This window comes from Vibrio sp. D420a, assembly GCF_030248625.1.
Taxonomy (GTDB): Bacteria; Pseudomonadota; Gammaproteobacteria; order Enterobacterales; family Vibrionaceae; genus Vibrio; species Vibrio fortis_A.
The window spans coordinates 403,701-461,371 of sequence record NZ_JAHGAN010000002.1 but is presented as its reverse complement, the minus strand read 5'-3'; the positions used below and the strand labels follow the sequence as shown (position 1 = coordinate 461,371).

Below are 57,671 nucleotides of genomic sequence, written 5' to 3'. Positions count from 1 at the left end.
AAGACAGAAGTAACGACGAGGTGATACGTCTGCAAGTACAGCATCTTCACGGTTCATGTAGTGAGTAACACTGATCTTAGTTGCACCCATCTCTTTCGCGTTTTTCCAGCTGTGGCATGACAGACATTTGTTCGCGTTAAGAGACACTTCGTAGCTACGAGTTGAATGTGGGATCAACGGTGGCTGGTAAACGAAGTCGCTTTCTAGTACTTGTTCACGAGGGAACTTTTTAAAATCATCTGCAGGACGAGTTGATTCTAGCTCGCTAGCACCACGTAGTGATTCTACACCACCGATACCACCAGGGTTTTCAAGCTCAGCTTGAGCAACACCAGCGATCATTGCACCAACAGATAACAGTGTGATGAGTAATTTTTTCATTATTTATTCTCCGCCGAATGGCTAAATTCTTATAGCGGGCTGCACAAAGGCTGCAGCCCTGACATTCTTAACTAATTAAGCGACTTTTGTGATTTTAACTGGACACTTCTTGAAGTCTGTTTGCTTCGATAGTGGGTCAGTTGCATCTAGAATCAGCTTGTTGATTAGAATGCGCGCATCAAAGAATGGTACGAATACCAAGCCTTGTGGTGGACGGTTACGGCCGCGAGTTTCAACACGAACTCGTACTTCACCGCGCTTGTTAGAAATAAGAACTTCTTCACCACGACGAACGCCACGAGCTTTAGCATCAGCAGGGTGCATGTAACACACTGCATCTGGAACGGCTTTGTAAAGCTCAGGAACACGACGAGTCATAGTACCTGTGTGCCAGTGCTCAAGAACACGGCCAGTACATAGCCACATGTCGAACTCAGAATCTGGTGCTTCTGGTGGCGCTTCGTACGGTGCAGAGATGATCAATGCTTTACCATCTGGCTTACCGTAGAAGTCCCAACCTGAGCCTTCTTTCGCATATGGATCTGAACCTTCTTTGTAACGCCAAAGTGTCTCTTTGCCGTCAACAACAGGCCAACGTAGACCACGTACAGTGTGGTAAACATCGTATGGTGCTAAATCGTGTCCGTGGTCACGACCAAACGCTGCGTACTCTTCGAAAAGACCTTTCTGGATGTAGAAACCAGCAGCTTTTGCATCATCGTTCAGCTCTTGAGCTTCAGATAGAGGGTATTTGTTCACTTTGCCGTTTTGGAAAAGCATGTCGTACATTGACTTGCCACGCCATTGTGGAGCTAGAGCCAGTTGCTCTTCAGTCCAGATCTCTTCCATCTTGAAGCGTTTAGTGAACTCCATGATTTGCCATAGATCCGACTTCGCGCCTTCAACTGCAGGAACTTGCTGGTACCAAGCTTGTGTACGACGCTCTGCGTTACCGTAAGCACCTTCTTTCTCGATCCACATTGCTGTAGGAAGAATCAGGTCGGCTGCTTGCGCTGTTGCTGTTGGGTATGGGTCAGAACATACAATGAAGTTCTCTGGGTTACGGTAACCCGGTAGACGTTCGTTGTTGATGTTTGGACCAGCTTGCATGTTGTTGTTACACATTACCCAGTAAGCGTTTAGCTTGCCGTCGTTAAGCATACGGTCTTGAAGAACTGCGTGGTAACCTGGTTTTGGTGGGATAACGCCAGTAGGGATGTCCCAAATTTTCTCTGCGTACTCACGGTGCTTAGGATTCATTACCACCATGTCTGCTGGTAGACGGTGTGCAAATGTACCTACTTCACGAGCAGTACCACATGCAGATGGTTGACCTGTTAGTGAGAATGGGCTGTTACCAGGAGTTGCGATCTTACCAACCAATAGGTGGATGTTGTACACAAGGCTGTTCATCCATACACCACGAGTATGTTGGTTCATACCCATAGTCCATAGAGACATTACTTTCGTGTTTGGATCTGCGTATTGCTTCGCTAGTTCGATTAGCTTCTCTGGTTCAACACCTGAAATTTCAGAAGCTTTTTCTACTGTGTATGGCGCAACAGACTTCTTGTACTCTTCGAAAGAGATAGAGGTCATTTTGCCAGAGTTTGGATTCGCAGCAGCTTGCTGTAGTGGATCTTCATCACGTAGACCGTAACCGATATCAGTATCCGCTTGCTTGAAGTTCGTGTGCTTGTTCACGAAGTCCCAGTTAACTGCATCGTTTTCGATGATGTAGTTAGCGATGAAGTTTGCAATCGCAAGGTCAGATTGTGGGTTAAAGATATAACCTTGGTCTGCTAGCTCAAAAGAACGGTGGTAGTAAGTAGACAGTACGTTTACTTTAACATGTGGGTGGCTTAAGCGACGGTCAGTAATACGAGTCCATAGGATAGGGTGCATCTCTGCCATGTTCGAACCCCACAGAACGAAAGAGTCTGCGTGCTCGAAGTCATCGTAACAACCCATAGGCTCATCGATACCGAAAGTACGCATGAAGCCAACTACAGCAGAAGCCATACAGTGACGAGCGTTTGGATCGATGTTGTTAGAACGGAAACCTGCTTTCATCATTTTTGCAGCAGCGTAACCTTCCATTACTGTCCATTGGCCAGAGCCGAACATACCAACAGATGTTGGACCTTTCTTAGCCAGTGCTTCTTTCCACTTTTCAGCCATTACGTCGAAAGCTTGATCCCAAGATACTGGTGCAAAATCACCATCTTTGTGGAATTTGCCATCTTTCATACGAAGTAGCGGCGTATCTAGACGATCCTTACCGTACATGATTTTTGAAAGGAAGTAGCCTTTGATACAGTTAAGGCCTTTGTTTACTGGTGCTTCTGGGTCGCCTTGAGTCGCAACCACTTTACCATTTTGAGTACCTACCAGTACTGAACAACCCGTACCACAAAAACGACAAGGCGCTTTATCCCACGTGATTTTTGTTTCATCTGAGCTGGCGATCAGGTTAGCTGCTGTTGCTGGTAGAGTTACACCTGCAACGGCTGCTGCTGATGCAGCCGCGTTTGCTTTCACAAACGCACGTCTTGTCATTTTCATACTTCACCCTCGATTTGAGAATTATTGCTTCCAGTGTCTAATTCTGATTCGTCTAGATCTGTTTCAACTTGGTGGTAAACCAAAGCGGTTCCTAGAACGTTCTGTATATTATTAATTGCTTCTATCGTGTCAGTTACAAAACCTTGGTTTTCTGTTTCCAGCACGACGATGATCTTGCCTTCAGGGCTATCACCATAAATCTCAGCATTGTCGAATTTTTCGATTTCAGCTTTGATTTCGGAGAGGTGCTCTGGGCTCACATGCACGACTAAACTTGAAATATGTACTTCGTTTAGCGACATAAACTGCTCTCGTTATTTTTATTTATGCATTACTCACAAGGATAGCTGAAGTCGGGCAAACTGCTACGCAAGCACCACATCCGCTACACTCATCTAAATCGATTTTTGGTAGGGCCACACCACCGGCTCTGAGTTGAAACTGTATGGCCATTGGCTCACACATATCACCGCAACTGCGGCACTCAACGTTGTTTTGGGCTAAGCATTTGTCTGAGATAGACGCTTTAGCTTGCCAAGGTGTTTCTTGTTCACTTTTAAAAATGGGTTCGGGACAAACATCGGCACATTGGTAACAAAAGGTGCATTCATCAATTGAGAAATCGACAGTAGGGAACCCTCCGTCGCCCAACACAATGATGCTCGTTTCACATTTATCGATGCACTTTCCACAGCGAGTACAGTCATCAGTAAAATTGTCTAGCTCTTTAATCCAAGGTAATCGGATTAGGCTTAAATCGACTTTTTTACGAGAAAACAGACGCCGTTTTGATAAATCTAGCACATGCTCACCTTAAATGTTGCTAAGATGTTGTAATTGTAGACTGTTTGTTCATTAACATCTTGTAATTTATCCTCACATACAGTGTAGTTTTAGAAACATTTGCATAAATACCCCCTAAGGGCTAATTGGGGTTGTATATTGTCTTAGATCAATAAATTACGCGGCGATCGGTCACATATTGGTTGGAGCTATGAATTTCGATATGTGACAATAATCGCCGTTAAGCTACTTCGAACGATTGGGAATTTCTTTTGCTTATTAAACCTGTTTCATCTCTTACGAGCACCATCGCTAAGTCGCTGCTTTTTATCTTGCTTTTATCTGTAGCGACAACGGGGTTTGCCATTTTTACTTTAGCGTCGAGCCTTAATGACGCAGAGGCGGTCAACGTTGCTGGCTCAATGCGAATGCAGAGCTACCGTCTGGCTCATGATATTCAAATACAATCAGTCGATTACGACGAGCATATACGAGAGTTCGAAGCGTCTCTGTACTCAGAGTCGATGGCTGACCTAGTAGGTTGGGAAGTTCCGACGCATATCACAGAAGACTATTATTTGATCATTGGTCGATGGCATGAATTGAAACAGGTACTCAATAGTTCAGACAGACAACACTACTTAGTACTCGTTGAGAATTTCGTTTCTGAAATCGATGGCTTCGTATTTAAGCTCCAAGAATTTTCTGAAAATAAACTCATTAAACTGGCGTGGGCTGGTGGTATTGGACTGGGTGGGATTCTAGTCATATCTCTTTTTGTTGTTCATTTTGTCCGTAAACAAGTTGTTAAACCACTGCATGCGCTAGTCGCGGCGAGCCATAGAATCAAAAACAGCGACTTTGAAGTCCACTTGGAAGTCACAAACAACAATGAGCTTGGGATCTTAACTAAGACCTTCAACTCGATGACGCGAGATTTGGGCGCACTTTATCGAAACCTAGAAGACGTTGTTGATGCAAAAACCAAAGAACTCCAGAGTGCGAACCAATCTCTGCAGGCGCTTTATAACTCGTCTCAAGAACTGCGTGTAACGCGAGTCTCGCCAGAAAACTTCAGAGCTATTCTTCAACATTTAGTGAGTTTGGAAGACATTGAGTCACTAAGACTAGAGATCTTAGATCCCTCAGGTCGTTCTTTTGTACTCGATGAAGGATATGACGAGAATTCGCAATACGAAAAATTTGAAATGAAGCTGGATGATAGTGAAATCACGCTTGGCTATTTGTATTGCTGCTACCACCATGGGCATTCAACAAAAGCGTTAATTGATAACTTTATTCGACTACTTTCACGTGCGGTATACTATAACATCGCACAGAAACAGGCAGAGCAGCTGATCATCATGGAAGAGCGTGCGACGATTGCACGTGAGCTTCATGACTCGCTAGCTCAGTCACTGTCTTATTTGAAAATTCAAGTTACTCTCTTAAAGCGAGTGATAGGAAAACTCCCAGAACATAAACACAGAGAACAATCAGAACAAATTGCTCTAGAGCTGGGGAATGGGCTCGCAGAGGCTTATACTCAACTAAGAGAGCTGTTGACTACCTTTAGGTTATCAATCAAAGAGGGTAATTTCGGAGATGCTTTAAGCACCATGCTTGAGCAACTCAGTGAAAGAACAGATGGCACGATTAATCTAACCAATAATCTGTCGTCGATTGAACTTGATGCACATAGCCAAGTTCATCTGCTTCAATTGATCCGTGAAGCAACCGTAAATGCAATAAAACACGCCAATGCCGATTTAATCGATGTATGTTGTAACGATGAAAATGGCGAAGTATTAGTCGTGATAAAGGATAACGGAGATGGTTTTGACCATAGTGCCGCTAAGGTAAATCACTATGGCATGAGTATAATGCAGGAGCGCGCGGCAAGGCTGAACGGCGAACTAACGATTGAAACAGCGAAAGGTAAGGGCTGTACAGTCATTCTAAAGTATAAAAGTTTGAAGGAAGTTAATCTTGACGATTTGTAAAGTAATGTTGGTCGATGACCACCCGTTGATGCGCCGTGGTATTAGTCAGCTACTCAGCTTTGAAGACGAGTTTGAAGTAGTCGGAGAAGCAAGCAACGGCACAGATGCAGTCGCAATGGCTCATGAAGAAGATCCGGATCTGATCCTATTGGATCTGAACATGAAGGGCATGTCAGGGTTAGATACCTTGAAAGCACTACGTACTGACGGCTCTAGCGCAAATATTGTGATTCTTACCGTCTCTGATAGCCCAGCAGACATTGAAGCGATCGTAAAAGCTGGCGCTGATGGCTACCTTCTAAAAGATACTGAGCCTGATGAGCTGATTGAACTTTTGAAAAAGGCGCACAGTGGAGATAAAGCGTACAGCAGCGTGGTTGCCCGTTACCTTAGCGATGCTGAAAGTCGCGAAGACATTTTTGACCAACTGACTGAACGCGAAATGCAGATCCTCCAAGAGGTTGCGAAAGGTTACCGTAACAAGCAAATCGCTGATCATCTTTTCATCTCTGAATCGACCGTTAAGGTACATATGAAGAGCTTGCTTAAGAAGTTACAAGTTGCGTCAAGAACAGCTGCAACGGTTCTTTACCTAGAGCGCTACGGTGAGATGAAGTAATTTCGTTTCTCGTTAAGAGCTTTTTATCTCCAAGAGCATAAACAAAAACGCCAAACTCAGCGAGTTTGGCGTTTTTTATATGATTGCGAATCTTTAGATTATGCAGCCATTGGTACCAATACTAATGTACCGAAGATAACCGTAATCAGACCACAAATAACTGGTACAGAAGTACGTTTTACCACTTCAAATGGGCTGATTTTACCCATACCTGAAGTCGCTACAACTACACCAGATACTGGAGAAATTGTACGGCCTAGGTTAGAAGCTTGAAGCATTGGAATGATAAGGAACGCAGGGTTTAGACCCATCTTCGCAGCCAGTGAAGGTGCAAGTTCAACGAATGCGTAGAAAGGTGCATTACCAGAACCTGTCGCGATTGCAGCTGCTACCGTCAGACCTGTTAGGATAAGCATTAGAGCGATACCGCCAGCACCAGCAGCTTCTGCGAGCCCAATTAGGTTGTCGATTGCACCAATAGACATCAGGCCTTGCGCGAACACACCTGCCGCTACTAATAGCATTACTACGCCTTTAAACGCTTCTGCCATGCCTTGGTAACAAGAGTCCAAGTCTTCTAGTGTTTTCTCACCATCGAATTTCTTAACTACGTAATCGACCAGCGCGCCTACAAAAATAGAGCCTACAACGATGGTGTAGATATCAAGCTGTAAGCCAGGAATAGTACGGCCGTTAAATAGGAAAACACCGATAATTGGTAAGAACGGAAGAGCTGCATAGAAAGCTGGTGCATTCGCTTCGATCTCTGACACATCAATCTTTTCCATCGGCGTGTTTTCTTTCTGGTCTAGGTACTTATTCCAGAAGAAAGCTGCTGCAGCCATCACGATGATTGCACAGATAGAAACAGGAAGAACCGTTTGAACCGCAAACACGTCTAGCGCTAAGCCTGATTTCTCTGCAGCAATGACAACGTCACCTGATGTAGGAGAAAGAATGATTGCAGCAGGAGAAGCACACACTGCTACAGCAGCAGGGCGAGAGATACCCATAGCCGTCATCATTGGGAATAGGGTAGCCATCAATAGTACGCCAAGCCCAGTTGCTGAGCTAACCGCTAGAGACATCAGACACGCTACGATGTAAGCCGCAACTAAAAGTGCATAAGGAGATTTGATAACCGATAGTGGCTTAGAGAACTGTTTAACAACGACATTGTTTGCACCAATGTGAGTCATGTAAGATGCGAAACCACATAGAAGCATGATTTGCATACCCAAACCGCCGCCACGGTACTGAAGCATGTATTTAACAAATTCAAGTGCATCGGTAACCATGTTGCCTGTAGATGCCACTTTGGCTGGTAGAACAGTGTGACCAATCAACCCCGTGATAAGAAGTAACGCGATACCCGCTGTAAGTAGTACGCCTGCTGCCTTGTAACCTTTCACAATAAAGTAGCCAACGGCAATGGTTACCACTAATCCAATTAAGAGTTCTAACATAGAAATCTCCACTAAGTTTTAAAAAATATAAGAAACTGTTTCAGAATATGTCATTGAATGTACAGAAAACTGTTCTGTGGCACGAGGTCAAGTTGAAGTTCGCATGATCTAAAACAAAAAAATTTTTTGATGTTAATTTCAGCAATTAATAGTGATTAAATTGTGTTGTTTAGATGTTAATAAAAGAAATCTATGACGAGCTAGAACATCGGTCGGATCACCTTGTATTGGAGATGTTGCTTTTAGGTTGGATTTGTAACGTGCGGGAGTGAGAGTATGCTGTTTGTTGGGGGTGCAGTTTGTTCTGATGGTTAAATGAACAAAAAAGGGGCAATAGCCCCTAGATAAGTGTTGGTTGTTTGAACTTGAACTAGCTACGCTACTCTTCTGGCTCTACGAGTTTTGGCACTTCATTTTCATAGTGGGGAAGATCCTTACATGCGACCGATTTACACAAGTGCAGCATAGAATTCGGTGTCACCAATAAAACTTCATCTTTTCCAATTGGAATATACGGCATGAAGTCTGACGATAAAACAGAGCCTTCACTAATCATCACCTTTTCGTAAAAATCGAGTTCACGGTTAGGAATAATTTGCTGATGTTGCTCTTCGTCCAACGAAATATGCTTACCAGTAATGCTGTAACTGCCTGATGATGTAAATCCAACTTCTTTATCGGTGACATAAAGAAGGTCATAGCTGTTGTTTTGCTTAAATTCAATATTGATTGAAGAGGCGTTATAAATGATGTCATTAGGCGGCATAATAACATTAACTGGGTTAGCCAAATAATGACCTTCTAGTTTAGAACTAGTGAATATTGTCGCAAGCCAGCCCAGAGCAATACCTAAAATTGCGACGAATACAATTAGCGCGTTATTTTTACTCACACTCTACTCCTGTAAATTCGTTTGGAAAGCTAAGCGATTTACCCGTATGGTCAATAATGATGTTTCTATCTTCATACTCATACATGGTGACGTTATAAAGCTCTTTATATTTTATATGGTCACTCGTAATTCTACAGGTCAGGTAATGCGATGTAGTCACGAGTTTAGAAACAGAGACTTTTTCGAAGTAGGTGAAACCTAAATAGGATAGGACAGTGCTCATGATTAAAACCAACGTGATTGGAATTAACTTTATTGGCGTCGCTTTAGGTTGTTCTTCCTGCTCTTCAACTTGAACGACTTCTGGAGTTTCATCCAGTTTGACTTCAACTTTCCCTTCAACAACGCGGCCAGAGAATCGATAGCCTTTACCACGCTCAGTAACAATCAATAGTCCTGCTTTATCTTCCAATGCTTTTCGGCAAAGAGAGATGGTTTGCATCAAACTGCCATCTTCTACGTAGATACCTTTTGATTCCCAAACTTGCTCAATGAGGGCCTGGCGAGTGATTACTTGGTTAGGATTCTTGAAGAAAAACTTGAGTAGCTCAACCTCATTTGAGCCTAAGGTAAAGGTTCGCCCAGTCTTGGGGTGGTGAATTTCGTACTCTTTTAGATCAACTTGTATTTCATCGTTGATAGTGAATTCAGCGGACATACTCTATCTCATTTAATAAACGCCTTTACTGAAATATAACAAAAGACAGTACATTTATAAACAAACCTCATTTGACACTTCTAAACTTCCAAGTTACCGATATCACGTAATATTTTGTGTGATTGATGTTCTCTGATAAACATTTTTGAACTTGTTTGAGGTTGTTTAAGGTGCCTAAAAAGGAGGCGTGTTGGATCATTTGGATGTGAAGCTGATTTAGTGGGTGTGATTGAGTGTTCAAGGCTCTTACGTAGTTTCTTCGGCGTCGCAAGTTAAATGGTGAAGAAGCTCTGGTTGTTATCAGTTGGCAGTGCAAATACGCAACCTTCTTTAGTTATCGACTCGATTCACCATTCATTGCTGACCACAAATAGGAGAGCTGAGCTCAGCTCCAAGTTCAACCATGAACCGAAATATCGGCACCGAGCACGAAGATGCTCAAATGAGGAGATGCTTTGTCTAAATTCAAAAAATCACATCTATGCGGATTAATCGCATTGGCGCTAGTTGGGTGTCAATCTGACGAGAGCACCACACAAGAACCAGTGTCCGTTTTTGTTCCATATAATGTTCAAGAGTTGCCGAAACCAAACGATGGTTACGGCTATGATAACGATGGTACGATTACAGGTAGCGGAGAAAGACAAGCTCTTTTGGCTTTGAATGGCGAAGAGTATTACCAAGACTACAATAATTCATATTCTGCAATAGATGGTTGGGGTCTGTGTGCCGAACCGATTTTAATTCCTTTACAGAGTATTAATTCTGACAAGCGGTTCCCATTAGATGCGAATAGCTTACAGGGCAACGTGGTATTAATGGATGACTCTGGTCAAGAAATTAATACACAAATATCGGCAGACGGAAGCAACATAAAAATAGAGTGTGAGGCTAGCCTAAAGCCTAACCAACTATATTATGTTGTCGTGACTGATGCTGTTAAAACCGAATTTGGTGAACCGCTTCAAGCTGACGACAGTTTTACAGATATTCTTTATGGCTTGGTCCCGCAAAACGTAAATCAAAATCAAGATCTTCAAGACCAGATATTAAAAGCCATCTCTTTATATAAAGGGAAAGGCAACCCTGTATATGCTGCTCAGTTTAAAACTCAAAGTGCATATTCAACACTAGATGCGATGCGAAGTAATCATGCTCGTCAAAACACTGAATTTATTTCCGAATTACAAAACATTGAAGACAATCGAACGAAATACGATCTCTATAAGAGTAAATTAAACATTCCGTTTTATTTACCCTTTACAGAATCTCGCGAAGTTGAGTGTACGCTTAGCGAATTTGATCCAATTGAGTCATGTCCACCACTGTATGAGTGGATGAAAACCAGTTCGGGTGGGTTTCCTACACAATCTGATCCTTTACCAGATGTTGTAGAGACTCAGACAATCACGACTGATATTTATACACCAGCAAATTGGGATGGTGCTAGTCAATTACCAACGGTTGTTTTCATTCATGGTGTTACCGCGGATAAGTCAGCCGCTTCTTTGATGGCTCGAGATTATACAGAGAAAGGTTATGCGGTGGTTGCTATCGACATGCCATATCACGGTGAGCGCATGCGCTACGCTAACGACGTCGATTCTGACAACCAAGATGACATTGAGATCAGTGCACGTGCAAACAAGTCTTTCTTTATCAATATCGACTCACCTTTGGCGTTGCGCTCCAACTTGCAGCAATCAGTCTCTGATTTCTTAGGCTTGCGATATGCATTGAACGACGCGCCATGGGTCGATAAAGATCGAATCCACCTAGTAGGGCACTCTCTTGGTGGGATCATGTCGGTGATGGTAAGCGAGTTCAGTCAAAATCATCCTAAGTTTGCTTTCAATACTGTGAACTTTGTTGTTCCGGGCCAAGGCTTAACCAATCTAGTCCTTTCTTCTCAGACTTTAGGACCGGAAATGTCTGAGGCAGTGAAGAAATCACCAGACGTGCAACGCAGTATTGCTGAAACCGTTATTCCTGATGTGTGTACTCCAGATGCAAGCAACCAAGTTTGTATTGAAGCGTTACGTGAGTTTGTCGCTGCATCTGAAGAGAACGCGATTACGGTGAGCCAGTTAGAAGACGACATCTTTGATTTGATCGTGACTGATCTCAAGCAAGGTGTACAGATGACTATCGACGGTTCAGAGCCAGCAAGCTTTACCTCGAGACAAGTTGCAAACCAACAACCAAGTCTGCTCTTGGCAGCTGTGGGTAGCTGCGGTGAAACTTGCGATGTGGGTGAAGATTATGTGCCTGACAGCGTTGTTCCGAACTCTGCTCCTGACAATATTCGTACTGGTACAGATCCGTTAATCAAAGCATTGGGCTTAACACAGATTACCGGCACTACAGGATCTCCACTTAGTAGTGGGAGTTATTCCAATGATCAGACTCGCGGGGTGATTCGTGCAACCACAGGCGGGCACGGTACTTACATGTTCCCGTATGAGGGGACTATGGATGAATCAGGTTTACCTGGGCTACCTGACAATGGAGAGCTTTCATATGTTTGGGATGCAACCAACACGCAACAAGTCGCGGTAGCATCAATGGTTGTGACAGACGGTCACGCTATCGAAATTGATAACGATGAACATATCGAGACGGAGGTAGCAGACAATGAATAATCGAGTACTAATTACCTCTACCGTTGCGTTGTTGCCATGTCTTACCCAAGCGGCGGGTTTTCAATTGAACGCACAGTCCGCTACAGGCTTAGGCAGAGCGTTTGCAGGGGATGCTGTTATTGCCGACAGCGCGACTGTTGTATCAAAAAACAGCGCTGCGATGGCATACATTGATGAGCCAATGCTATCGGTTGGCGCAGTCTACATCGATAGCGAGATTGATGTTTCTAATGTGAGCTACACGCCAATCGTTGGTGATACTGAAACACTAGACGACCAATCTCTTGGTCAAGGCACCTTAGTTCCTAACTTTCATTACGTACATCCGCTCAGTAATAGCAAGTTCACCCTTGGCGCTACGGTACATTCCAATTTCGGTACAGACGTTGAATTTGATGATTCATTTTCTGCAAGTGAGTTTGGCGGAAAAACCACGCTGACCAGTGTCAATTTAGGTCTAGCGATTGCTTATGAGCTGTCAGAGAAAATCAACATTGGTGGTGGCCTCGATGTTATCTATGGCGAGGGTGAAATTTACCGCAAGGGGCTGGTCGATATTGATGCAAACGGTGTTGGTCTTGGCGCAAACCTTGGTGTGACTTATCAGCTCAATGACAATCATCGCTTTGGTTTAGCTTATCGCTATAGCCCAGATATCGAGGTAGAAGGCACGATTACGAAAGGTGGTGTACCTGCGGACAAAATGAATGTCCCTCTACCAGACACAATTGAGTTCTCTGGATGGCACAAGCTCAACGAATCATGGGCGGCACACTACAGTATTCAGTGGGTCAACTGGTCGGAATTTGATGCTTTGACGTCTGATTTTTACGAAAGCTCCATCAAGGAGTACCAATGGAAAGACGCTGGGCATATTTCAGTTGGCGCAACTTACACAGCTTCGAGCAAGTTAACTCTGCGTACCGGTTACATGTACGATGCATCACCAACTGACAGCCTGACTTCTTTGTCGATTCCTGACGTAAATCGTCACTGGTTAACCGTTGGAGGTAGCTATGCAATGACACAAAACAGCAGCATCGATCTTGGTGTCGGCATTGTGATGGGCGAGACAGATTATGTCGATGAGAGCCTAACGACGATACCTGGATCTCAGAGCAACATTACTGCGGACGTTAGCGCAGACGCACTGCTAGTTGGTATGCAATACCAGTATCGCTTTTAACCTACCGTTCAAAGAACAACGGTTTCACATTTGAAATACAGCAGGGCTCAATCATGACGTTGAGCCCATTCTCCCAACAACTGGCTGTTATTAGCATTGAATTCAATAGCAGGAAGCTTGTTCAGTTAAAGATAGCTAAATTTAGCGCACTCATTATTGAGCACGCTCTATGGTTACTGGAATGAAATTGACCCTAATTAGTAAAACAATTGCCTTAACACTTCTTACACTCGGTGCGCCTTCTGCATTCGCTGAGAATACTGATCACGTACCGGTTACCGTGGAACAGGCGACAACCCAAACTTTCACTTCTTCAATTAACGAAGTAGGTAAGATTCGTGCCACTGACTCTGCAGCACTTACGTTTAGTGCGTCAGAAAAACTTCTCAAGATTCACTTTAAAGACGGTGATTTTGTAAACAAAGGCGATGTCATCGCGCAACTTGATGACACTACGGCGAAAGCTGATCTCGACAAAGCGAAGAGCTCATTGGCATTGGCGAAATCAAAGCTCAAGCGTGTTCAAGAGTTACTTAAAAAGCAGCCAGACTCAATGTCTCAGCAGGACGTTGAAGAGCTAAAGGAGCAGGCGAATTTGGCTGCTGCAGATTTCCGTCAAAAAGAAGCGCTAATGAACAACTACGTATTGGTTGCTCCTTTTGATGGTCAGCTAACCAACTTTAGCCACTCTGTAGGAAGTCGAATTGATAGCTCGAACGTTCTGGTTAGTCTGATCAAACTTGATCCAGTTGAGGTTCAATACTCAATTGGCCAGTCCGACTTAGGCTCTGCAAAGCTCGGGCAAGATGTATCTATCGAAGTCGATTCTTTTGCTGGCGAAACGTTTAAAGGGGTTGTGGATTATATTGCACCAGCCGTTGATGAAAGCTCTGGTCGCGTAGAGATTCACGCTCATATTAAGAATCCAGAACACCGCCTTGTTCCAGGTATGTTCGCCAAACTGAGCCAAGTGACGAGCGATGAGGAACCGGAGTTAGTGGTATCTCAAAACGCCGTTCTTGCTAAAGACAACACTCGTTTTGTTTGGGTCGTGAATGGTGAGACGATCGAACAAAGAGTCGTTGAATTGGGCGTTAACACCAACGACGGCCACGTTGTGATTGAAGACGGGCTAAAACAAGGCGAAAAGATCGTTGTAACTGGTCAACAGAACCTGAAAAAGAGCTCTTTGGTCAAAGTCATGAATCAAGAGTCACAAGAAACTCAAGAGTCGGTTGGTTTGCCGCACGAACCTACAATTGCTGAACAATCAGAGAAAAAACAAGAAGCTGATGTTCCAGCGACTGATGAAAAACAACCAGTAGAAGAAGAAACGCCTAAATCACAGAACGAAAACTCACCACAAAACAGCACGGAAGCGACAACAGTAGGAGTGAACAATGAAGCTTCCTGAGATTTGTATTAAGCACCCAGTGTTTGCATCGGTGCTTAGCATCGCCATTGTGTTGATTGGTTTACTCTCTTTTCAGAAGTTATCTATTCAATACTTCCCTGAACATAAAACGCCATCGGCCACAGTGACTGCCGCGATCAACGGTGCCAGTGCAGAGTTCATGTCACGTAACGTAGCTGACAAGCTTATTACTGCTGCAACGGGGCTTGATAGCGTAAAAACCATGACGACAGACTGCCAAGAGGGCACCTGTAGCTTGAAGATCATGTTCGAAGATGACGTTGATGAGGTCGAATACACTGGCTTGATGAACAATCTACGCAGTAGTGTTGAAGCGATTGGCGATTTTCCGCCGAGCATGACAGATCAACCAACCGTGACGGACGACTCTTCTGACACTGGTACTCCGAGTAATGTGATTACCTTTGTTAACACGGGCAATATGTCTAAGCAGGAGATGTTTGATTACATCAGCCAGCAAGTTGTGCCTCAATTCAAGCACATTCAAGGTGTGGGTGGCGTATGGGGCCCATATGGCGGTAGCTCAAAGGCAGTACGTGTTTGGTTACAACCGGATCGTATGATGGCGCTGAATATCAGTGCGTCTGATGTAGTGGGGACATTGAGCTCGTACAATGCAACCTTTACAGCGGGTACGATTAAAGGTCAGGTTCGCGATTTCTCTATTAACCCTGTGAATCAAGTCACCAGCGTTGAAGATGTCCGTGACCTTGTGATTCGAGTCGACAACGGGAAGATCATCCGTGTTGGAGATATCGCAGACGTAAAAATGGGTGAAGAGAGCTTAGCGCCAAGTATTCTTCGTGTGGATGACAAGTTAGCGATGTCTATCCAAGTGCTGCCACTTAAGAGTGAGAATCCAGTTACGGTGGCAGACAGAGTGAAATTACAAATTGAAGACATTCAGTCTCAGTTGCCAGAAGGCATCGAGATGAAGATGGTCTACAACCAAGCAGATTTCATCAAAGCAGCAATCGATCAGGGCTTCATGACGTTAGTCGAGGCGGTTGTTCTAGTATCAGCGGTGGTAATCATCTTCTTGGGGTCTTTCCGAGTCGCTTCGATTCCTATTATCACGATTCCGGTGTGTGTAATCGGTGTATTTGCCGTGATGTGGGGATTGGGTTTTAGCATCAACGTTCTCACCATATTGGCGATCATTCTTGCGATTGGCTTGGTTGTGGATGATGCGATTGTGGTTGCAGAAAACTGTTATCGTCATATCGAAGAGGGCGAGACACCACTGAATGCTGCCTTGAAAGGGAGCCGTGAGATTGTATTCCCTGTAATTGCGATGACGCTGACGTTAGCCGTGGTCTATCTACCTATCGGTTTGATGGCAGGTTTGACGGCTGACTTGTTCAAACAGTTCGCTTTCACCTTAGCTGCGGCCGTGATCATTTCAGGTTTTGTGGCGTTGACACTATCGCCAATGATGAGCGCCTACTTAATGAAGCCGGTCTCTACACCTGCTAAATGGTACTCAGTTGTTGACTCTAAATTGAATACATTGTCAGACCGTTACAGCGCAGAGTTGAACAAGTGGTTTGAACGTAAAGTGCTGATGACCGGAATTGCGTTGGTCATGGTGGCCTTGTCTGCTGTTGCTGTATGGAAAATGCCTCAGGTATTACTACCGACTGAAGATACTGGCTTTGTTGAAGTAACATCAACACCACCAACCGGCGTGGGTCGTCAGTACCATCTAGACAATAACGAGCAACTTAATTCGGTGTTTAAAGACAATGATTCGGTTGAAGCGAACCTGTCTTACATTGAAGGCACACCAACTAACCACGTACTGTTAAAACCATGGGGTGAGCGAGATAAGTCGGCAGACGAACTGCTTAATGAGTTTATCGCCAATGCTAAGAGCAATGTTTCTGCTTACGGTATGTCTTTTAAAGTGCGCACTGCGGACAGCTTAAACATCGCGACCAATATGGTGCTCGAATTGACGACGGTGAATCGAGATACCAATGCGTTATCTGAAACGGCACACAAAGTGGTCGAAGCATTAGAAGGCTACGAAGGCGTGACTAATGTGAGTAACTCAATGTTACGTGATCAGCTGCGTTATGATCTTTCCATTGATCGCAATGCGATTGTGCTGTCTGGTGTTGATTACGGCAATGTGACCAATGCACTCTCGACTTTCCTAGGTTCGGTGAAAGCGGCTGACCTGCAGGCTGACGATGGCTATACCTATCCGATTCAAGTGCAGGTTAACCTAAACGCTTTAGGTGACTTCAAGGTGTTGGATAAGCTTTATGTCGATTCAGAATCTGGCCAGCGACTGCCACTGTCTCAGTTTGTTTCTATTAAACAAGTGACATCTGAATCGAGCTTTAAAACCTTTATGGGTCAAGACAGCGCGGAAATTACCGCTGACTTAATGCCAGGATTTACTGCGAGTGATGTAAAAGCTTACGTCGACCAAGCAGTTCCAGAGCTACTTGATGATGCTCAGAGTTATGAATTCAACGGCATCGTAAAAGATCTTGTGGATTCAAGTGCTGGGGCGCAGGTGCTATTCGTGTTAGCGCTCGTGTTCATCTTCCTAATCTTAGCGGCGCAGTTCGAGAGCTTTGTTGATCCGATGATCATTTTGCTAACGGTTCCTCTGTGTATTGTTGGTGCGGTATTGACCTTGTCGGTATTTGGTCAGAGCTTAAACATCTACTCTAAGATTGGGTTGTTGACCTTGGTTGGTCTGGTGACCAAACACGGTATCTTGCTGGTGGAATTTGCCAACGAGCAACGTAAGAAAGGAGCGACAGCGAAACAAGCGGCAATGGTGAGCGCACGTTCTCGACTGAGACCGATTCTGATGACGTCGCTGACGATGATCCTTGGTTCATTGCCATTAGCATTGGCGGAAGGACCGGGTTCATTAGGCCGTATCAATATCGGATTGGTATTGGTTGGTGGTTTAACCGTGGGTACTTTCTTCTCTTTGTTCCTCGTTCCAGTGGCTTACGTTGGAATGGCAAACCTAAAGAATGCCGACATTCTTGCTAAGTTAAGAACGAAAGCAGCTTAACTTAGAAGTCTTTTAAATGATGCGCTGGTGAGATTGAGTAGAACACAATTTCATCAGCGCTTTTTTATGCCAAATTTCACGCTTTAAGCACGATTTTGTTTCACTTTTGAGATTTTTGTTAATAACTCCCTCCACATTTCATAATTATGACACCCTGTCATAAAACTGTAGTAATTGACCTGTAGTCACTGATTCTCGATCACTCTCTCATTTATTTAATTTTTGAAAATTCACAGTCTGTTAACATATAAGACTGTGTTCCAAGTCTCGTTTATGGCTAGTTCTTATTGATAGAGTGCTCATTAAAGGCCGTTATTTACATCAGATGTTTTATATGAATATTAAAAATAAACTATTTTCATTGGGTCTATTCTCAATTTTAGGGATGGTATCTCTACTATTTACCACCTCCCATTTTACTAAAACCGGTGAGCAGCTTCATGAAGCAACATTGATCACCAAAGATTTAGAAGTTCGTTTGCTTAACTTGCGTCGAAACGAGAAAGATTTCCTCCTTCGAAGTGACATTAAGTACCTAGACAAGTTTGAAAACAACTACCGTCAGTTTCAGGAGCTAGAATCTGAGCTGGCAAGTGTGCTTGAAGATTTAAGCCTCGCGAATACAGCTCAGCTAAGACAGGACATCTCCGACTACCATAAGAGCTTTACCGTGCTTGTCGGCGCGTACCAAGTTTTAGGTCTATCAGATGATGAAGGTTTATTGGGTCAGTTCCAAGAAGATTTGGCGGTAAGCTTTGAAAGAGCTTCAGATGAAGAGAGACTTGCCATGTACCAATTTAATGAGTTGGTTGAACAGGGCAGCCTAGATTTGAGCTTACTCTCTAATGCTCAGGCAAGCTTCTTAAACTCAGCTCAGCAAGTTGTTGATCAGAAAATTAAAATTGGCCTAAAGCACAACGAAGGTTTACTAGGTGAGGCGCGCTCTGCTTCTCATAAGGTAGAAACGCAGTTCAAAGAGTTCTCAGCGTTGCTGAAAGACACCACCGCTGCACAACTAGCGAAACTAAACCTCATTAACAATGCTCTAAGTGGCACATTGCTCATCATCATTATCTTGTTGAGTTGGGTGATCGTTCGTTCTATTGTTGGCCGCATCGAGTCTCTGTTGTCTGTTATTCGACGTATTGTGGATTCGAACGACGTTTCTATTCGCTCAGAGTTGAAAGGACACGATGAGCTAGGCTCACTGGGTGAATACTTCAATCAGTTGTTAGATCAGCTAGAGAAGCTTATCTCGGCATCTCAGAAGAAGTCTCAGCAGCTCACTTCAAGCACATCGAATATGCATAATGAACTGGAATCAGTGATTAAGCAGTTTGATGTTCAAGCTAACCACACGGGTGAAATGACAGTATCGGTTCAAGAGATGGTATCTACGATTGGTGAAATCTCTGAAAGTACCGCAATTGCCGCAGAAGGTGTGCAGAAAGCACGTCTTAATGCAGATAAAGGTCGTGAGGTTGTCGTTGAGACAATCAACAACATTACGCAATTGTCTGAACGCCTATCGAGCAGCCAAGACTCTATCAGTTCATTGAATCACCATGTGGATCAGATTGGTGATGCGGTAAACATCATCCAAGGTATTGCTGAGCAGACGAATTTGTTAGCACTGAACGCAGCGATTGAGGCGGCACGAGCGGGTGAACAAGGTCGAGGCTTCGCTGTTGTAGCAGACGAGGTTCGAGCTCTAGCAAGCCGCACGCACCAATCAACCACAGAGATAACTAACGTGGTGTCAGCGATCCAAAGCCAAATGGAAGCTTCTATGGCGGAGATTGGAGAGTGTAACTCTCAAGGTCAGCGTACATTGAGTGACTCTGAATCGCTGGATTCAAGCCTACAGCTGATTCTAAGTGATATGGAAGATATTCAAGGTAACTCAGAACGCATTGCTTCTGCTATTGAAGAGCAGGGTGCGGTTATGGCGCAGGTAAGTGATTCCATTACCGAGCTAAGTGCTATCTCGAATCAGAATACGGCTTCAGCTCAACATTGCTTGGTTGAGGTGGATAAAGTAGCAGCACAGGCGAGTGAGATGGACAGTGCAGTGGCGCAGTTCAAAACATCATAAGCTCGACTAGAGACAACAAATGACAAGGCGCACAACTCTGTGCGCCTTTTTGTTTGCATGACGAGTTAGTACAAATCTGATTAATTTGTCTGCCTATCCGCCTGACGCACTAAAAATCATAGTTAAGGTTCATAGAGCTGTATATTTCGGTGTTACTTTGGTCTGAGGCAACCGTTGTGTTGTAGATATACTCAGTGTCGAATGTGAGGGCGAGATTCCCCATTAGGATGTTCTTTAAATACCCTTTGAAGTTGTAGTTTGTGTTCTCTTCACCGTAAGCAATACTTGCGTTTGCACCAATAGAAAAGCTCTCGGTAAACTGAACTGTCCCTTCGAGCGAGCCGCTGGCAATAAGCTCATAGTTCATTTGCGAGGGAAACTCTTCATCAAAGGATTGCCTTTCAGTTATACGATAACCTGGGCCCATAGAGCCTTGCAGAGTGACGTAGTTCGTTTCATAGAAGTGTCTACCGAGACCTGTCATCGCAATCCACTGGTCGCGATAGGTACCGAACTGGTCATGCTCGAATCGAATCCCGGCAACTGTATAGGTTCTTGAGTTGATGTCGTAGGTGATTCCATAATTTGTTGTATATCGGTTGGTACCATCTTCACCGTTTTCCGCGTCGGTGTAGTAAGTATCAAATTGAAACCTATGCCCCCATGTATCGCCTTTGTAGCCCAAAGAGATCCCTGAGTTAATGGATAGAGACGTGCTGGTATTCTGCGAATAGATGAACCCCAATTTAGTGAGCCTTGTGTAAGGGGAATCATCGATCTCTTGTTCAACTTCAACGGAGCTAAACACTTGTGGGCTGATGACAAGGGCAATACTTACAATTAGTGCCGTGTAATGACGTTTATTCATGGTTGATTTACAGCTAGATCAGTAGATAAAAGCAAATAACAAGTTGGCAGTGAGCCGGACTTAGATTGAGCTTTTGATTCTACGTATCGAGGTCAATAAGCAACCTGATTTGAGACTAAATGATTTTCAACAAGAATCGTTGAGGCGATTTTAGAAAAGGAAGTAGCAGGAATTAGGCGGATGTTGCTATCTAAGCGTTAATAAAAACGAAAAGAGCTCACGAATCGATCGAGAGCTCATTCTTTTCAAAGTAAAGCTACAGCTTACTATGCTTGACGCTGTCTCTTCGCAACCAAAGTGAAGCGGTAGTCGTTGGAAGTAAAGTAGTTACGACTGTATTCAAATACCGTGTCATCAGCCAAATAGCCACGAGTTCGTTTTTCAATGATCGGCTGTGCTGGATCGATCCCGAGTTGTTCGGCCACATCGGCTGGCGGTAGAACCGGGACCAGCTCTTGTTCACTGCGATCGATCACCATTCCCTTTGTTTTCTCGATGAAGTCATATTTAGACTTCTGCATTACCTGATAGGTAAGGTCTGGGAATAAGTTAACTGGCAGCCAAGTTTCTTCAACAGTGATTGGGCTGTTATCCATATGACGAACACGTTTTACATAGAACACCATCTCACCTTCACCGATGTCTAAATGTTCAGACATGGCGAGCGAACATGGCTTTATCTCAAATGCGAGTACATCACTGTGAGTCACTACATCTAAGTGAGCCCATTTCTCTTGGAAGCTTGATTGTTGATAGATGTCGTAATTGATCTTGTTCTCTTTAACGTAAGTACCGCTACCTTGAACACTCTCTAATTCGTCATTCTCGATCAGCAATTTCAATGCTTGTCTTACGGTTACACGACTAACAGAAAATACTTCCCTGAGCTGCGCCTCGGTTGGCAATGCTTCGCCAACTTTGTATTCACCAGATTTGATTTTGTCTCGGATTGCATCGGCGATTTTGCGATACATCGGGAGTCTTGCCATTTTTGCCTCATTAATCGCTAGGGCGACTAGACTTAAATAATTTGTTGTTAAATGCCGTAATTTGACGGTACCCAATAACCTTGAATCACGTTAGGGTGATAAACGTATGGGTGTCTGTAGTGCTTATAATACAAATTAAATGGTACATCTCAAGCTTTCTCGTACATTTGAAAGATATCCATAAGATACAAATTAAATACAAATTTGTATTCATGAGATCATGATCACGGATCATATGTCTCTAAGTTGTATTATTGTCATCGTCGACAGGGAGAACTGTCGCACTAATCCGTGACAATGGGACAGAAGGTTATGAAACTTACAACTCTAACTAACAAGTCGCTCGTAAATCTGCAAACTACGTTTAGCAGCCGAGAAGAAGCGATTAATGCACTAGCTGAACAACTGGATCAGCAAGGCAAACTACATGACAAGCAGCAGTACCTAGATGCTGTATTTGCGCGTGAAGCTCAAGGCCCAACAGCACTTGGTGAAGGCCTTGCAGTACCGCATGGTAAGACTGATGCGGTTAAAGAAGCAGGTTTTGCTGTTGCAACACTTAAGCAAGATATGAAATGGAAAGGCCTTGATGAAGACGAAGATGTGAATCTAATCTTCTTGATCGCGATTCCAAATGCAGAAGCGGGCTCTACCCACATGCATCTGCTTACTGAATTAACCACAACACTTGTTGATGATGATGTTCGCGAAGCCGTATTGAAAGCGACCACTGCTGAAGAGATTTTCGCGCTATTAGATGGTGAAAATCAAACGGAAGAAAAGAAAGACAACTTAGATACAAATTCTCCAACAATTGTATGTGTTACTGCTTGTCCAGCGGGCATCGCTCATACCTATATGGCCGCTGAGTATTTGGAAAAAGCGGGTAAGAAGCTGGGTTACAACGTTCATGTTGAGAAGCAGGGCGCTAATGGTATCGAAGACCGCTTAACTGCTGACCAACTTAATAATGCCGTTGCTTGTGTCTTCGCAGCCGAAGTCGCAATCAAAGAGCTTGATCGCTTTAACGGTATCCCACGAGTAGAAACTCCGGTAGCAGAGCCGATTAAACACGCTGAGCGCATTTTAAATGGCGCGATTGATGAATCTAAAAATGGCAATGGCGCTGATCGCACCGTGGCAACAGATGATAAGCCGAAGAAATTGCCACTTAAAACTGAGCTCAAGCAAGCGCTTCTTTCAGGTATCTCTTACGCTGTTCCCCTAATCGTTGCTGGTGGTACTGTTCTGGCAGTCGCTGTTCTTATCGCTCAAATTTTTGACCTGCAAGAGCTGTACGCAACCAAAGACTCTTGGTTATGGATGTACCGAAAATTAGGTGGTGGCTTGCTCGGTACATTAATGGTACCAGTACTAGCGGCATACACTGCATATTCCCTTGCTGACAAACCTGCATTGGGTCCTGGCTTTGCGGCTGGTATCGCTGCAAACCTCATCGGTTCAGGTTTCCTTGGTGGTGTTGTTGGTGGTTTGATTGCCGGTTACGTTATGCGCTGGGTGAAAGAAAATGTTCGCCTAAGCCCTGCATTCAACGGCTTTCTGACCTTCTACCTATACCCGGTGATCGGCACATTAGTGGCGGGCTCTTTGATGCTGTTTGTTATCGGTAAACCAGTGGCATTACTCAACCAAGGTTTAACTGATTGGCTAAACGGCATGTCGGGTACTAACGCTCTACTACTGGGCGCAATCATCGGCCTATTCGTATCATTCGACCTTGGTGGCCCAGTTAACAAAGCGGCTTACGCATTCTGTTTGGGTGCGATGGCAAACGGTGTTTATGGTCCTTATGCAATCTTCGGCTCGGTTAAGATGGTATCTGCGTTCACGGTAACAGCATCGACTCTTATTGCTCCACGTCTGTTTAAAGACTTCGAGATTGAAACGGGTAAATCAACTTGGTTACTTGGCTTAGCGGGTATCACTGAAGGTGCGATTCCAATGGCGATTGAAGATCCAATCCGTGTTATCGGCTCGTTCCTACTGGGTTCTGTCGTTACAGGTGCAATGATTGGTGCGGCAGGTATCGGTCTATCAACCCCGGGTGCAGGTATCTTCTCTATCTTCCTACTTCATGACGCTGGTTTAGGTGCATTCTCTGCCGCAGCAATTTGGTTCGGCGCAGCACTTATCGGTACGGTTATTTCAACAATTACTCTTCTGGTATGGCGAGGCCACGCTGTAAAAAAGGGTAAGTTTGAAGTGCAAACCGCAGCACAAAACTAACTAAATTCTGAGTTAACTCTTTAACTCACTCAATAAATATAACGAACAACACTGGCTGTCCTAATTTCTGTGCTCCTAACGTTTTATTCACACAGAATCTGGGCGTGGATTCTTGCACCCTAAATTTAGTGGCAGCCAGTTTTAACCCCTTGAAAATTTTTAAAAATTAGCGGTTTTGAGTGTCGAATCCGCAAACTTAGGTAAATCACTATGACTACATCACGCGTTCATATTACTCCACACATGCACTGGGATCGTGAATGGTATTTCACTACTGAAGAGTCGCGTATTCTTCTTGTGAACAACATGGAAGAGATCATGCAGCGTCTTGAGAACGACCCTGAATACAAGTATTACGTTCTCGATGGACAAACAGCGGTGCTGGAAGATTACTTTGCCATCAAGCCAGAGAATAAAGCGCGCGTAAAAGCACTGGCAGAAGCAGGTAAGTTGATCGTGGGTCCTTGGTACTCTCAAACTGACACTATGCAAGTTTCAGGTGAGTCTATCGTTCGTAACATGATGTATGGACTACGTGATTGCCTAGAGCTAGGTGAACCAATGAAGATCGGTTATCTACCTGATTCATTCTCAATGAGTTCACAACTGCCAATGATCTACAACGGCTTTGGTATTGACACGGCAATGTTCTGGCGTGGCTGTTCTGAGCGTCACGGTACTAATAAGACAGAATTCTTGTGGCAATCAAACGATGGCTCAGAAGTGATGGCGCAAGTGCTTCCTCTAGGTTACGCGATTGGTAAATACCTACCTCAAGACGAAGAAGGTCTGCGCGCTCGTCTAGATAAATACTTCCCAGTACTAGAGAAACCATCAGTAACGAAAGACATTCTGTTACCTAATGGTCACGACCAGATGCCGATTCAGAAAGACATCTTTGAAGTGATGGATAAGCTGCGTGAAGTGTATCCAGATCGTGAATTCATGATGAGCCGCTTTGAAGAAGTGTTCGATCGTATCCGTGAAGAGCGTGACAACCTAGACACTATCAAAGGTGAATTTAACGACGGCAAATACATGCGCGTTCACCGCACGATCTCTTCTACGCGTATGGACATCAAATTGATCCACGCAGAAGTAGAAAACAAGATTGTAAACATCCTAGAGCCACTGGCATCGATCGCATGGTCACTGGGCTTTGAATACCACCACGGCCTGATCGAGAAGATGTGGAAAGAGAGCATGAAGAACCACGCACATGACTCTATCGGTTGCTGTTGTTCAGACAAAGTACACGCTGAGATCCTAAACCGTTACATCCTAGCGGACGATATGGCATCAAACCTAATCAACTTCTACAAGCGTAAGATTGTTGACCACATGCCAGCACGTGAAGGTTGCGACAAGTTGGCGTTCTTCAACCTATCGCCTTATGAGCGTGAAGAGGTTATCAATACAACGATTACGATTCGCGCAAACGAGTTCAACATCTTTGATGAAAATGACAACCAAGTTGAATACTACATTCAAGATCAACGCGTGATTGACCCAGGCAAGATCGACCGTCAGATCGTTCACTACGGGAACTACGACCCGTTCATTGAATACGACATCCAGATTAAACGTGCTGTACCAGCAATGGGTTACACCACGCTACATATCGAAGGTAATACAAAGGGCAGCAACATTATTGCTGAGCAAAAAGATTACCTATTAGAGAACGAATTCTACCGCATCAATGTCAACGACAACGGCACGCTATCGGTTTTCGATAAAGAGACAGATATGCTGTTTGACCAAGTACTTCGCGTTGAAGACGGCTCAGATGATGGTGATGAGTACGATTACTCCCCATCACGTCAAGAGTGGTTGCTTTACTCGGATGAGTTTAAGGCCGAAACCAGCATTAAGCACGAAGGTTTCCAATCTGTAGCAACAATCAAACTACGCATGAACGTGCCAGCAAACTTACAAGAGCGTGAAGAACGTACAGGCCAAAACGGCTTTGTTGATGTTGATTGCCAAGTGGTATTGAAGCAAGGCTCTCGCCGCATCGAAGTTCGTATGGAACTGGATAACCAAGCAGATGACCACCGCCTACGCGTTCTAGTACCAACTCCGTTTGTTTCTGAAAATGTTGTGGCTGATAACCAATTCGGCTTGATTACTCGTCCAACTAACGATCCAGCAATGGCCGTTTGGGAAGAAGAGAAATGGAAAGAAGCGCCAGTACCGGTTTACCAACTGATGAACTTTGCTGCTGTTGAAAACACCACGGGTGGTATGGCGTTGATGACTAATGGTCTACGTGAGTTTGAAGTTATCTCCAGCAAAGGCAACGAAGAGCGCGATACTTTCGCTCTGACGTTACTGCGTGGCGTTGGCGTGCTGGGTAAAGAAGAACTATTGCTTCGTCCGGGTCGTCCTTCAGGCATCAAGATCCCAACTCCGGACTCTCAAACACGCGGCAAGATTGTGTGTGAGTTTGCACTGTTTGGTTTTGCGGGTAACCACATTGACGCAAACATCATGGCGGAAGCTCGTGACAATGTCACGCCAATCGAGTGTTACAACAAGATCCCATACAACGCGATGAAGCTAAATGTTGGCGAACAAGATAAGCCGCTGACTTACTCACTACTGAGCAAAGACCAAAAGGGCGCGGTGTTGAGTGTTCTCAAGAAAGCTGAAGACGAAGATGCGTTGATTCTCCGTGTCTACAACCCTGCCGAATTGGGCGAAGTAGAAGACAAGGTTCAGTTTACTCAAGCTGTGGCTTCTTGGCTTGAAACGAGTATGGATGAACGAGTTCGCGATACTCAAGTGGAAGCTCAAACCTTTGGCACTCTAAAAGCGTGTCAGGCGAAATCATTCCAAGTGAAATTCTAACTTAAGGTACTCCGCCCAGGTGTTGGGCGGAGTAGGTGAACGACGATGAAAATTGTTATTGCTCCTGATTCATTCAAAGAATCCCTAACAGCAAAGCAGGTATGTGAAAGCATTGAGGCTGGGTTTTGCCAAGTATTTCCTTGTGCAGAGTATGTTCACTTACCGTTAGCTGATGGCGGAGAAGGAACGGTTGATGTTCTGTTGCAAGGGCTTGAAGGTGAGTTGCACACATCAACAGTAACGGGACCACTCGGTGAACCTGTTCAAGCAAGCTGGGCGTTACTTAATGGTGATAAGTCAAACGGAGAGAAAACGGCACTGATTGAATTCGCTGCTGCTTCAGGTCTTGACCTCATTACACCACAGCAGCGAGACGTTCAGCGAGCAACCAGCTTTGGTACAGGGGAACTGATCAAACAAGCATTAGATTGTGGTGTAGATAAGATCTTACTTGGCTTAGGTGGTAGTGCCACGAACGATGCGGGGGCGGGGATCGCTCAAGCATTAGGAGCGAGATTACTGGATGCGAACGGTTGTGAATTACAAACGGGTGGTGCTGCGTTGAGTGATATTGCAAAGATAGATCTTTCAAACCTTCACCCTAGCTGTAGCACCGTTGAGTTTATTATTGCTTGCGATGTAGACAATCCATTGACTGGCCCTAATGGAGCAAGCCACGTCTTTGGTCCGCAGAAAGGGGCAACAACGGAACTTGTTGAAACGTTGGATGCAGCCATTGAACAGTTTGCTTTGGTTGTGAAATCAGAGAGTGGGCAAGATCATCGTGAGCGTATGGGGTTTGGAGCCGCTGGTGGCGCACCTCTAGGGCTATCTTTGCTGTTTGATATTCACATCAAGCAGGGCATTGAGATGGTTCTGGACACGCTAAATGCTGACAAAGTGCTCGAAGGTACAGACCTTGTTATTACAGGGGAAGGCCAAATGGATAACCAAACCTTACAAGGTAAGACGCCATTTGGAATCGCCAGACGCGCGCAAAGCAGAGGCATTCCGACGATCGGTATTGCTGGTTCATTAGGTCAAGAAATTGATGAGTTATACCAAGTCATCAACAGCACCTTTGGCACGGTTCGCTCACCTCAACCTTTAGAACAAGTTCTTTCAGAAGCGAGTAAAAATCTTACTCGTACTGCCCGTAATATTGCAGCCACGCTTAAGCTTGGCGGCCAGATTTTTAATGAGAAGTAATTATGTCTCTATTTAAACTCGACAATGTTATTCAAAACTACGCATGGGGCAGTAAAGACTCCATTAACCAATTGTTCGGTATTGTAAATCCTAATCAAGAACCACAAGCTGAGATCTGGATGGGAGCTCACCCAAATGGTTGTTCGAAGGTCGGTGGCACAGGCGAAACTCTCTCTCACGTGATTGATGAGAATAAGATTGATGTCTTAGGTGGCTATACAGCGGCACGCTTTGGTGAATTACCTTTCCTATTTAAGGTGCTGGCTGCGGAAACACCCTTGTCTATTCAAGTTCACCCAAACAAACGTAAATCTGAAATAGGTTTCGAGCGCGAGAACGCCGAAGGTATTCCATTGAATGCAGCTAATCGTAACTATAAAGATCCAAACCATAAGCCCGAGCTGGTTTACGCGTTAACCTTCTACAAGGCGATGAACGGCTTCAGACCGATTGAAGACATTATTGCTTTGTTTGAAGAGGCTGATATTCCGTCGTTAGCGATTGAGTTAAACGTTCTTAAAGCCAATGCCGACAGCGATTCGTTGAAAGCATTCTTTACCGCGATCATGTCGTTAGAAGGCGAAAGGAAAGAAACGGCATTACAGGAATTGTACGCGGCACATCAACGTCCGGCTAAGACGGTAATGGGTCGAGAAGCTTTGCAATACAGCCAAGACTTTAAACAGCACTACCCAGGTGACATCGGCCTGTTTGCTCCATTGATGTTAAACACGGTTGAACTCGCACCCGGTGAAGCAATGTTCCTGTTTGCGGAAACACCACACGCCTATGTTCAAGGTACTGGTTTAGAGATCATGGCGAACTCCGACAATGTTCTGCGGGCAGGTTTAACGCCAAAGTACATTGATGTGCCAGAGTTGATTGACAACACTATTTTTGAGTCTATCAAGCCGCAAGACATCCGTCTCAAGCCAGTGCTAAAAGAGGGCAAAATGAGTTATCCAATTCCAGTGGATGATTTTGGTTTTGATATCTTATCTGCTACAGATGAAAGTAAATCTCAGTATCTTCGTAGCGCGGAAATCCTGTTCTGTGTGGAAGGGGAAGCGACGGTGACTTCAGAAGGGCAAAGCATCACATTGAAGCCGGGAGAGTCGGTTTTTGTGAGTAACAATTCAAGTGTTTACCAATATCAAGGGAATGGTATCTTGGCTCGTGCTTTCAACTAATGCCCCCGTGTTAGCTAAAAAGCAAAGAGATATCAGAGTGTTATTTAGTCATAGTTAACGCTCAATATTGGTTTGATGGTTGCTATAGAGCTGTTATAAGCAGTCACAAAGTTTGACCATGCCCGCCGTAGTTGGCGGGTTTTTTCGTTACGGATAAAAAATCACAAGTCCTTAAAACGACAAAACCCCGTTTTATGAACGGGGTATTCTAAAGCCGTGAGAAGTTATTTAGGCGACGTGAGTCATTTTGTTGATAATAAACGATTCAACCGAACCTTCAGTTGCCGCAAGGTAGTCCGCGATATGTTGGCTGCCTAAATGCTTCTCTAATAGAGTTTCTGATTCCCAATTTTCATGAAAAACGAAGTGAGCAGGGTTGTCGTTGTCTTGGTGAAGATCGTAATTGATACAACCTTCCTCTACACGAGTAGGCTCGATTAATTTGATCAGTTCAGATTTAACTAGGTCGATACGGTCTTGTTTCGCGACGATAGTTGCAATAATAGTTAGCTTGCTCATTCTTTGTTCCTTGGTATTTCACTCGGTAAGTGCAAGTAATATAGGCAGTTTATAGTCGGGATTAAAGAGTGCCCAAATCCAATAACTATGGATGCTTGAGTCCATAATTAAAGAGAGTTGCTTGAGTAATAATTACAAAAAGAAAATAAAAAATGCCCAACTCAAGAGTCGGGCATTATTGAAAAAGCTTAAGCGGCAATATTAGTTATGGATTTCAGCTTTGATCCAAACCATGCGGTGATCCGAAGAGATATCTTTACCGTTACCGTAGTTGCCTACACGCTCATCATTCATTAACAGACGACCATCTTCAAATGTAGCAGGCCAGTACACGCCAGAATCTGAAATAGTTAAGTTCTCTGATGGAACAACGTGATCAAGACGCAGACCGCTTGTGCTTGTTACTTGACCTGGGTATGGGGTATCCCAGTTTGCTTCTTTACATTCGCCAAGCGCTAGACATTCTGGGCCACCAAGGCTAGCTGGTGCTAATGGACCAAACGTTGCTAAACGGTTAACTTTGTCGTGATCCATGAGTGCATTGATTGCTGTTAGGTCGCCATCGCCTTTAAGAGGATCGGCATTAAGGTCGCCTATTACTACGAACTTGGCATCATCAGCTAAACCGCCTGTCACACCTTTATCATCGTACATGTAGTTTTTACCTTCGATGTAATCAACCCAGAAGTTAACTTCATCAGCATTTTGAACCTTGTTCTTACCTGTATCGAAAATCGGTGGTGTCGGGTGAGACATAAGCAGATGAATTGTGTCAGTAGTGCCATCTTCTTGTGGGATCAGGATTGGTGCGTCAACGTGGTTTTTAGAAGAAAGACGAACTTCTGCCCACTCTTCAGCAGTGTACCAATCATCACCACATTCCATGCCATCTGGGATCGGATTCCAAGAATCATTACAGTTGGTGATCGTTGGCATGGTAGCCGAAGGCATATCGCTCCATTTGAATTTTTGGAAAGTACGAATGTTGTCGTGATCAATTTCGTACATTGACATTAGAGCGAACGCATATTGTCCGTGGTAATTACCAAAGCCCCATGCATCACCTGGGAGCTGGCCTGCATTACCGTCGTTATCTAAGTCAAAACCAAATTCGTTTAATAGACCGGTGTTGGTTGCGAAGTTAGCAAAGTATTGGAATACGATTGGCTCTAATTGAATACCGTCTTGGTCAAAACTATTCGAGTTTTGAGAAACCGCAAGGTAGTTCAAACGGAAACCAATGATAGCGTCATTGTTTTCAGCAGTACCGTCGTTGTTGAATTCTGCCATCATAATAACCGCTGGGCGCTCAGTCTGGATGATTGCAGCTACGTTGCGAATCTGGATTACTTTAAGAGCTGTTGCGTTGTCTTCATCAGATAGCGTTTTATGTTGCCAGCCTTTAATCAGTGCATCTTGCTCTGGTTTAGTCAGCTTCATTTCTGCAACAAGATCTTCGTAGGTATAACGATCGAAAGATAGGTTAAATACTGCGATGCGTCCTTTGCTGTCTACAGGCGTCGGTTGTGGAACTTCAGGCTGAGGAACTTCTGGGTAGTAATTGTTTGTTGTTTCGTCACCGCAGCCGAATAAAAGGGTAGTAGAGATTGCTAGCGCCAGTGATGTTTTTAACATTTTCATAAAATGATTTGCTTTTGTAGTCCGTGGAACAGGAGGGCGCGCATTCTATGTTACAAAATGAAATTCCGTAAGTGACTTTGATCACAACTAGAAATGTAAGCAAACGTTTTCTTACATTGTAAGTGTGATATTAGATGTTGCTTCAGATTTGATTAGAGTTTTTATTCAACCCAAATCATAAACAGGGTAATAAAAACGAAAAAGCGCCGAGGCTGGTCTAGCCTAGGCGCTTGATAAAAAACAGAATATGTTATTAAAAGGTTAAGCGTACTGTTCTACTGTTTGGGCCCAATTACGCTTCTGCTGTTCAAAATTGAGCTTGATTTGTTGGTAACGAACTTTAAGCAATGAGTGCTCGTACTTCTTAACTACGTCGTCTCGTTTGCTCTCAAGCAACTGCTTTTTTACAGCGTAGTATTCATTCATGTTTGCAACAAGAGAGTCGAACTCTGCTTGCAGTTTCTCAGCTATTTGAATGTTGTCTGCTCGATGCATGATTTTCTGTTGAGTACGCTTTAAGAGCATCGTAGCTTCGGCTTTCTCAATTCGAGCCTGTGGCGTTTTCTTTAATTTCGACGTTAGGCCGCATAGTGACGCGCCTTTGATCAGCCATTTAGTTGGATCGTATTGCCACCAGTAAATGCCATTGCGGTAATCATTCTCAAAAATATGATGAAAGTTGTGGTAACCCTCGCCAAAAGTCAAAACCGCAAGAATGCCATTATCACGTGCTGTGTTCTTATCTGTGAAAGGTTGGCTACCCCAGATGTGAGCAAGTGAGTTAATGAAGAAAGTGGTGTGGTGGTTAAGTACTAAACGAACTGCACCAACCATTAGCAACATGCCAATCACGTCACCATAGATCACGCCAAGCGCGATAGGGACACCAAAATTCATGATCAGCGCTAACAAGATGTAATGTTTATGCTGCCACATCACAATTTTGTCTTTTTTAAGATCGCGGCAATTTTCGTAATCTTTATAAATTGAGGTGTTGTAGTTGCGAATCATCCAACCGATATGCGAGTACCAAAAACCACGTTTAGCTGAGTACGGGTCTTTGTCATTGTTGTCGACATGCTTGTGATGTACTCGGTGATCAGAAGACCAGTGAAGGGCACTGTTTTGAAGTGCAAATGCGCCACCCAAAGCAAAAAGGAATCGTAAGCTAGAATGTGCTTCAAACGCCTTGTGCGACCACAAGCGATGGTAACCCGTTGTTATTGATAGATTACAAAAGCTAAAACAGATCGCCAACCAAACCCAATGCTCCGCGCCATAGCCGTTGTAGTAGCCATAAAGAGGGGCGGCAACTAGAGCCAAAAGCATACTAAAAGAGAAGATAAAAACGTTTAGCCAGATCAGAGGTGGCTTCTTATTTTGCGTTGTATTGCCAGTTGTCATCAGCATATTCCATTGAGCGTACAGATGTGCGCTAGAATATCAGCGTACACGTGTAAGTCAAGAATCAAAGTGTAAGTACCTATTAGCCGTCGGGTTTTAATAGTATGTTTTGCTTTAATTTTGTAGGTAAGTAGTATTAAATGTAGAAGTTATAAATAAATGGAAGTGCTAAGGGCTAATAAATGGAAATTAGAGTAGCTGAATATAAAGATTACGAGCGTATCGCACAGTTACATGCAGACAGTTGGAAAATCTACTATCGAGGTATTCTTGCTGACCAATATCTAGATCAGGACGTTCTAGAAGATAGATCGGTAATTTGGCAAACACGTCTTATCAACCCTCCTTTTAACCAACACGTTTTACTTCTTGAAGAAGGTGGGCTGCTTGTTGGGTTTGTATGTGCATTCGGAAATCACAACTTCGACCGTGGTACTTTTATTGATGCGTTGCATGTTGATAACGCCTACCGTGGTCGTGGGATTGGCAAACGCTTGTTATCAGAGCTCTCAGAGAGACTTGAGCAATACTATGCTGATAGTGGCCTTTACTTAGAAGTGATGTCCAAAAACAAGCAAGCTATCGGGTTTTATGAGTCCATCGGTGGTAAAGAAGAGCTTGAGCAAATTTGGGATGCGCCTTGCGGCAGTAAAGTAAAAGAGAAAGTCTACTCTTGGCCTTCGCCTTCGACTTTAGCTCAGCAACTGCAAACGCCAGCTTGATAAAATAAGCACGATTAAAAATAGAAAGCCCCGAGGATTAGCTCGGGGCTTTTTGTTTGTGCCGTGTTTAGACTGCTGCAGTTTCTACATTGGGGTAGGAGACGGTGCACCATGAAATGCAGTTACGCCCATTCTTCTTAGATTGGTAAAGCGCTCTATCAGCATCTTCAATCAATTGTTCAACTGAACCAACTGCACGATCAATATGTTTTACGCCAACAGAAACTGTCACGTCCAAAGAAAGCTTTGAAGGTGATGTGAGCAAACTATCGGAAAGTTGTTGCGCCTGGGTGCTATTTAACCCTTGAGCAATAATCAGAAATTCTTCTCCACCATATCTGAAAAGGTTGCTCTTAACTGGCAGCTTAGCCTTAATTGCTTTCGCAAGTTCTTTGATAACCATATCGCCAGTTTGGTGACCGTATGTATCGTTGACCGACTTAAAGTGGTCGATATCGATCATAATGGTTGTCATAGATTGATTGCGATTGATGTTCGGCTCGATAACTTGGTGTAGATAAAGTCTGTTGTAGCAGCCGGTTAGAGCATCTTGGTAAGAGAGTGCTTCAAACAGGTTCGATTGTTTTCTCAGTTGGATCGCTTGCTTGCGCAGTTGTTCAGATTGAGAGAAGCGTTTGTGAACTTCTAAGTCTCTTCTTAAACTTGCTGCGGCAACCAATACGTAGGTTGCTAAATAGATTGAGATAATTTCAAGCTCATGCGCAGGTTCTGCGGCATAAAGAAGTGGCGATAAACCGATAAGATAGCTAGCCAGTATGCAGGTTAGGGTAAATAAACTGTATCGAGCAGATAGACGAGAAAAGGTACCGAGATAAATCATTACCAGAATGACGCCGCCTTGGTAATCATAATTTCCAAAGCCAATGGCTATCCTTCCAACGACAACGAGAAACAGTGCACTCGTTATCAGTAATAAGCTCTCTAACTGTTGCAGTATGTTTGGTCGATTATTTATGCAGTAATACGCGGCTCCCGCCATCAATGCTGAAAGAGTGACGCGCAGAACAATAGGCATGATGCACTGGTCACCAAAATGAATGAAGTCGGTGATGATAAAGGCTAGAAATATAGTGATCGGTAGGTAGATGAAATTGACATACGGCAGGTATATTTCATTATCAAAATAGGTTTTGAAACGCTGGTTTTGAAAACCGGGATATGAACGCATCTTAAAATTCGCTACGGGATCACAAAATAATGCGTCAGTATGTCTATGAAACTCACTAATGTAAATTTTAGATTTTATTTATGTGACAAGATATTAGTTCTATCAATGACGGGGTAATGCTGAGAAGTGACGCCCTAACGATATCATTAGGGCGCGAAAAGCTGGAAAATTCGCGTAACGAGTTTACAGGGTCGTGGGCAATAATTAGCGCTTGTTCTTCAGGTAACGCTTACGACGCTCTTCTTTTTTCTTTGCTTTCTCTTCAGCTTTACGTAGTGCTTCCTGTTCTACTTCGATCAGCTCTTGTGTGATCATCTCTGGTAGCTCTAAAGTCACTTGACCTAGTGTGCCGTTGCGCAGTTCATGAAGTAGAATTTCTGAACACTTATGCAAATCGATATGACCGCCTGCACGCAGTGCACCGCGTTTGCGACCGATCTCTTCCATCAGTTCGATGTCTGACTCTGGCAGCTCTTCGATTTGGTAACGCTCTTTCAGTAGGTGAGGGTATTGCTTTGCCAAGTACTCTACCGTGTAGAACGCTACTTCATCGTATTCCATTGCAGTATCTTTTACTGCACCAGTTGCTGCGAGGCGGAAACCACTGTGTGGGTTTTCTACTTTTGGCCACAAGATTCCCGGAGTATCCGAAAGCACCACACCGTTTTGTAGGTTAATACGTTGCTGGCGACGAGTCACTGCAGGCTGGTTACCTGTTACTGCGATCGTACGACCTGCTAGACAGTTAATGATGGTTGATTTACCAACGTTTGGAATACCCATGATCATGGTACGAATGTTTTTACCGATCTCTTCACGGTGAGGAGCTAACTTACGTACCAGCTCCATGATGTGATTCACTTCTTCTTTAACGCTGGTGGTAATCGCGATCGCTTTCACACCTTGCTCTTTTTCAAAGTGCTCAATCCACATCTGTGTGAGTTCTGGATCAGCAAGGTCGCGTTTGTTTAGAACTTTAACTACCGGTTTACCTGCTTTGATCTCTGCAATCATTGGGTTTTCTGAACTAAATGGAATACGCGCATCTAGTACTTCAATGATAACGTCAACTTTAGGGATAACTTCTTCGATTTCTTTGCGGGCTTTGTGCATGTGGCCCGGAAACCATTGGATAGACATAGAGATAAACCTTGTAAAAATATTTTGAGCACATTGTAAGGGTTCGATAGGGCGTGTAAAGCTATATAGGCTTTGCACTGCGATATATCGGTAGAAAAACAACCAAGTGCTTTAGTTTATTGAGCTTAGCACAGGCTGAAGTTGGCTTATCTTGTTTTACGTCGAGGGTAGGCGGATCTTTTTGAAGGCAAAAATAAACCCTATATTGTGATTAGCAACATAGGGTTTGGTTTTTTTCAGTTATTTGGGTCGCAAGCCGTAACTAAAAAACGGCTTTAAGCTCTGTGAGGAAGCGAGCGATATCTGCGCTAGAGATATCACGGTGTGTCACAAAGCGAATCGGGTTGCTCGGTGTAATAGTGATCTCTTTTGCTGCCAGCTTGTTCGCGATTGCTGTGATATCGACACTGTCATCTAGCTTGGCGAATACGATGTTAGTTTGAACAAAGTCAGGGTTCACTGAGAAGCCTGGCAATTCACTAAGGCCAATTGCGAGATCTTTCGCGTTTTTGTGGTCGGTCTTCAGTTGCGTTACGTTTTCTGTAAGCGCCATTTTACCTGCTGCCGCCAAGATACCAGCTTGGCGCATGCCGCCACCCACCATTTTTCTTAGGCGACGTGCTTTAGCGATATACTCTTTGCTGCCTAGAAGCAGCGAACCAACCGGAGCTCCCAAACCTTTAGACAAGCAAATGGTCATCGAGTCAAAGTGCTGAGCGATCTCTTTAACGGGAACATTCAGTGCCGCTGCTGCGTTATAAACGCGAGCACCATCTAAATGCAGTTTTAAACCGTGCTTGTTGGTAAACTGACGAGCTTCTGCCAAGTAGGAGAGTGGTAACACCTTACCATTGATGGTGTTTTCTAAGCTCAGTAGCGTTGTGCGAGCGAAGTGGCTGTCGTCAGGCTTAATTGCACTTTCGAGTTTGCCAAAGTCTAAAGTACCGTCTGGGTTGTTCTCGATCGGTTGTGGTTGAATTGAACCGAGAACTGCGGCACCGCCCGCTTCATATTTATAGTTGTGAGCTTGCTGTCCACACAAGTATTCATCACCGCGACCACAATGTGCCATTAACCCTAAAAGGTTGGCTTGCGTGCCCGATGAAGTGAACATGGCGGCTTCAAAACCCGCTTCTTCGGCTGCCCACTGTTCTAAGTCGTTTACAGTCGGATCATCACCGTAGACATCGTCGCCAACCTCTGCGTTAGCCATAACTTGGCGCATAGCCTGACTTGGTTTGGTGACGGTATCAGAACGAAAGTCCATATTTCTCTCCTATAGGTAGCCGCAAAGCTGGGCTTTACTTAAACACGCGATAGTTTTGGTATCGGTAATTTGGTCGTTACGAATTTTTTGTTGAAGCTCTTCAATAGTCAGCTCAACCACTTCAATGACTTCGTCATCATCACAGCTGAAGCGTGTAGTTAGGTTGAGCTCTGATGCAACGAATAGATGCTGGATCTCATCACAGAAGCCAGCGAGTGGAGTCACTTGCCCCAAACTTTGAAATTGACCAGCACTGTAACCAGTCTCTTCTTCAAGTTCTCGCTTCGCACAATCTAAAGGTGTTTCACCTTGTTCCATCGTGCCTGCTGGGAGCTCTAACAGCCATTTTTTTAACGAAGGTCTAAATTGATTGATGAGAATGACCTTTCCGTTAGACGTGATGGGAAGTATGACTGCTGCGCCAGGATGTTGAATCGTAGTGTGAGTTATTGAGGACCCGGTGGGTAATTTAACATCCTCTTCTATTAGTGAGATGCTTTTCCATTTGTGGATTATTGTTTTCATGGAGTGGTAGTCACTTTCCTTGCCAATTGCCGGACATATAAGACGTCGACCACCATAACGCCAATTATGTCGAAAATAAAAGAAAAATTCTGAATGCGTTCCACGAAACTCATCACACATTGTGACTCTATTCTCAAAATTGGAATCTTTGATTACACCAAAATTACCAACCTAACCATCTGATATAAATGCTACTCAACAATAAAATACACTTGTAACAAAGTGCTAACAAATGTATAAAAACATATCTACACTCTTAATTATCTTGAAAGTTTCCGGAGTTTTGCTGTGATGAATCCTTCTGTATCCTCCCATGCTGACAAAGCATTACTCTCCGAACGCATTAACAAGCTTGCTCAAGCCTTATCTGACGGTGTTTACGAACGTGAAGACACCATTAAACTTTGTTTACTTGCTGCGCTTGCAGGCGAAAGTGTTTTTTTGCTTGGTCCTCCGGGTATCGCGAAAAGTTTGATCGCGAAACGTTTAATACAAGCTTTCGATAACAGTAGCTACTTCGAATATTTGATGACGCGCTTCTCAACCCCAGAAGAAGTTTTTGGTCCATTGAGTATTCAAGAATTGAAAGACAATGGTCGTTACGTGCGTTTAACTGAGGGTTACTTGCCAACAGCTCAGGTTGTTTTCCTTGATGAGATTTGGAAAGCAGGTCCGGCAATCCTTAATACGTTATTGACCGTTGTTAACGAAAAAACCTTTAAAAATGGCAGCGACATCGAACGTGTTCCGATGCGACTGTTGGTTTCTGCATCTAACGAATTACCAGATGAAGACAGTGGCCTAGAGGCACTTTATGACCGTATGCTGGTGCGCGTGTTCGTAAACCGTATCCAGAATAAGCAGAACTTTAAGTCGATGCTAACCACGGGTACACCTCAAGAAGCGACCATCCCACCGGGTCTGGCTATCACTGATATTGAATATCACCAATGGCAGAAAGAGTTAGATCGTCTAGAGCTTAACGACAACGCATTCGACAAGCTTTACGAGCTTAAAACTATGCTTGAAGAGACTGTGAAGAAGCAGGGCGGCGCAATGTCAGACTCTGAACTTTACGTGTCTGACCGTCGTTGGAAGAAAGCCGTTAAACTGCTTAAAGCAAGTGCCTTCTTCAGTGGCCGTGATACCGTGAACCCGCTTGATATCATGTTACTTCAAGACTGTTTGTGGCATAGCCCAGAGTCTCGTGACGTGGTTCGTAGTGTCGTTAACGATTTTGCGTTGAACCGAGCGTTTGACCAACAAGAATCCAAACACCAAATTGAGCTAGCACGTGAAGAGCTAGAAGAGATCCAAGAAGATGTAGAGTCGACTCTATCTGTATCTCTTTCAATGGAAACGAGCAGCGGTCTACTGCGTAAAGACATTTACCAGCACGATATCAAGAACGCGAAAATGTACAGCGTTGGTAGTGCCTACAATCTAGTGAAACTGGTACTACTGCAAAGCAACATGTCAGTGTCTGAATCTGAAAAAGGCGACAGTCGCTGGGTTTACGTTGCTAAAGATGATTTCGACCGCGTGATCAAAGAAGGTCACGGTGACATCTATGGTTATGTAAATGAAAACAAAAACCTATGTCGCCTGAAGCTGGATTTAGATGCCTCCAACCAACTCGTTATCAAAGATATCGCTAACCGTTCAGTGTTAGTGAGCGTTGTGACGTCTGATGGTCTGGACAAAGAACTATACGACAAATGGTTAACAGGTGCAGAAGCCGCGCTTAAACAACTTCAAGACGCAGAATTTAACCTTAAAAAAGTGCGCTCAGATTTCCATGGTGCGCTACCACATAACTTTATTGACCCTGAATTACCGAAGGCGATGGAAGCAAGCTTGCAATCCATCACTCAAGATCTTGAAACCACACAGGTTAAGAGCAGTAAGATCGTTCAGCGTATCAAGTTCATGAGCCAATACTTCGAGTAAGGGGACCCTATATGTTAGGAGCAGACGGATTAAATCTGGCGTTAATGGTGGCAGACTCTGGCATCATTGATACTGCAATGAATGACTTATTGGCCCGCTCGCAAGTGATGATGGCAGCGGAAAACAAAGGTGTTAAAACCTCTGTTAAAAACCATTTAGTTAAATGGCGTGGCAAGGTCAAAAAACGCGTCACCAAAGTCTGCGAAACTGATCGATTTCAACAAGAAATTGCCCTTTACCAAGAAGTGATTCACTGGAATGAAGAGCAGTTTTTTGAAGAGATCGACTCGGTGATCAAAAAGCTGGAGTGGCATTCTGCGTTTTATCTACAAGCTCGCCGTCTGCTTGAACACAATAAGGGCGTGTATAACGCCATGTTCCCGCATTACTTCTGTGACCAGTGGTATCAAGCTCTATCTGAAGCGATCAAACAAGCGCAGGTAACTGAGCTTGAAGCGAGTAAAGAGAAAGTGCTTGCTGATCTTTACCAGCGCATGGAAACCATGAAAAACATGGATAAAGTGACGGAATCTGGTGATGAAGGCAGTGTAGGGCGCTTGTGGGATATGGCGTCGGCTAAGCTGAGCAAAACCGACCTTACGGTAATGAAGCGTCATGCAGAGTTCCTCAACAAGCACAAAGGGCTTCAAGAGATTGCCGAGAAGCTTGGTCGTATGGCTGGTTTAGAAGATGACCCGTCTCTGCATAAAGCTCCTGTTGAAGAGCTTCAGATGGTCGAAGAAAAAGCCGATGAAGCAGTGGACGATATTGTCGGTATTCACGAAAGTGACGACCTCAATAAGATGCTGCCAAATGAGACCATGTTTTTGGCTTACCCAGAACTCGAAGTTATCTTCTACAAGCATTTAGCCGATAAGCGCTTATTGAGTTACCGCTCTCAAGGTAAATCTCGAACTTTAAGAAAAGTGAGAGCGCAAAAACCAGATGCCAAGAATGTAGATATCGAGAAAGGGCCATTTATCGTCTGTGTTGACGCTTCTGGTTCCATGAGCGGGTTCCCTGAACAGTCGGCTAAAGCTATGGCTTATGCTCTGATGCAAATTGCATTGGCAGAAGAGCGCGATTGTTACGTAATTCTGTTCTCTTCAGAGCAAATCACTTATGAGTTAACTCGTCAGGACGGATTGCGTGAAGCGAGTGACTTCTTAAGTTACTCATTCCACGGCGGTACCGATCTAGAACCAGTCTTGATGAAGTCGATTGATCTCATGATGGGTGATAAATACAAGAACGCAGATTTGGTTGTGCTTTCTGACTTTATCGCACCTAAGCAGTCTGATGAGATGATTGCGCAGGTTGAGAAATTGAAACAGCACAAGAACCGCTTCCACGCTGTGAGCCTTTCTAAGTACGGCAACCCTCAATTAATGAGTATGTTTGACCACTGTTGGTCGTACCATCCAAGCCTCGTTGGGCGTTTAATGAAAAAATGGTGATGTAAATTGCTGTACGATTTCTGTCTGAATAGGTGGAAGGTGCAGCAATTTGATTTAAATGTCAGCAAACAGAATTTAAATGCATATTTTTATTTGACTATCCTTTCTCAATCCGTAAAGTAAGCACCCGAACACAGCGGGACAACATCCTAATGTGTTGAAATAAAAAGGCGCCTTGGCAGAGTGGCTATGCAGCGGATTGCAAATCCGTGGACCTCGGTTCGACTCCGGGAGGCGCCTCCATTCAAACTTCGAGTTTGAATACAGAAAACCTATGTTGCTATAAATTTTGTAATGTTGATTCACTTCGACATTAAAGATGGTGTTTACGAATCGTAACGGCATCGCAATAAAGAATTGCGTGCCCTGGTGGTGGAATTGGTAGACACAAGGGATTTAAAATCCCTCGGCGTTCGCGCTGTGCCGGTTCAAGTCCGGCCCGGGGCACCATCTATATTCTCTTCTAAAGAGACACGTAGTTGCCTTAGACTACGACAATCAAATTAAGGCGCCTTGGCAGAGTGGCTATGCAGCGGATTGCAAATCCGTGGACCTCGGTTCGACTCCGGGAGGCGCCTCCATTATTCAATCAAACCAGTCCTAGTGACTGGTTTTTTTGTATCTGAATTTTGGCTCTTGTTTTAAACACTTCTATTGTCAGTTTTTGGAATAGCGGTATTTCATTAGTTATCTATATCTCGTTAACGTACCTATATTTCATAAGCACGCCTTCATAGCGGGTTCTATACTACTTTGGTATTACACAAGTCACATATTGACAAAGTATACACAACTTGTTTCATTATTGGGTCGAAACTCTCATAAAATCAGTTGCATAGGTGAGACTATAAAACACTAACTCATGTTCTAAGTTTTATAAGAGGCTCTAAATTATGCAATTTAGTCTAAAGAGGAAAATGGTTTCCTCTGTGGTTTTGGCGATTGCGGTGACATCTGCCATTTTACTTTTCATTGGCTACAAAACGTTTCAAACCAATAGCTGGCAAGCGATCGAGAGTGAAAGCCGAAATACGCTCCATGCTCATGCCAAAGGCATTAGTGATTGGTTTCACGACAAGAAACAAGCAGTAAACGGATTACAACAACAAATCTCATTGAACCCAGATTTGGATGTGGTGCCTCACTTGCGCCAAACCTTGGTGTCAGGTGGATTTGGCCTCAGTTATTTTGGAAACAAAGATGGTGAAATGTTCCGTCATGATCCTTCTTTGAATAAACCCGGTTATGACCCACGCGTTCGCGGTTGGTACAAAGAGACGTTGGCGGCGAACAGAGCCATTACCACCAAACCTTACGTGAGCGTCACCATGCAAACCTTGGTGGTTACCCTGACGGATCCTGTGTTTGAAAATGGTCAAATCGTTGGGGTAGCAGCGTCTAACCTCGCTTTAGATAAGTTGATTCAAGACGTATTGGCGATTCCAGTACCGGGTGATGGTCGCGCTATTTTGATCGACACTCAAGGCACAGTGGTTGCGCACAGTAACAAAGACTTCATCCTCAAGAAGATCACTGATATTGCGCCCGAGCTCAATGTCGCGAGCTTAAACTCAGCAGCTACGAACTTAACGACGCTTTACGCAGATGTCGACGGCGTAGAGAAAGTGATCATGGCGGAGCCAATCAAGAATACTGATTGGATGCTTGTGATTGAGATGAATAAAGAGGTATTGGAACAACCGCTATTCACCATGTTAATAAACCAAGTCACGACGGGTTTGATTGTACTTATCGTGATGGCTATCGCGACCTCATGGTTTGTTGCTCGCCAACTTGTCGAGTTGGGTCGAGTCGGTGAAGCGCTGGCAGACATCGCAGAGGGCGAAGGGGATTTAACACGCAGGCTGACAGTATCTAGTCATGATGAAGTGGGGCAATTGGCTGATAAGTTCAATACCTTCATTGATCGTCTCCACGAGATGATGAAAAACGTGAATAACGTGTCCTCAGCAATGACCCATGGTGCAGAACACGCCAACCAAAGTGCGATGAAGCGAAGTGAGAGCGTTGGCAAGCAGCAAGATGAAATCACTATGGTTGCAACAGCGGTAACTGAAATGGCGACAGCAACGTCAGAGATTGCATCTAACGCAGATAATACCGCTAAGAGCGCGACTCACTCAGTAGAGTTGAGCGAGCAAGGCTTCCAGCAAATGGAGAAAAGCCAAGCCTCAATCAATGAGTTGGCTAATGAGTTAACTGGTGCTGTATCCATTATCAGCGAACTTGAAGAGCATGGTCAACAAATCGCGACGATTCTGGCAACGATTCGAGAGATTGCCGAGCAGACCAACCTACTGGCACTTAATGCTGCGATTGAAGCCGCGCGTGCCGGTGAGCAAGGCCGAGGCTTTGCCGTTGTTGCTGATGAGGTGCGCGTATTGTCGCAAAGAACACACGCATCGACGGAAGAGATTGAAGACAAGATAAAACGACTTCAACAAGCAACTAATGGTGCAGTTAAAGTGATGAACCAGAGCCATGATATGGCGCGCACCAGTGTGAATGACGTTAACTTAGCGGGTGAAAGCTTAGAGCAGATCCGTGAAGCGATTCAGGTGATCAGCGATATGGCGACACAAATTGCCTCGGCTGCGGAAGAGCAATCGTTAGTAACCGCTGAAATCAACACTAATACTGAATCGGTGCGTGAGGTGAGTGATGTAATGGCCGTAGACGCTTCCGATGCTGTTGTTCAAGCTGACCAGCTCAATCAGTTAGCCAACGACCTTAAGCAAGAGCTGAGTCGCTTCAAGTTATAAAGATCAACGGATTTTAGTAACACAATAAATCAAGCACAGGCCGTCGAGTTTGTGCTTTTTCGTTTTTAGCCCGCACTGTAACTTGCAGTTAAGACTTCACTCCGCCAACTATAAGCAAAAAAAATAAGCATAAAACGCTAAGCATCTGTATTTCTTGCTATCTGCTTCTCTTGCAGTAACCTTATTGCCAAATCATTAAGTCTTTTGAAAGAAGCGCATGAAAAAGTCTCAGGTATTAGCAGAGAAACTAAAGAATCAAATTGAGCACAATATCTGGTTGAGTGGTGAGAAACTGCCATCGATCAGAAATGCATGTAAGCGCTATAAACTGAGTATCGAGACGGTACTCCAAGCATACCAACAGCTTGAAGCTGCCGGCTATATCTATGCTAAGCCAAAGTCAGGCTATTTTGTGTTACCTCGTCGAAACGTACAGACGGGGAGTGAGAGCAACTCAAAAGCCATCACGCCTTACTCAGTGCGAATCAGTGACCTGCTTTATGACGTACTTCAAAAGGCCAAAGACCCAAGCATTATCCCACTCAGTTCTGCTTTCCCAGATCCGTCTTTGTTTCCTCACCAAGCCTTGTCGCGAAGCCTCGCTAGTGCCAGTCGTCAAATGCCGGACAATAGCATGCTGACCAACTTGCCACCTGGTAATCAGACCTTAAGAAGACAAATTGCGCAGCGTTATCAGGTGAATGGGCTTAATGTTCTACCGGACGATATCGTCATTACCTCTGGGGCAATGGAGGCGTTGAGTTTGTGTTTGCAATCTTGCACTGAACCGGGTGATTTGGTTGCCATAGAATACCCCGCCTTTTATGGCGTACTTCAAACCATAGAGCGATTAAACCTAACGGCGGTAGAGATCCCAACAGATCCAGATACTGGGATCGACCTTGATGTGCTCTCTTCAGTATTCTCATCCATGGATATTAAAGCGTGTTGGTTTATGACGGCGGCTCAAAACCCAGTAGGGTACTCAATGAGCAGCGAAAACAAACAGCGCCTTGCTAAGCTGGTGAATCATCATAATGTGCCCATGATCGAAGACGATGTGTATCGAGAGTTATTCGTGGGCAGCGATTCGAGTCTGCCAGCGAAAGCTTATGATAAGAATGAAAATATCTTGTTGTGCGGATCGTTTTCCAAGTCACTCTCGCCCGGCTTTCGTATTGGCTGGCTTGTTGCTGGCCAACAAACGCTCAAGATCCAACGTTTACAGCATCTCGCGACATTATCGAGCAGTATCCCAATTCAATTAGCACTGTCCCATTATCTGACGTATTACAGCTACGATAACCACCTCAAGAAGCTGCGAAAGATACTCCATGAGCGCAAGCAGAATCACATCAGTTTGCTTACCGACTGTTTGCCCTCAGACACAGTCATTCATCAAACGCAGGGCGGGTACTTTATTTGGATTGAGCTACCGAAGAATGTTTGCGTTGAAACGCTTTACGATAAAGCGCTCGAGCACAATATTTCTGTTGCTCCCGGAATCATCTTTAGCGGTGATAAACGTTTTAATCACCATATCCGACTCAATAGCTCTTATGCTTGCGACGACAAGATAACGCAGGCGATAAAAACCTTAGGAGAGTTAGTTAGCGAGTTAAGTAACGACAAGCGAGAGTCAGTCTGAACTCTGCACCTTATCTGTTACGAATTTTCCAATCTGTTCTATTTTTTAGTCTCTGATCTGTTCTAGTTTGGTTCGAGAGAACTGTGCTGAAATACGCTCCAACTTATGTATGAAAGTCATCATTATGATGTTTGGAGCTTTAATGTTTGATGTTGTTGAATTATCGCGCTTGCAGTTTGCGTTGACGGCAATGTTCCATTTCCTTTTCGTCCCTCTAACCATTGGTATGTCGTGCTTGTTAGCCATTATGGAGTCTATCTATGTGCTAACAGGAAACAAAATCTACCAAGACATGACTCGCTTCTGGGGCAAACTTTTCGGAATCAACTTTGCGTTAGGAGTGACAACTGGCCTGACGATGGAGTTCCAGTTTGGTACCAATTGGTCTTACTATTCTCATTATGTCGGCGACATTTTTGGTGCGCCTCTTGCCATTGAAGCGCTGGTGGCATTTTTCTTAGAGTCGACGTTTGTTGGGCTATTTTTCTTTGGTTGGGAACGCTTGTCTGCACGCCAACACCTTGTGGTTACATGGTTAGTGGCTCTGGGATCGAGTTTTTCGGCGTTATGGATCTTGGTCGCCAATGGTTGGATGCAAAACCCGATTGGGTCGGAGTTTAACTATCAAACCATGCGAATGGAGATGACCAGTTTCGCTGAAGTCGTACTCAACCCTGTGGCACAAGTGAAGTTTCTACATACCGTGTCATCAGCTTATACCTGCGGTGCAATGTTCATTCTCGGCGTGAGTGGGTATTACTTGCTGAAAGGGCGAGACGTTGAGTTCGCCAAGCGCTCATTCGCTGTTGCGTCTTGTTTTGGCATGGCATCAATTATCTCGGTTCTGGTACTCGGAGATGAGTCAGGCTATGAACTGGGTGATGTTCAGAAGGTGAAACTGGCCGCTATTGAAGCTGAATGGCACACCGAGCCAGCGCCTGCCGCATTCACTCTTTTTGGCTTACCTAACCAAGAGAAAGGCGAAACCGATTATGCGGTGAAAATCCCATATCTGATGGGAATCATCGCCACACGCTCACTGGATGAACAAGTAACAGGGCTCCATGATCTTCGAGAGCAACATATTGATCGTATCCGCAACGGCATGATTGCTTATGATTTGCTGGAACGCTTGCGTGGCGGCGATAACTCAAATGTAACAACAGAAGCGTTTGATGAAGTTAAGCATGATCTCGGTTATGGCTTACTGCTTAAGCGCTACACCGATAGGGTCACTGACGCGACCGAACATCAAATCCAAATGGCGGCAGACGACTCCATTCCAACCGTTTGGCCACTGTTTTGGTCATTCCGCATCATGGTTGGCTGCGGTGTGGTCATGTTGATTGTGTTCGGTGCTGCTTTCCTTCAAACCTACCGTAAAAAATTCACAGCGAAACCTTGGGTTCTTAAAGCGGCCTTGTGGTCGATTCCTCTGCCTTGGATTGCCATTGAAGCCGGTTGGTTCGTTGCAGAGTATGGCCGACAGCCTTGGGCGGTAGGGGAAGTGCTGCCAGTTAGCATGGCGGCTTCGCATCAAACTGCTGAAGATGTCCTTCTCACCTTAGCATTGATCATGGCGCTCTATACGGTCTTCATCATTGTAGAAAGTTATTTGATGGTGAAAGTCGCGCGCAAAGGCCCAAGCAGTTTAAAGACAGGTCGCTATCACTATGAGCAAGGTGATCACTCAGTTGAAGCCAAATTGGCACTGCAAGCACAACAATAAATGGAGTCGTTATGTTTGAATATGAAACGTTAAAAATTATCTGGTGGGTGCTGATCGGTGTGTTGTTGATTGGCTTTATGATCACCGATGGGTTCGATATAGGTGTTGGTGCTTTATTACCTATAATTGGTAAAACCGACACAGAGCGACGCGTGATGATTAACTCCATTGCACCGCATTGGGACGGTAACCAAGTGTGGCTGATAACGGCAGGTGGTGCGTTGTTTGCGGCATGGCCTTTAGTTTACTCGACAGTATTTTCGAGCCTGTACATCGCTATGTACTTAGTTTTGATTGGTTTGTGGCTACGTCCGCTCGCACTTGAGTATCGCGCCAAAGTAGAAAGCCAACAATGGAAAGATGTGTGTGACTACGCGATTGCATTTGCTGGTGTATTCCCAGCACTGTTGTTCGGTGTTGCTTTCGGTAACCTATTACAAGGGATACCTTTCTCATTAAACAGCTTACTAATGGTGACTTATCACGGAAGCTTTTTGGACTTGATTAACCCTTTTAGTTTACTGAGTGGTATTGTGGCCGTGACAATGTCACTATTGCAGGGGAGCACTTGGCTGTTGTTGAAGACTAAGCACACTATCTATGGTAAAGCGCGTACTGTTGGCCAAATGAGTGCATGGGCAGTATTCATCTTGATGGTGATAGGTGGGATTGTGCTTGATGAGCTTATGGGCTATCAAGTGGTTGGTTTGCTTGATCATAATGGTGAGTCAAACCCTCTAAACAAGACGGTAATTGCGGGGGCTGGGTTATGGTTGAGTAACTTCGAGACCTACACTTGGATGTGGTTTGCACCTATTGGCAGTGTCGCGTTTCCTGTTATGACGTTCTTCTGTATCAGGCTATCGAAAGACCTGATGGCATTTGTCAGCTCTAGCTTAACCAGTGCCTCAATTGTATTAACGGCCGGTTTCACTATGTTTCCGTTTATTGTGCCATCGAGCTTCAATACCAATCATAGCCTAACGCTATGGGATGCGACTTCAAGTGAGCTGACACTCAATATCATGACGGGCGTTGCCTTTGTTATGGTTCCAATCATTCTTGGTTACACGGCATTTAGTTATCGCACCATGCGCGGCAGACTCGATAACCAATATGTTGAACGAAATAGTCATTCACTCTACTAGGAGGCACTATGTGGTACTTTGTTTGGATTTTGGGTCTGATGTTAGCGTCAGCATTCACCGTTTTAAATCTGGTTGGGTTAGAGAAGCAGATCGAAAACAACAGTGAGTGATGCGCTTGAGCTGAATTTACATTAGATATGTATGCCGGCTCCATTGTTTTTAAGTATTAAACGACACACCGAGCTTTGGTCACGGGGTGATGACTCTATATGGGGGCCGATCAGACAGCATATTTTCTGATTTTCCCCTATCGGTTTGTAAAACAAAGTGTTGTGTTAAAAAAGCGTTTTTCGTAACAATGAATCTTATTTAGAAAAATATTACTTTAAATACATATTCTTATCTCACATTGATTTAAATGAAAATAATGTGAGTATTTATCTTAACCACAATGTTAGCCGAATTGACTTATATAAGGTCTTTTACAATACTTTTTATCATTATGAAAGATATTGCTGTTTTTTCGTCAGTGTTCATAGTTATTTTAAATGATTGATATCTGGATTGTATGACAACTCTATAGCTTGTTGTTATTAATGATAATTAAAGTATTTACTATTTATGGAACGGACTTATTCTCTCCACTGCACCTCAGCAAATCTTTTAACTAATGAAATAAAAGTATGAATTTAATATTCATGCTTGTTCATAGTGAGGATGTGATATGTTTATACAAGCTGTAAAAATCGTCATACCTTTAGTATTTCTTCAGCTCTTAACTGGGTGTCAGTCGGACGAAGAAGATAAGCTAAAATCAGAAATTGAATTATTAAAGCAGGAGATTCAACAACTAACAGAAGAAGTAGGTAAGATAGAAGATGAAGTAAAAGAAATGAAAAATTTGGCATTTAACCCTCCTAAGAAAGAACCACCATCTTTGCCAAACCAACCAAACTTTACTGAAGGTGGCACGCTTCCATTTCTTGGAAGTAAAGATGCACAGATTGCAATTATTGAATTCTCTGATTTTCAATGTCCTTATTGCAAACGATTCAAGGAAACTGCTTTTTTACAGCTCAAAGACAATTATATTGATAACGGAAAGGTTCAATATATAGCGAGAGACTTCCCGTTGAGTTTTCATTCTAAGGCTAAGGGTGCAGCGATTGCAGCGATGTGCAGTTTTCAACAGAATGCCTATTGGCCAATGCGTGACATGCTGTTTGAAAACATGAAAAACTTGGGCAACGAGTTCTATCAACAAGCTGCAGCAGATTTGTCTTTAAATATCGATGATTTTAATAAGTGCTTGATAGATAAGTCTATTGCAAGCAAAGTTGAGCGAGATCTGACGTTGGGAAGATCTTTAGGTATTCGCGGTACACCAAGTTTCTTAATTGGTCGCATTGAAAATGATCAACTTATAGAACCACAAATAGTGGTAGGTGCACAAAGGTATGAGGTTTTTGAGTCAATATTTGATCAGTTAGCGAATGACGACAAAAAATAATAACGTTTTCATGATTTTATAAGGCAACTTATGTGAGTTGCCTTTTATTATATCTAAGACTACCGAGTTTCTAACCTTAGGATTTTCTTTAGCTGGGATCTGAGAACTAGGTTTATGGTTATAACGTTGAAATGTGACTATGCACATATATTTTTCTCCATAGAACAATGATAACTGGCTCTTTATTAATTAAAATTGTTGTTTTTCATTCACTTGTATCATGTCTATATTAAAGTGACAGTTTTTTATTCAACTGTGTTTATATTATAACGGGAGCTTTACTTTGTAATTTAAATTGATATTTATATTCATGTTTTAAATGATATTGAGTGATCTCACTGTGAAAATGAATTATTTTTGGTTGAAATTTAACCTCTGCGTTTGTAGGATGTTATTTTTAAAAATCAACTTGGGTTGTAAATATAGAGGAGGGATGGATTTATTGCATACGATTCAATGATTTATCTTGTGTTGCTAATACAAGTTTAACTTAAATGATAAATGACTATTTTAGATTTCTAGTTTTTTAACGTTTGTTAAAAGGCACGGCACAGTTTTGACTAAATTCTAGATGCCTTTTAATTCTAATTTTAGTGTTTATTACTCACCCGTAACGTTTGTAGCCTCATCGAAATGAATTTAAATTCATGCGTTTAGGTTAACTACTTGCGCCCATGATTTATTTAGCGATCGTCACGACCGCGGACCTCTGCTGCGCAAAAATTATGACCAAAGATAAAATACATAAGATATTAAGTATGTTTAATACCCATTTTAATACCGTTACTTCCAGTACGTTTAAACTATCAATAATGGCTGTTATTGGCCTCATATCTTTTTCATCCAGTGCGGCGGATAATTCGCAACATGTTCCGCATAGCTATCTGATTCAACAAGAAAAAACGGTTTCGTCTACTGTTAAACAAAAATTCCGTCAAGCCCAAGATAATACCGACAAATTAAAGCAAGCTATGATTGGTTATCGTGGTGGATCGGCGGACAATAAACGCCTCTATTTAGAGCAAATGATTTCACTTGCCCACGATCGTCAAGCGTTGATCTCTGAGCTGCTTGAGCTAGAACCGAGTGCAGTAGCTAAAGTTGCTTTGAATACAAAAACTCGTAAAGGTATGCCTGAAAAAGTCCAAGCCATGCTTGAGCTGGAGCAAACGCTAGAGGGCGAATTTGAAGTCTTTTACGAAGATTACGAAGATCACAGTAAGAGCCGTCTTCGACACGTACTAAATACTTCACTGGGCTTTGTTGAGGTTTACGGTTCTTTCCAGTCAAGATTCAACACTATTCGATCGGGTACAAAAGTGCGTGTACGTGGTTGGAAGTTCAGCAATGTAGCTGATAAGTCTGATGCTTTCGTAGTAAGCGATGAGGTGGATGGTCTAGCTATTTTAGCGCAAGACAGCACCACAACAGCTACAGTTACTAGTTCAGCCACACTATCAAATACTTTTGGCGATCAGCGCACGTTAGTGCTTCTAGTTAATTTTCAGGACAATCCACAACAACCATGGACTATTGATCAAGTTCAAGACATGATTTTTGGGAAGGTTAACGACTTCGTTAAAGAGAACTCTTTCGGTCAAACCTGGTTGAGTGGTGATGTGCGCGGTTACTACACGTTGCCGCTCAATAGCAGTTGTGATTACAATGGCTTTGAAAGTTACATCAACGCCGCAGCGGAAGCAGATGGTATTGATACGTCTAGCTACTTACGTAAGGTCTATATTTACCCAAAAGTAGATAACTGTGGTTGGTCTGGTATGGGTACTGTTGGTGGCAACCCTTCTAGAGCGTGGATTAATGGTGCATTTCGATTGAACACGATTGGCCACGAATTAGGTCACAACTTTGGTCTCCATCATGCTCAAGCACTTGAGTGCGGCAAAAATACCGTTGGTGGTACGTGTTACAACTATTCATACGGTGACACACTGGACATTATGGGGACATCCAACGGTCATTTTAATGCTTTTAATAAAGAACAATTGGGCTGGATTAAACCGTCAGAACAAGAGGTCGTTACGGTTACCAATAGTGGCAGTTACTCTTTGGAGCCCTATGAAACGGCACCAGCAGGTGCGGCGAAAGGCCTAAGGATAAAACGCGGAACTGATGAGGCGTCAGGACAACCTCTGTGGTACTACATTGAATATCGTCAACCTATTGGTTTCGATAGTTTTCTTGAAGGGCAAACTGGAATAACGGATGGGGTTGTCTTCCACGCTGTGACTGGAGATGATCTTAGTAGTGTTCAACTACTTGATATGACGCCTGATAGTGAGAACTCAGACCTTATTGATGCGGCTTTGGTAGCCGGAAATACGTATGAGGATATTGAAGCGGGTATTAGTATTACGACCGAATGGGCTGATAGTACAGGTGCCAGTGTCCATGTTAGCTTTGCGGAGCCAGTGTGTGTGCCAAGCACACCAAGTATTGCTGTTGTTTCCACTCAAGAAAAAGGCGTAGAGCCTGGTAGCACAGTGGGTTATTCCGTTACGGTAACTAACAATGATGAACAAGGATGCGCAACATCGAACTTCATTATTGAGGCAAGTGCTTCAAATGGATGGGATACAACGGTATCTGAGCTAAATTTGTCTCCGGGCATGAGTGATACAGTCTACGTTGATGTAACCTCGGATCAAGCTGCGGTAGATGGAAGCTATGTGATTACATTCAACGTGGAAAATGTTAGTGATAGTAGTTATAAGGCGAGCACGACAGCAAACTATGTGGTTGAATCCGCGTTAGAAGCTTGCTTGTTGTCGGCGCCATCTCTCATCCTGTCTACTAACCAAAACGGGGATTTTGAGCCAGGCAGTACGGTAAGCTATACAGCGACGGTCACCAGTCAAGATAGCACAACTTGTGACGCTGCTAATGTCACGATATCGGCAGATGTCCCAAGTGGATGGAGCGCGAACAGTGGTTCTGTTACTTTGATACCTGGTGAAACCCAATCAATTACGATGAATTTTACCTCGAGCCCGGAAGCCATTGATGGTATTTATGGCGTTTCAATCTATGCGGTACATTCTGCGGATTTAAACTTGAATACTGACCAAGTCGTGAGTGTGAGTATTGTATCTCCGGTGATGGAAAATGGCGCACCCATCGCTATAAATGATACGGTGACACTAACATCCAAAGCTCCAGTGACTATCGACGTACTGATGAATGACAGTGATCCTGAGAACGATACGCTAAAGGTTATCTCTGTGACCCAAGGTTCGAAAGGAACGGTTCAAACTACATCTAATGGCCAGTTGTATTATTCGCCAGCGAAAAACTTCAAGGGCAGCGATAGTTTTAGTTACACTATTAGTGATGGTGTGAACACCGCTTCTGCGTCGGTGAGTATTGGTTTTGATAGCTCTGATTCGGACACCTCTACAGGTAGTAAAGGTAAAGGAAAAAATAAGTAAGAATATAGCGGCTCACCGCGCTTTCGATAATAAAAACGCCAGTCAGAAATGACTGGCGTTTCGTTTTAGGTGAGTCTTAGTGATTTATAGTGTCTTCAAACATTAAGGCTGAATGACATCTTGAGTTTGAACCGTCACTTCGACCTCAGCAGCTCGAATACTACCGTCATCATCAAGTACTTCTATAACAACACCGTCAGCTGCACCAGATGCGTTAAAGGTGTCGAATATGCCAAGAGCATTGAACAGTTGAACACGAACGAAACAAGCATAGGTTTCACCAGCAGGAATCGTTTGTCCAACATTACAGTAACCATCCAACAGTTGTTGGAATGCAGAGTCAAGTACACCCTCTATGCTCGTACCCGAGTCGTCGAAGATTCTGAACAATGTACCTGCATCAACATCGCCAGGGTTGTCAGAGTCAGGGATATTCACTCCGCGGATCGACATTTTGCGTAAGGTTATGTCTTCAAAGGTACTGCTATTGGTTAGTTTTACAAATATGCTCGCATGGAAACCGAAATTAGCTTCAAATTGTGGAAGCACATCATCGAAGTTAACTTGAGCTGTATCTTCGTTCGATTTGGTCTCAGGTTCATTTGGATCATTCGGATCGCGTTTGGCGGTCACGAACGCCGTATTTAGCAAGAACGTATCATCGAAAACGGTGTCTGGATCGTTTGAACCATTACCCGTTACATCAGCGACTAAGGTACATACGTAAGGCGTGCCGTACGCAACCACTTGAGGGAATGAACACTCATCGCTTCGTTGAGTTGAAGATGCACTTGCTCTCACGCTGCTAAACAGCACGTCATCGGTCAAAGAAATTACGGTCAAGTCTTCTTTGGTTACTGCATTCGCATTAGTCATGGTGAATCGGTAAACGACTTCGTCTCCAGGTTCATCCACGTTGATAGATTGCATAAACGAACCTGAATCGATAGCGGGTGTCGGAACGTTCGCATCTACAGACACAGCAACATCCTTCATTAGAGAGATCATTGGTTCGGCACGAGTCACACTCGCGACGGCCATGTCATTTGCTTCACGAGCCTCGTTGTCATTGATGTAGACTTTCACTGTGTTAGTGTAGGTACTGCCATCAGCAACGGTGACATCGACGGTATACTGACAAGTAAAGGAACCGTTCATTTTCGCTAACGGTGTATCGCTATTAGGGTTATCTGGAGCTGTACTACAAGCTGGAGTGCCTGTGCCGTCCGCCAATAGGTCAATATCGTCGGCCAAGTTGCCTGGTGTCCCGTTATCATCAATAAGTTGAATCACCCACGCAGCGTCAACTGTGCTCAAGTTGGTTACTGTAACTTCATAGGTAATAAGGCCTTCATTGTCGATGTACCAAGCGCCAGCAACATTACGTAAACCAGGCCCACTGATCGGGGTTTTAGTAATCTCGACAGCTGGGTCAACATTGATCATTTTAACTGTGACGACATTTGAACAGTTACCAGAATCGTTTGTGGCATCTCCATCGGTAGGGTCACAAGTGTCATCACCTATTACAGTGCCACGACCTTCGTTATCGGTAGCGCTAAAGCGAATGAAGTTTTCATAAAGCTCTTCAGGCTGTCCCGCAGCGTTTGCTGTGGTTGGGGCAGGATCATCTGGAAGGTCTTCGTCATTTATCTGGACGTAAAAACTACACGAGGTACTTGGAGTCGCGTCAGTGAGTACGATTGGGTAACTGAGGGTTTTACAAGTATTTAGGTTACCTCCAGAGTCGAGCAGATTAAGCGTACCTTGGTCGTCTGCTCCACCAGTTAAATCGAACTGTTCTAAGATCGAACCGTCTGTGCTTGAGCGATAGATATCTTCAAGGCTTGTGATTTGAACTGCAGACCCTGCAGCCTTGGTAATAGTCACAGTATATTTGAATGTACCTGCTGGCTCATTACTGCTAGCTGGCTCGACTGATTTCAACACAGTAGGTGGATTCGGTTTAATGAATACCGGGATGTTGAAGTTGTCACATTTACATTTCGATTTGTTGTTTGGAACTTGACCTGGGTAAGTTCCGTCTTCAGAACAGTTATCGCGTTCGATGTTGTCCCATGCCGCACAGTAGTTGAAGTCAGCTTGTCCGTCTAAGTCGTCATCTTCACAGATGATTTCGAAAACAGCCTCGTTTAGGGTGTACTCGTCGGCAGTTAAATCAGATTTTCTAATATCACCACAGGCGTCTCCATCAAGTTGCTGGGCAACAAGAAAACTAGGGTCATACCCGCTAGTTCCAATCGGCACTGGCAATAGGACACTACATGCTTCTCCATCTTGATATATTACGTCTGGATCGACGTTCTCTTTTCGAGGTACATAAAAGGTGGTATCCCAACGTTCTGCTGCATTAGCTCGCACGCGAATATCTGCTTTTAGTTTAAAGGTTTCTCCCAAGGTACAGGTTAAATTCCCAGAACTGCTGCCATCCGGGAGAATTATCTCTTGTGGAATTACCTGCGTAATCTCTACGTCATTCGCAGTACAGTTTAGAGCGTCGCCTAAATTACCTTTGAGACCGGAGCCACCAGTATCGAAGTAAGCATCTGCCATACAACTGTTTGCTGAGTTAGCTGGATCTGGATAAATAGGTTGCTCCGTCAATGCATTAGCAGGCGAAGCAATGGTTAAGCCATAAAAGGTAGTAGCGCTTATCAACATGACGTTGAATATCCTTTTATGTCGGTTGTAATTTAAATGTTCCATCATCTACCTTCTTTCATTGAAAGTTGATCAAAGGGGATATAAGTATCCAATGATGCGAACACTGGACTTTGGCATCATTGAACACATTAACTGCTTTTTCCCCTGTCTCGTGACAATTGCTCCACAGAGTGCGTTATGAAACTTTAATGTTGGAACGCTTGCCGTTATTTACTACGGAGCAAAAAACAAACCAATACTTATATTATTGATTTTAAGGATTTTTATTTTTTATAAACTAAATAAAAAGCGCAATGCGTGGACAAAGTGTCAACTTGGAGTTGAGTGGTTTAGAAGCCATACCCAAAAATCAAATGATGGAACAATCGGTTAGGGTGGGAGAGAAAATGTGTCACTCGAATGGAAGGTATATTAACAAGTGAACACTTTGTGAGCCCAACATGATTGATATTGATGTTTATAGAGATAGAGAGTGACAGAAGGTGTGTAGCTTAAGTTATGACTAAGTTATTGGAGTAATAGTTGTGCTGATTGCATATGATTTGCTCGCCAGGGACTGCTTTTTAAGCAATTGAATTAAAAAGATAAAATATATATTGATCTCACAGCTCAATCCGTTAAAGTACGTCTCGTTCTCGCGGCACAGGCCGATGAGAGATGGTGTTGCCATCGCATGATTGCGTTGCCCTGGTGGTGGAATTGGTAGACACAAGGGATTTAAAATCCCTCGGCGTTCGCGCTGTGCCGGTTCAAGTCCGGCCCGGGGCACCATCTACTTACTCGCAAGAGGGAACAGAGTCGAACTCTTAAAACTCGCACAATTTGGCGCCTTGGCAGAGTGGCTATGCAGCGGATTGCAAATCCGTGGACCTCGGTTCGACTCCGGGAGGCGCCTCCAAATTACAACAGACCAGCCTAGTGCTGGTTTTTTTGTGTCTGAATTTCCGTAAACGTATCTTGCTATTTCTAGCTATTGAATCCGTCCTTAAGCAACTACACCCAATAACACGTTTCAAAACGGTTCGGTTGTAAGCGTGTGTAACTAAATCGAGCATTACAATAAAACACTGTTCATAATCGTTTGGTTGCCAAGAAAAGGAATAGTGAATGTTTAGAAAACTCGTCACCGTGTCATTGATTACCATGCTAACTGGCTGTGTGCTTTATCCAACAACACGAGACTACTACAAGCCCATTGTGCAAGCAGGACAAGAAGAGACAGCAAGTTCTGGGTGTGGTTATCATAAAGCGAAATATGACGCTCTTGAGCAGGCCGTCGGGAATATCACAGTACGAGTTTATCCTAGCTTGTCCTCAGAAAAGACACTGATGGTGAACTTCGGATTAGAGTCTTCACAGGACAGCGACGATTTGAAGCTAAATGCCGTTATCAGTAATGACGTTCAATTAAATGAGGAATCTGAATCACTGACTTTAACGTCGAAGTACTTACATGATGGAGTGTATCGCACTTGGTACTCATCAAATGCTTTCCAGCTTACTGACCAGCCGAATCAACTGATGATCTCCGTGTCAGACAGTCATGGCAAGACGTATCAATTCATGTTTGAGTTTACTACTCAGTCAGATATCTACTACGCGTCGATCAACTGTTAGGCAGTGATAAAGTTGAGACTCGAGTAGAGCATTCGTGCATTTATCTCTGATCAAAAAAATCTTTGTTGCGAATGTACTTACTCATTAAGTGATACGAGAAGGGACGAATCACCCAGCTCAGCAGTGAGCGTCCAAAGCGAATTAGGGTTGGGGTGTTCTCATAGATTCGACCGTTGTAAAGCCAGAGCATTCTGCCTGCATGCCAATAGATAAGGGGAATCGGCGGCATG

General features: G+C 43.9%; 40 protein-coding genes and 5 tRNA genes (2 of these 45 cut by a window edge). 27 read left to right on the top strand and 18 right to left on the bottom strand.

Features of this window, described 5'->3' with window-relative positions:
• The 4 genes from KI743_RS02880 to napF all read right to left on the bottom strand — a co-directional run.
• On the bottom strand, nucleotides 1-381 hold the 5' portion of the coding sequence (locus KI743_RS02880) for a nitrate reductase cytochrome c-type subunit (protein ID WP_032552661.1). It extends 75 nt beyond the left edge of the window; the window shows 381 of its 456 coding nt (coding positions 1-381); it begins with the start codon at nucleotides 379-381; its stop codon lies off the left edge, out of view.
• Between the two features lie 75 nt (nucleotides 382-456).
• The gene (gene napA / locus KI743_RS02875) at nucleotides 457-2,946 is read right to left on the bottom strand and encodes a periplasmic nitrate reductase subunit alpha (protein ID WP_032552660.1); all 2,490 of its coding nucleotides are present in this window, start codon (nucleotides 2,944-2,946) and stop codon (nucleotides 457-459) included.
• Nucleotides 2,943-3,248, bottom strand: a complete 306-nt coding sequence (locus tag KI743_RS02870; RefSeq protein ID WP_032552659.1) for a chaperone NapD — start codon at nucleotides 3,246-3,248, stop codon at nucleotides 2,943-2,945. The genes napA and KI743_RS02870 overlap by 4 nt, the downstream gene beginning before the upstream one ends.
• 22 nt (nucleotides 3,249-3,270) lie before the next feature.
• Nucleotides 3,271-3,750, bottom strand: coding sequence for a ferredoxin-type protein NapF (napF, locus tag KI743_RS02865; protein WP_032552658.1), 480 nt, complete (start codon nucleotides 3,748-3,750; stop codon nucleotides 3,271-3,273).
• Between the two features lie 251 nt (nucleotides 3,751-4,001).
• Here napF and narQ point away from each other — a divergent pair, with 251 nt between their 5' ends.
• Together narQ and KI743_RS02855 are read left to right on the top strand one after the other, a co-directional pair.
• Nucleotides 4,002-5,732, top strand: coding sequence for a nitrate/nitrite two-component system sensor histidine kinase NarQ (narQ, locus tag KI743_RS02860; RefSeq protein ID WP_285464792.1), 1,731 nt, complete (start codon nucleotides 4,002-4,004; stop codon nucleotides 5,730-5,732).
• Nucleotides 5,719-6,351, top strand: a complete 633-nt coding sequence (locus tag KI743_RS02855) for a response regulator (protein ID WP_032552656.1) — start codon at nucleotides 5,719-5,721, stop codon at nucleotides 6,349-6,351. Before narQ ends, KI743_RS02855 begins: the two co-directional genes overlap by 14 nt.
• A 98-nt stretch (nucleotides 6,352-6,449) precedes the next feature.
• Here KI743_RS02855 and dcuC read toward each other — a convergent pair whose 3' ends face one another.
• The 3 genes from dcuC to KI743_RS02840 form a co-directional block, all read right to left on the bottom strand.
• Nucleotides 6,450-7,817, bottom strand: coding sequence for an anaerobic C4-dicarboxylate transporter DcuC (gene dcuC / locus KI743_RS02850; protein ID WP_032552655.1), 1,368 nt, complete (start codon nucleotides 7,815-7,817; stop codon nucleotides 6,450-6,452).
• 379 nt (nucleotides 7,818-8,196) lie between these two features.
• Nucleotides 8,197-8,709, bottom strand: a complete 513-nt coding sequence (locus tag KI743_RS02845; RefSeq protein WP_152469607.1) for a hypothetical protein — start codon at nucleotides 8,707-8,709, stop codon at nucleotides 8,197-8,199.
• Nucleotides 8,702-9,367: a winged helix-turn-helix domain-containing protein gene (locus KI743_RS02840; protein ID WP_150869669.1), complete on the bottom strand. Its 666-nt coding sequence runs from the start codon at nucleotides 9,365-9,367 to the stop codon at nucleotides 8,702-8,704. The genes KI743_RS02845 and KI743_RS02840 overlap by 8 nt, the downstream gene beginning before the upstream one ends.
• 455 nt (nucleotides 9,368-9,822) lie before the next feature.
• Between KI743_RS02840 and KI743_RS02835 the strand changes: the two genes are divergently transcribed.
• The 5 genes from KI743_RS02835 to KI743_RS02815 all read left to right on the top strand — a co-directional run bounded on the left by KI743_RS02835 (nucleotide 9,823) and on the right by KI743_RS02815 (nucleotide 19,768).
• A complete protein-coding gene (locus KI743_RS02835; RefSeq protein ID WP_285464788.1) occupies nucleotides 9,823-12,009 on the top strand; it encodes an alpha/beta fold hydrolase in 2,187 nt (728 codons plus the stop codon).
• Nucleotides 12,002-13,195 (top strand): outer membrane protein transport protein, encoded by a 1,194-nt coding sequence (locus tag KI743_RS02830; protein WP_285464786.1) that lies wholly within the window; start codon nucleotides 12,002-12,004, stop codon nucleotides 13,193-13,195. The genes KI743_RS02835 and KI743_RS02830 overlap by 8 nt, the downstream gene beginning before the upstream one ends.
• A gap of 181 nt (nucleotides 13,196-13,376) precedes the next feature.
• Nucleotides 13,377-14,609, top strand: coding sequence for an efflux RND transporter periplasmic adaptor subunit (locus tag KI743_RS02825; protein WP_285464785.1), 1,233 nt, complete (start codon nucleotides 13,377-13,379; stop codon nucleotides 14,607-14,609).
• A complete protein-coding gene (locus tag KI743_RS02820) occupies nucleotides 14,596-17,673 on the top strand; it encodes an efflux RND transporter permease subunit (RefSeq protein ID WP_285464783.1) in 3,078 nt (1,025 codons plus the stop codon). Before KI743_RS02825 ends, KI743_RS02820 begins: the two co-directional genes overlap by 14 nt.
• A 385-nt stretch (nucleotides 17,674-18,058) precedes the next feature.
• Complete coding sequence (locus KI743_RS02815) at nucleotides 18,059-19,768, top strand: methyl-accepting chemotaxis protein (RefSeq protein ID WP_285465105.1); 1,710 nt, start codon at nucleotides 18,059-18,061, stop codon at nucleotides 19,766-19,768.
• A gap of 109 nt (nucleotides 19,769-19,877) precedes the next feature.
• Here KI743_RS02815 and KI743_RS02810 read toward each other — a convergent pair whose 3' ends face one another.
• Together KI743_RS02810 and KI743_RS02805 are read right to left on the bottom strand one after the other, a co-directional pair.
• Complete coding sequence (locus KI743_RS02810) at nucleotides 19,878-20,636, bottom strand: YdiY family protein (protein ID WP_285464781.1); 759 nt, start codon at nucleotides 20,634-20,636, stop codon at nucleotides 19,878-19,880.
• Between the two features lie 266 nt (nucleotides 20,637-20,902).
• The gene (locus KI743_RS02805) at nucleotides 20,903-21,625 is read right to left on the bottom strand and encodes a GntR family transcriptional regulator (protein ID WP_032552648.1); all 723 of its coding nucleotides are present in this window, start codon (nucleotides 21,623-21,625) and stop codon (nucleotides 20,903-20,905) included.
• 312 nt (nucleotides 21,626-21,937) lie between these two features.
• On the opposite strand from KI743_RS02805, the gene mngA reads away from it, so the two are divergent.
• From mngA to manA, 4 genes are all read left to right on the top strand, one after another.
• Nucleotides 21,938-23,872 carry a PTS 2-O-a-mannosyl-D-glycerate transporter subunit IIABC gene (gene mngA, locus KI743_RS02800; RefSeq protein WP_285464779.1) on the top strand — a complete coding sequence of 645 codons (1,935 nt, stop codon included), beginning with the start codon at nucleotides 21,938-21,940 and terminating at the stop codon, nucleotides 23,870-23,872.
• Between the two features lie 210 nt (nucleotides 23,873-24,082).
• Entirely contained in the window at nucleotides 24,083-26,722 is a 2,640-nt protein-coding gene (gene mngB, locus KI743_RS02795; RefSeq protein ID WP_285464778.1) for a mannosylglycerate hydrolase, read from the top strand.
• A 45-nt stretch (nucleotides 26,723-26,767) separates the two neighbouring features.
• Nucleotides 26,768-27,931, top strand: coding sequence for a glycerate kinase (locus KI743_RS02790; RefSeq protein ID WP_285464776.1), 1,164 nt, complete (start codon nucleotides 26,768-26,770; stop codon nucleotides 27,929-27,931).
• Between the two features lie 2 nt (nucleotides 27,932-27,933).
• Nucleotides 27,934-29,121 (top strand): mannose-6-phosphate isomerase, class I, encoded by a 1,188-nt coding sequence (manA, locus tag KI743_RS02785; RefSeq protein ID WP_285464772.1) that lies wholly within the window; start codon nucleotides 27,934-27,936, stop codon nucleotides 29,119-29,121.
• A gap of 228 nt (nucleotides 29,122-29,349) precedes the next feature.
• Here manA and KI743_RS02780 read toward each other — a convergent pair whose 3' ends face one another.
• The 3 genes from KI743_RS02780 to KI743_RS02770 all read right to left on the bottom strand — a co-directional run bounded on the left by KI743_RS02780 (nucleotide 29,350) and on the right by KI743_RS02770 (nucleotide 32,685).
• The gene (locus KI743_RS02780) at nucleotides 29,350-29,640 is read right to left on the bottom strand and encodes a putative quinol monooxygenase (protein ID WP_150896522.1); all 291 of its coding nucleotides are present in this window, start codon (nucleotides 29,638-29,640) and stop codon (nucleotides 29,350-29,352) included.
• Between the two features lie 201 nt (nucleotides 29,641-29,841).
• Complete coding sequence (locus KI743_RS02775; protein WP_285464764.1) at nucleotides 29,842-31,281, bottom strand: endonuclease/exonuclease/phosphatase family protein; 1,440 nt, start codon at nucleotides 31,279-31,281, stop codon at nucleotides 29,842-29,844.
• 261 nt (nucleotides 31,282-31,542) lie between these two features.
• On the bottom strand, nucleotides 31,543-32,685 hold the full coding sequence (locus KI743_RS02770; protein WP_150869658.1) for a fatty acid desaturase: 1,143 nt from the start codon (nucleotides 32,683-32,685) through the stop codon (nucleotides 31,543-31,545).
• Between the two features lie 182 nt (nucleotides 32,686-32,867).
• On the opposite strand from KI743_RS02770, the gene KI743_RS02765 reads away from it, so the two are divergent.
• The gene (locus tag KI743_RS02765; protein ID WP_032552641.1) at nucleotides 32,868-33,407 is read left to right on the top strand and encodes an N-acetyltransferase; all 540 of its coding nucleotides are present in this window, start codon (nucleotides 32,868-32,870) and stop codon (nucleotides 33,405-33,407) included.
• A gap of 67 nt (nucleotides 33,408-33,474) precedes the next feature.
• On the opposite strand, the gene KI743_RS02760 is transcribed toward KI743_RS02765, so the two are convergent.
• From KI743_RS02760 to KI743_RS02745, 4 genes are all read right to left on the bottom strand, one after another.
• Nucleotides 33,475-34,533: a GGDEF domain-containing protein gene (locus tag KI743_RS02760; RefSeq protein ID WP_285465103.1), complete on the bottom strand. Its 1,059-nt coding sequence runs from the start codon at nucleotides 34,531-34,533 to the stop codon at nucleotides 33,475-33,477.
• 267 nt (nucleotides 34,534-34,800) lie between these two features.
• A complete protein-coding gene (gene ylqF / locus KI743_RS02755; protein ID WP_032552640.1) occupies nucleotides 34,801-35,736 on the bottom strand; it encodes a ribosome biogenesis GTPase YlqF in 936 nt (311 codons plus the stop codon).
• 262 nt (nucleotides 35,737-35,998) lie between these two features.
• Entirely contained in the window at nucleotides 35,999-37,003 is a 1,005-nt protein-coding gene (gene ltaE / locus KI743_RS02750) for a low-specificity L-threonine aldolase (RefSeq protein ID WP_285464760.1), read from the bottom strand.
• A gap of 9 nt (nucleotides 37,004-37,012) precedes the next feature.
• Nucleotides 37,013-37,528 carry an NUDIX hydrolase gene (locus KI743_RS02745; protein WP_285464758.1) on the bottom strand — a complete coding sequence of 172 codons (516 nt, stop codon included), beginning with the start codon at nucleotides 37,526-37,528 and terminating at the stop codon, nucleotides 37,013-37,015.
• 291 nt (nucleotides 37,529-37,819) lie between these two features.
• On the opposite strand from KI743_RS02745, the gene KI743_RS02740 reads away from it, so the two are divergent.
• The 12 genes from KI743_RS02740 to KI743_RS02685 all read left to right on the top strand — a co-directional run bounded on the left by KI743_RS02740 (nucleotide 37,820) and on the right by KI743_RS02685 (nucleotide 53,139).
• On the top strand, nucleotides 37,820-39,478 hold the full coding sequence (locus KI743_RS02740) for an ATPase RavA domain-containing protein (RefSeq protein WP_152469594.1): 1,659 nt from the start codon (nucleotides 37,820-37,822) through the stop codon (nucleotides 39,476-39,478).
• A gap of 11 nt (nucleotides 39,479-39,489) precedes the next feature.
• Nucleotides 39,490-40,935: an ATPase RavA stimulator ViaA gene (gene viaA / locus KI743_RS02735; protein WP_285464755.1), complete on the top strand. Its 1,446-nt coding sequence runs from the start codon at nucleotides 39,490-39,492 to the stop codon at nucleotides 40,933-40,935.
• A gap of 169 nt (nucleotides 40,936-41,104) precedes the next feature.
• Nucleotides 41,105-41,178: transfer RNA gene (locus KI743_RS02730), tRNA-Cys, on the top strand.
• A gap of 120 nt (nucleotides 41,179-41,298) precedes the next feature.
• Nucleotides 41,299-41,385, top strand: a tRNA-Leu gene (locus tag KI743_RS02725).
• Between the two features lie 57 nt (nucleotides 41,386-41,442).
• Nucleotides 41,443-41,516: transfer RNA gene (locus KI743_RS02720), tRNA-Cys, on the top strand.
• 336 nt (nucleotides 41,517-41,852) lie between these two features.
• Nucleotides 41,853-43,718, top strand: coding sequence for a methyl-accepting chemotaxis protein (locus KI743_RS02715; RefSeq protein ID WP_285464753.1), 1,866 nt, complete (start codon nucleotides 41,853-41,855; stop codon nucleotides 43,716-43,718).
• Between the two features lie 217 nt (nucleotides 43,719-43,935).
• Nucleotides 43,936-45,366: a PLP-dependent aminotransferase family protein gene (locus KI743_RS02710; RefSeq protein ID WP_285464751.1), complete on the top strand. Its 1,431-nt coding sequence runs from the start codon at nucleotides 43,936-43,938 to the stop codon at nucleotides 45,364-45,366.
• Between the two features lie 142 nt (nucleotides 45,367-45,508).
• Nucleotides 45,509-47,095, top strand: a complete 1,587-nt coding sequence (locus KI743_RS02705; RefSeq protein ID WP_285464749.1) for a cytochrome ubiquinol oxidase subunit I — start codon at nucleotides 45,509-45,511, stop codon at nucleotides 47,093-47,095.
• A gap of 11 nt (nucleotides 47,096-47,106) precedes the next feature.
• Nucleotides 47,107-48,243 (top strand): cytochrome d ubiquinol oxidase subunit II, encoded by a 1,137-nt coding sequence (cydB, locus tag KI743_RS02700; RefSeq protein ID WP_285464747.1) that lies wholly within the window; start codon nucleotides 47,107-47,109, stop codon nucleotides 48,241-48,243.
• 8 nt (nucleotides 48,244-48,251) lie between these two features.
• The gene (cydX, locus tag KI743_RS02695; protein WP_285464745.1) at nucleotides 48,252-48,353 is read left to right on the top strand and encodes a cytochrome bd-I oxidase subunit CydX; all 102 of its coding nucleotides are present in this window, start codon (nucleotides 48,252-48,254) and stop codon (nucleotides 48,351-48,353) included.
• Nucleotides 48,354-48,907: 554 nt separating this feature from the next.
• Nucleotides 48,908-49,693 (top strand): thioredoxin domain-containing protein, encoded by a 786-nt coding sequence (locus KI743_RS02690; protein ID WP_285464744.1) that lies wholly within the window; start codon nucleotides 48,908-48,910, stop codon nucleotides 49,691-49,693.
• A gap of 758 nt (nucleotides 49,694-50,451) precedes the next feature.
• A complete protein-coding gene (locus KI743_RS02685) occupies nucleotides 50,452-53,139 on the top strand; it encodes an Ig-like domain-containing protein (protein WP_285464742.1) in 2,688 nt (895 codons plus the stop codon).
• A 102-nt stretch (nucleotides 53,140-53,241) separates the two neighbouring features.
• Here KI743_RS02685 and KI743_RS02680 read toward each other — a convergent pair whose 3' ends face one another.
• Nucleotides 53,242-55,821 carry a hypothetical protein gene (locus KI743_RS02680; protein ID WP_285464740.1) on the bottom strand — a complete coding sequence of 860 codons (2,580 nt, stop codon included), beginning with the start codon at nucleotides 55,819-55,821 and terminating at the stop codon, nucleotides 53,242-53,244.
• Nucleotides 55,822-56,508: 687 nt separating this feature from the next.
• Between KI743_RS02680 and KI743_RS02675 the strand changes: the two genes are divergently transcribed.
• The 3 genes from KI743_RS02675 to KI743_RS02665 all read left to right on the top strand — a co-directional run bounded on the left by KI743_RS02675 (nucleotide 56,509) and on the right by KI743_RS02665 (nucleotide 57,441).
• Nucleotides 56,509-56,595, top strand: a tRNA-Leu gene (locus KI743_RS02675).
• Nucleotides 56,596-56,648: 53 nt separating this feature from the next.
• Nucleotides 56,649-56,722 (top strand) — tRNA-Cys (locus KI743_RS02670).
• Nucleotides 56,723-56,931: 209 nt separating this feature from the next.
• Nucleotides 56,932-57,441, top strand: a complete 510-nt coding sequence (locus KI743_RS02665) for a hypothetical protein (RefSeq protein ID WP_285464737.1) — start codon at nucleotides 56,932-56,934, stop codon at nucleotides 57,439-57,441.
• A 40-nt stretch (nucleotides 57,442-57,481) separates the two neighbouring features.
• On the opposite strand, the gene KI743_RS02660 is transcribed toward KI743_RS02665, so the two are convergent.
• Nucleotides 57,482-57,671, bottom strand: the end of a protein-coding gene (locus KI743_RS02660; protein WP_285464735.1) for a lipase. Its footprint extends 599 nt past the window's final position; the window shows 190 of its 789 coding nt (coding positions 600-789); its start codon lies beyond the right edge, outside the window — the gene reads right to left on this strand; it ends in the stop codon at nucleotides 57,482-57,484.

Bases quoted from the DNA above. Each gene is read 5' to 3' on its own strand.
- KI743_RS02705 (WP_285464749.1), top strand. From the start codon at position 45,509: ATGTTTGATGTTGTTGAATTATCGCGCTTGCAGTTTGCGTTGACGGCA.
- KI743_RS02745 (WP_285464758.1), bottom strand. From the start codon at position 37,528: ATGAAAACAATAATCCACAAATGGAAAAGCATCTCACTAATAGAAGAG.
- KI743_RS02775 (WP_285464764.1), bottom strand. From the start codon at position 31,281: ATGAAAATGTTAAAAACATCACTGGCGCTAGCAATCTCTACTACCCTT.
- KI743_RS02825 (WP_285464785.1), top strand. From the start codon at position 13,377: ATGAAATTGACCCTAATTAGTAAAACAATTGCCTTAACACTTCTTACA.
- KI743_RS02815 (WP_285465105.1), top strand. From the start codon at position 18,059: ATGGTATCTCTACTATTTACCACCTCCCATTTTACTAAAACCGGTGAG.
- KI743_RS02805 (WP_032552648.1), bottom strand. From the start codon at position 21,625: ATGGCAAGACTCCCGATGTATCGCAAAATCGCCGATGCAATCCGAGAC.
- KI743_RS02710 (WP_285464751.1), top strand. From the start codon at position 43,936: ATGAAAAAGTCTCAGGTATTAGCAGAGAAACTAAAGAATCAAATTGAG.
- KI743_RS02690 (WP_285464744.1), top strand. From the start codon at position 48,908: ATGTTTATACAAGCTGTAAAAATCGTCATACCTTTAGTATTTCTTCAG.
- KI743_RS02770 (WP_150869658.1), bottom strand. From the start codon at position 32,685: ATGACAACTGGCAATACAACGCAAAATAAGAAGCCACCTCTGATCTGG.
- KI743_RS02780 (WP_150896522.1), bottom strand. From the start codon at position 29,640: ATGAGCAAGCTAACTATTATTGCAACTATCGTCGCGAAACAAGACCGT.
- KI743_RS02740 (WP_152469594.1), top strand. From the start codon at position 37,820: ATGAATCCTTCTGTATCCTCCCATGCTGACAAAGCATTACTCTCCGAA.
- manA (WP_285464772.1), top strand. From the start codon at position 27,934: ATGTCTCTATTTAAACTCGACAATGTTATTCAAAACTACGCATGGGGC.
- napA (WP_032552660.1), bottom strand. From the start codon at position 2,946: ATGAAAATGACAAGACGTGCGTTTGTGAAAGCAAACGCGGCTGCATCA.
- viaA (WP_285464755.1), top strand. From the start codon at position 39,490: ATGTTAGGAGCAGACGGATTAAATCTGGCGTTAATGGTGGCAGACTCT.
- ltaE (WP_285464760.1), bottom strand. From the start codon at position 37,003: ATGGACTTTCGTTCTGATACCGTCACCAAACCAAGTCAGGCTATGCGC.
- KI743_RS02840 (WP_150869669.1), bottom strand. From the start codon at position 9,367: ATGTCCGCTGAATTCACTATCAACGATGAAATACAAGTTGATCTAAAA.
- KI743_RS02830 (WP_285464786.1), top strand. From the start codon at position 12,002: ATGAATAATCGAGTACTAATTACCTCTACCGTTGCGTTGTTGCCATGT.
- KI743_RS02870 (WP_032552659.1), bottom strand. From the start codon at position 3,248: ATGTCGCTAAACGAAGTACATATTTCAAGTTTAGTCGTGCATGTGAGC.
- KI743_RS02665 (WP_285464737.1), top strand. From the start codon at position 56,932: ATGTTTAGAAAACTCGTCACCGTGTCATTGATTACCATGCTAACTGGC.
- KI743_RS02765 (WP_032552641.1), top strand. From the start codon at position 32,868: ATGGAAATTAGAGTAGCTGAATATAAAGATTACGAGCGTATCGCACAG.
- mngB (WP_285464778.1), top strand. From the start codon at position 24,083: ATGACTACATCACGCGTTCATATTACTCCACACATGCACTGGGATCGT.
- KI743_RS02685 (WP_285464742.1), top strand. From the start codon at position 50,452: ATGTTTAATACCCATTTTAATACCGTTACTTCCAGTACGTTTAAACTA.
- dcuC (WP_032552655.1), bottom strand. From the start codon at position 7,817: ATGTTAGAACTCTTAATTGGATTAGTGGTAACCATTGCCGTTGGCTAC.
- KI743_RS02810 (WP_285464781.1), bottom strand. From the start codon at position 20,636: ATGAATAAACGTCATTACACGGCACTAATTGTAAGTATTGCCCTTGTC.
- mngA (WP_285464779.1), top strand. From the start codon at position 21,938: ATGAAACTTACAACTCTAACTAACAAGTCGCTCGTAAATCTGCAAACT.
- cydB (WP_285464747.1), top strand. From the start codon at position 47,107: ATGTTTGAATATGAAACGTTAAAAATTATCTGGTGGGTGCTGATCGGT.
- ylqF (WP_032552640.1), bottom strand. From the start codon at position 35,736: ATGTCTATCCAATGGTTTCCGGGCCACATGCACAAAGCCCGCAAAGAA.
- KI743_RS02715 (WP_285464753.1), top strand. From the start codon at position 41,853: ATGGTTTCCTCTGTGGTTTTGGCGATTGCGGTGACATCTGCCATTTTA.
- KI743_RS02680 (WP_285464740.1), bottom strand. From the start codon at position 55,821: ATGTTGATAAGCGCTACTACCTTTTATGGCTTAACCATTGCTTCGCCT.
- KI743_RS02820 (WP_285464783.1), top strand. From the start codon at position 14,596: ATGAAGCTTCCTGAGATTTGTATTAAGCACCCAGTGTTTGCATCGGTG.
- cydX (WP_285464745.1), top strand. From the start codon at position 48,252: ATGTGGTACTTTGTTTGGATTTTGGGTCTGATGTTAGCGTCAGCATTC.
- KI743_RS02790 (WP_285464776.1), top strand. From the start codon at position 26,768: ATGAAAATTGTTATTGCTCCTGATTCATTCAAAGAATCCCTAACAGCA.